Raw genomic sequence first — 57,671 nt, forward strand, 5'->3', positions numbered from 1 at the left:
CTTCCCATTTTTTATAATGTTCAAAAGGATAATAACAGACAGCCCTTTCCTTGCCACCATGAAATGCTGGATTAGCAACACCATCGCCTACAAAACCATCAAATGTTAGACTGACTTCACTCACTTTTTCTTTGCCAATCGCGGAAGAAATACTTTTATTTTTCCATATAAATGTTTTTTCCTTCCCAATACTAAGTGTGATAATTTTCCCCACTAATTAAACACCACCACTATTTTTATTTCATCATACCATATTATTGTACGAAAAGTGCTTATAAACCAAATAATGAAATCCAGTTTTTGGATGAAAGAAAATGCTTTATTTTTTGCCATGACTGTACATATTAACTATAGTTAACTATTTGAAAGCAGGGAGAATGAAAATGGATCATGTAAATGATGATAAAAACATAGTAAACCTTACAAACAAAGCACAAAAGACAGAGAAGAAGCAAAATGTCAAGGTTTCAAAAATGGCTATATTCTCACTTTCTTCCATCCCATTAGTAATGACCCTTGGAAACAGTATGCTGATTCCAGTATTGCCTTCGATTGAAAAAAAGCTGGATATATCCTCTTTTCAAGTTAGTATGATTATTACAGTCTATTCCGTTTTAGCGATCATATTAATTCCAGTGGCAGGATATCTATCTGATCGTATCGGTCGTAAACGAGTGATTATCCCCAGCCTAATAATCGCAGGTATTGGCGGTGTAATTTCTGGTTTTGCTGCATGGCTGATGGATAACAGTTACTGGATTATCCTTATTGGACGGGCTCTTCAAGGTGTTGGAGCAGCTGGGGCCTTCCCAATAGTATTGCCACTAGTAGGTGATTTGTTTAAGGATGAAGAACAAGTTAGTAGTACTTTAGGAGTTATTGAAACAGCTAACACTTTTGGGAAAGTACTTAGTCCCATTCTTGGAGCTTTTTTGGCAGGATTTATTTGGTTCATCCCATTTATGTCTATTCCTGTCTTCTGTTTGGTTTCCATCGTTTTAATTTTGATCTTTGTAAAATCACCAAAAAGTAAAGAAAAACCTGCACCATTTAAGGAATTTATTCAGCATACAAAAGAAACAATGCATAAAGATAAAAAATGGCTCTATGCCATTTTCTTTATTGGGGTAATCGTTATGTTTGTATTATTTGCCGAAATGTTTTACCTATCAGATATATTAGAAAAAAAATATCATATAAAAAATGTTAAAAAAGGGCTCTATCTTGCTATACCGCTTGGTGCTTTATGTCTTACTTCCTATATTACCGGGAAAAAAATTAAAAAAGACAAAAACTTAATGCGCTGGATTACTTTTATTGGATTGCTTGCAATCATTATTGGTACGATTGCACTCAACTTCTCGGACAATATGTGGTTTATCATTCTCTTTCTTACAGTGGCTGGCATAGGCATTGGTGCTAGTTTACCACCTCTTGATGCCCTTATTACGGAGGGAATTGAAAAAAAAGAAAGAGGAACCATCACAAGTATATATAGCAGTATGCGGTTTATCGGAGTCGCTGCAGGACCACCTATTATGGCAATTTTAATGAAGCATATCGACCATTTACAATTTTATTTACTAAGTGCAATCACATTAATCGCTGCGATCGCTGCCTTCTTTCGTTTAAAGTACGTGGATGGACAAGAAGAAAATAAAGAAAATAAAATAAACCAATAGAAAAACTTCCATCAGTTCTTTGATCATATTAAAAAAGCTGTAAATTAACGAGTAAAGTCAATTTACAGCTTTTTCTATACTTATTTTTGTTGAACAGGCTTCTTTACTAATCCTAACAATAAAGCTGATATGATCGCCCCTATTACAATAGCCAATAGGTATAGCCATGGATTTCCATCAACCAATCCAACTACGAACACACCGCCGTGTGGTGCTCTTAAACCGATATGGAAGAACATTGATAGTCCACCCGTAACTGCCGCACCAACTGCAACAGATGGTATAACGCGTAACGGATCACCTGCTGCAAAAGGAATAGCACCTTCTGTAATAAAGGAAAGACCCATAATAAAGTTTGTTAAACCTGCATCCTTTTCTTGCTTTGTAAATTTCTTTTTAAATAAAACTGTTGCTAAAGCAATTGCTAATGGCGGTACCATTCCACCAGCCATAATAGCAGCCATTGGCTCAAATACACCGTTTGCAATTAGCCCTGTTCCAAAAACATATGCCGATTTATTGATTGGTCCACCCATATCAATCGCCATCATTGCACCTAAGATAATTCCTAAGAAGACGGCATTACCCGTACCAATATTTGACAGCCAATTTGTCATACCAGTATTAATAGCTGCAACAGGTTCCATAATCACATAATTCATAATAAGGCCAGTAAAGAAAATTCCTAGTAATGGGTAAAGTAGAATCGTTTTAATACCTTCTAATGATCTAGGAAGTACTTCTAACACTTTCTTTAGACCGATAACTAAATAACCAGCTAAGAATCCGCCAATTAATCCACCAAGAAAACCAGCACCACCTTGAGCAGCCATAAATCCTGCAACCATACCAGGAGCAAAACCTGGGCGATCTGCGATACTCATCGCGATAAAACCAGCAAGAACTGGCACTAATAATGCAAAGGCATTATCGCCACCAATATATTTAATAACAGCAGCAAAAGCATTATAACTCGGATCATTCGGATCAGCTGAGTTATAACCAAACATAAAGGAAATAGCAATTAATATTCCGCCACCAACAACAAATGGCAGCATGTTCGAAACACCGTTCATTAAGTGTTTGTAAATTTGGCTACCAATGCCTTTTTTTCCTGTGTTAACTTCGCCGGAATTAGAGCCTGATCCACCGTTATATACCGGTGCTTGCTGGTTAATAGCGCGATTGATTAATTCCTCAGGTTTTCGAATACCATCTGCAACAGGTGTTTCAACCACATGTTTCCCGTTGAAGCGTTCCATTTGCACTTTTGTATCAGCAGCAACAATTACAGCTGTTGCTTTGTCAATTTCCTCTGCTGTCAGAACATTCTTTGCTCCACCGGAACCATTTGTTTCAACTTTAATATCAACACCCATTTCAGCTGCTTTTGCCTTTAATGAATCTGCTGCCATGTAAGTATGAGCAATACCGGTTGGACAAGCAGTTACTGCCACAATAAAATTCTTCTTATCGGCAATATTTTCGTCAACCGTTTCTTCCTCTACATCATAGCTGTCAATTATTGATATTACATCTTGTTTTGTAGCTGCAGTTAATAACTTACTGCGCACTTCTTCTTTAAGCAATAATGTAGATAGTCTTGAAAGTGCTTCGAGATGAGTATTGTTAGCTCCATCTGGTGCAGCAATCATAAAAAATAAATTCGCCGGCTGTCCATCTAATGATTCATAATCGACACCACTGCTTGATCGCCCAAACGCAATAGCAGCAGTTTTTACAGCACTCGTTTTTGCATGGGGAATTGCTATTCCTTCGCCAATTCCCGTTGTACTTTGCTCTTCTCTTTTTAAAATCGCTTGCTTATACGTTTCTCTATCTGTTAATTTCCCCGCTGAATGAAGAATATCCACTAACTGATTAATGGCATCAAGCTTACCATTTCCTTCAATATTCAAAAGGATAGTCTCTTGCGTTAATAATTCAGTAATTTTCATTCCATAACGCTCCCTTTTTAATTATATTTTTATCCACTTTCATCTATCTTTCTTATGAAATGGTGTGTATCGATTATGATTGTACTTGGACTTGCGGAAGAAGCTCTTCTACCTTTTCCTTTGTACATAATCCAATTGAAAAAGCAGTCGCACTTCCTGAGGCAATACTATAGCGGAAGGATTCTTTTATATCCTGTGTCTCCTCATATTTAGATAAGAAGCCTGCTACCATGCTATCTCCTGCGCCAACTGAGCTTTTCACTTGCCCTTTCGGAACCGTACTAATAATTTCTTCGTGTTGAGTAATCAAGACTGCGCCATCACCTGCTAAAGAGACGATCACATTTTGCGCTCCCATTTCCAATAGTTTTTTTCCATACGGGATCGCTTCTTCTGGAGTCGAAATAGTTACCCCAAACAATTCACCCAGTTCATGATGATTAGGCTTGATTAAAAACGGTTGATAAGGCAAGACTGCTTTTAATAATTCACCTTCTGCATCTACGACGAAAGAAACATTATTTGCGTGACAGATTTTGACTAGCTCTTCATAGGTGGTTTTAGGAAGAGTAGACGGAACACTTCCAGCTAAAACTAGTAGATCTTCTGACGTTAGAGCAGCAATCTTCTCTTTCAATTCCTGAAACTTTACTTCAGAAATAGCGGGACCATTTGCGTTTAATTCTGTTTCTGTATCACTCTTTAACTTCACATTGATACGTGTATCTTCTTCTACTTTCACAAAATCTGTTTCAATCATTTCTGATAATAGTTGTGTTTCAATAAAGCTTCCAGTAAATCCGCCGACAAATCCTAACGCTTTACTTTGCACGCCCATTTTTTTTAACACTCTTGAAACATTTATTCCTTTTCCACCTGCAAATTTACTTGTTTTTTCCAAGCGATTTAGTTCTCCTAAATGCACTTCTGCCACTTCGATTATATAATCGACAGAAGGATTTAAAGTTAGGGTATAAATCATTCTTTCACAACCTTTATGCTAGTTTTCCTTGAATATAAATCGTTTACCTCTTCATCCAGATAGTTAGTAATAATAGAAGCATTGTGCAAATCAGCTATCTTTGCAAAGTAAACTTCGGAAAATTTACTATCATCTGCGACAAAAAAAGCTTCTCTTGATAATGATAATGCTTTGCTTTTCACCATTGCTTCTTCTTGATCAGCAGTAGTATACCCATATTCAGGATGAATACCATTGACACCCATAAAGCATTTATCGAATCGATAGTTATCAAGACTTAATAATGCGCCACGACCGACTAACGCGTTTGTTTTTTCTTTGACATAACCACCTGTTATATAGGTTTGAATACGAGCTTCAAGTAAGCTTGTCATATGCGTAAGTCCGTTCGTTACCACAACAATGTCTCGATTCTTTAAGAATGGAATCATTTCTTTAATGGTTGAACCAGCATCCAAATATATACTATCTCCATCTTCTACTAGCTTTGCTGCGTATGCCGCAATCATTTTTTTCTCTTGGAGGTTTTTGAACGCTTTTTCACTCATACTCTGCTCCGTTATTTTCCTTTGGAGCCTAGCTGCTCCACCATGCACCCGTTTCAAGAACCCTTCTTGCTCTAATTGAGTTAAATCGCGTCTGATGGTGGATTCTGAAGTATTCAAAACATCTATCAAATCTTGAATTTTCACAACACTATGTTGTTTCAGTAATTGTAAAATAAGTTCATGCCTTTCAGGTGTTAACAAGATTATCACGCTCCCTTTTAGGGTATGTCTTGGGATTATGTCATTTTCTTTGAGGTGATTAACCTTAACTAAACAGGATTACGATAAATATGATTTTTACCCTCATTAAAAAACAACTTAATTTAAGAACATCATACTGTAAACGATTTCACATTTCAAGCATTTTCTTTCAAAAACAATCAAATATTATCATATTTTTGACGTTTTGTGAACGTTTTTAGTATAATATGAATTTTTTTATTGTTCTCCCTTTTAAAACTATCATTATTTTTCCCTAAATTATCTCTTTTAATTTACCGATTTTACGAAAATCGCAGCACTAAATGTTCAACACAGATAGAATTTCCTTTATCATTTCCTCGTTGTTTATGGTATTCTGTGTTCTGGTGAGAAAAATATTTACAAAAGAAAAGGAAGGAATATATGAAGAGAATTTCTTATTATTATTTAGACTTTGTTAAAATACTATTTTCTGCGGTCCTTTTATTTGCCATTTTCGGAACAGTTAACGATACGATTATAAAACTTATTACTGGTTACTCATTTCCTAATGTGGAATTTTTAAAGGGAAAGCAGTCTTTAACAGGATTGTTTATTTTACAATATATAGGATTTGCCTTGATTTATTTTGTGTTATACAAAAACACTCTATCTTTTATTGGCTTTACTAAAAATCGAGAGCGAAAAAAGCTTTCCTCGATGTGGACGAAATACCTAATACTATTCGGGATAGGATTTATCCTCTTGTTTTATATTGTATTACTCATTGTTTCCTAGATTAATTTAATAGAAAATAATTGCGTAAAAATAAATTGTATGATACTATCAAATCAATATATAGTTGTTTTTTTTATAAAATCACACTATATATAGTTATCGATTCAATCTTTAATCCAATGTCTCTTTTCGCTTCTATGAAGCGACTTTTTTTTGGATTAATTTCCTCTATCCGTCTTTAATATCCCCCTATTAATTAAATGTTTTGATCGAAGTGCTTTTTAATTACCAAAATTCATACAAAAAAGCTGCCCGATAAGTTCGAGGCAGCCTATTCATTATTCACTTCCACCTTTAGGGAAGCGGTCTCTATTATGTGCTTCTTACTTGATTTGTATGGGATACACCTACTGAAGCTTCTCGTATTTTTTTAAAATACTCCTCTTTCGTCATACAATAATAAACGCTTGTAATTAACTGGTTATCAAAAAGTTTATAGTGATTGGTTTTTTGGAATTTATAACGAAACCCACATTTTTCATTTACTCGTCTTGACTTCGTATTAAAATCAAAATGACCACACCATATTAAATCCAAACACAATTTTTCAAATCCATATTCTAATAGATGGTTGACTGCTTCTGGCACAACCCCTCTTCCCCAATACCGGGGGTTAAGGGCAAAACCTACTTCGCGCTGTGCTAAATGAGAGAGTTTAACATCAGGCATTCGTTCATGAAAACCAATACTTCCAATCACCTTATTCTCTTCTTTCCAAACAATCGCATATGAATTTTCATTCTGTAAAAAATAGCGGATTACGTCTTTGCTTTCTTGTTCACTTTTATGTGGTGACCAGCCCGCAAACGGACCTACTTCTTCCTTTTGCGCATATTCATATAAATCTTTATAATCCGCTTCCTTCCATCCTCTTAATAACAGTCTTTTTGTCTCAAACACATCCATTTACATTCACCACCAGTAAATTGTTAAAACTTTGTCCTCTATTTTATCGACATGCTAGCCTTTCATATATATCCTGTAACGTGCGACAGCCCAATTGTTCAGCCCTTTGTAAATACTGACACCATAGAACAGCAGTTAATTTAGCATCTCCTAAGGCATGGTGACGATTAATGACTGGAATATCACTAAATTCGCACCATTCCTCTAATGTCAATATTCTTTGTTGTGGTTCAACGATTTTAAACAAGAAAGAAGTATCAACGATTCGATGCTTAAATGGTGTTTTAAAACTTCTCCAGCATGCAGACTGCATAAAGCTTTTCTCATGGGAAGAGTGGTGAGCAATGAGCGTATCATCTTTTACAAAACCAAAAAATCGCACAAGAACATCAGATAAAGACGGCGCATCAAGTAAATCTTCGGTTTTAATTCCTGTTAAGCTGCTTATTTCTTCTGGTATCTCTACTCTAGCGTTTACTAATGTATAAAATTGCTCATCTAAAATATCGCTCCCCTCTACTTTTATAGCACCTATTGAAATAATTTGATCGCCTTTATCAGGTAAAAATCCCGTTGTTTCAATATCAAAAACAACTGCTTTTAAATTATTTAATGGTAACCTAGAGGCAGCCTCAACCTTTAAATCCTTTTGAAGCTGTCTCATAAAAGCAATTTGCTGAGAATTACTCCCACTTGAAGTAGCGTGCAATACACTCGAATTTACTTTTCCATATAAATCTCTCATATATTGAAGAAACGATTCGACTCCCATTTTAACACCCTTTTTCAATTATCCTTTGTACTTGATGATATAATTTGATGCCATGGCGCATTAATCCTTTTATTTCTTGTCTTTGCTCTTTCGTTAACTCTTTTATATTCAAATAGTGAACATCTTCATAAGTTTTTGCCTCTTTAAATGAATTAATGCGATAATCTAATATTCTCCGAAAAGAGCTTTCATATGGTTTTAACCAGTTATCATATGTCTCCATCGTTCTCAATGTTTGAATGCGTTCTAACGTCGATGTTTGCTGGGTTTTTTCCTTAATAGAGAGAAGTCTAATCGAATTGACATACGGTAAATACATCGTATGCTTCAAATGAATCGATCCTCTGTGACTTCCTGTTCTTTCAACAAAAAATTGGCCAAATATTCCGACCCCTTTTTTTATACGCATTACATTATTCATAAATCTTTTTAGAAGCATTGGATGAAGAACGCAGTACTGATGAATATAACTTCTCAACTCTTGAACATAATTTTCCTCTCCAAATAGTTGTCTACTATCATAAAAGATTTGCAAAAATCTAATTGATTCCCAGTTTTCTTTTTCCATCCATTGCTGTAATTGGTGTTTCCATTCTTCTACGGATTTGCACCAGATTGGATTACTACTCATGACTTTCCCTTCACAATATGGATAACCTATTTCATTTAGCGCATCACTTAGCCATTCTCCAAAATGGATAAAATATTGATTGCTGTTTTCGTCATTGCTTTCATAGATAATGCCATGATCTTGATCGCTAAAGATGCCTTGCTCTTTTCTGCCAGCGCTTCCTGTAACAAACCAGACAAATGAGCATGGAGGTTCTCCATAATTTTTTTTATATTCAAAAAGGATGAATTGAAATAACTCCATAAATAGTTCATCGTAAAAATCATTTAATTGAGTGTTTTGATAAGTGGTTGTTTGTAAAAAAAGTTCCTTTTCTCTTTTCCATTCATTTAATCTATGATTTTTAGAGCACATCCATGCACTTCCTTCTTTAGTCGATATTTATATTAATCTGTATGTCTATCATAACATGTTCTTATTTGCAATTGATTTATGAAAAAAGATAAAAGTCTCACTTTTCAGCGAGACTTCTATCCTCATTTAATTTACAGGCTGTTTTCTTAATCGCGACTATTAAACGTCTGATTTTATAAGCTTTTTGTTTCGTCTTTTGACAAGAATGCTTCCGGGTAACCATATGAACCATGTTCACTAATATCTAAGCCCATAATTTCTTCTTCTTCTGTTACTCGTAGTCCGCTAACCTTCTTGATAACAAATAGAATGACATAGCTTATTGCAAAAGCGAATAACCCACAAGTTATAACACCAAGCGCCTGCACGCCTAATTGCCCAAAGCCTCCGTTATAAAATAGACCAGCTTTCCCTACTCCCGTATATTCCGCTAACTCTGCTGTTGCAAATAATCCATTAGATAGTGTTCCCCAAATTCCCGCAGTACCATGAACAGATAGTGCAAAAATTGGATCATCGATTTTTCTATTCTCGAAGAAGCGAACACTATAAAATACCAGTACTCCAGCAATTAAACCAATTACTACTGCTGCCCAAGGCTCAACGAATGCACAAGATGCTGTGATGGCAACGAGACCTGCTAAGGCACCATTTAGCATGGTTGTAATATCTGACTTTCCTAAAACAATCCAGGAAATTAGTAGTGCTGCTACTGCGCCAGCTGCTGCTGCTAAGTTTGTATTTAAAGCAACATATCCAAAGAAACCGTCTGCTACAGAAACTGTACTACCTGCATTGAATCCGAACCAACCGACCCAAAGAATTAATACGCTTAACGCTGTATAAACTTGGTTATGACCAAATATCGGGTTAGCCGAACCATCAGCATTGTATTTTCCAATACGCGGCTTTAAAAGGATCGTAGCTGCTAGAGCCGCTGCTGCACCAGTTAAGTGAACAACAGTTGAGCCCGCAAAGTCTTGCTTTCCATGCTCAGCTAACCAGCCGCCTCCCCAAATCCAATGGGCAATGATAGGATAAACCAATATACCGAATAATACGGAGAAAATTAGATATACAGATAATTTCGCACGCTCCGCAAAACCACCAAGTGCAATTGTTAAAGAAATCCCTGCAAACGCTAGTTGAAAGACGAAGAAAACAGTAGTTTGTAATCCATCTCCATCTATTTGGCCAACGCTACCGCCATTGTAGAAAAACTCACTCATTCCGACAAAGAAATTAGCATTGTCTCCAAAAATAAATCCATAACCAACAGCCCAGAAAACTAACGAAGCTATCCCAAATGTAAAAATTGTTTTACCAGCAATATGGCCTGCATTTTTCATTCTTGTGGAACCTGCTTCTAATAAGATAAATCCACCAAGCATAAAAATAACTAAAATTGCAGCAATCATCGTCCACAAGCTGTTCATTAAAAACTCTAAATTTTCCATTAAGTTACCTTCCCCCTTTATGTACGTTATTTTGCCATCGAGTGTCATATAATCTAACACTCTAATAACTTTATTTTACCCATATTAAATTTTCTGTCAATAAGTATTTTAAATTTAATTTTCTTAAAACTTAAAATATTATATTTATTTTATTATACCTGTTGTTTTATTACGATAATTGTATGTATTTTTCGATATTTTTCCGAAACCGTTACCATTTATATTTTAAAAATACCCATTAATGAACAAAACGTAAATTCTTTTATATGTAAAAAAAGCTGACACAAGGTCAGCTTTTTATCTTTTATTAACAAATAAATGTCGCACCGACGATAATTAATAAGATAAACAATACTACGATTAATGCAAATCCGCCACCGTAGCCAACACCACCAACAGCTCCAGTACCATATCCGCATCCATATCCACCATAACCGTACATATATACATCTCCCTTTCTCTTTTGTAGTAGATTAACCATTTCTTTTTTGGTTAACGAATAAGGAACCTTTATATTTTCTTTATTCTAGCTCCTCTACAAAACCATTGTATGCAGGCAGCTATATTTGGGTTGGGTGAATGTCTATTTTCCGCAAAAAATATAAACTCTTGCCATTTTACTTAAAAAAAATATAACTTATGCTTGGTCAAAAACTGCTTTTCTTAAGTTTATCGTTTGTTTATAAGGATTTTCTGCCAAACTTATTTCCGAAATAACAGCAACTCCATCTGCTCCTGCTTGTATAACAGGAGGAGCATTTTCAGTAGTAATTCCCCCTATCCCAACAATCGGTATCGAAATGTTCTCTTGTCTTACTTTTTCAATAAGAGAGGTGCCTTGTACTGCTTTGGCATCCTTTTTCGTACTTGTTGGGTAAATAGGACCTATGCCAATATAATCCGCTCCTGCCTCTATCGCTGCTTTAATCTCCTCTATGGAGTGAGCAGAAACCCCCAACAGTTTATTACCTAACATGTTTCTAACTTTTATGGCATTTTCATCATCTTGACCGATATGTACCCCATCAGCATCAATGGCCAAGGCTAATTCAATATCATCATTCACAATGAATGGAACATGATATTGCTTGCAAAGTTCTTGCAACCTTTTTGCCAGTTGAATTTTGTCTTCTCCTCTTAATGCCCCATTTCCCTTTTCGCGAAATTGGAAAATCGATATCCCGCCTTTAAGTGCTTCTTCCAAAATAACTTTTGGATCAGATGTACTATTGTTGCTTCCCGTTATAAAATAAATTTTCAACAATTGTTTTATTCGTTCTTTTGTATAAGTTGTCATATATCCCCCATATTATCTTTTGCTTTCTTGGTAAGCCCAATGGTTGGTTGGACCATGTCCACTGCCTATATGAAGATCATTTTTTATAGCTTGATGAATAAAATCCTTCCCTAATCGGAAAGCTTCATTAATAGAATAACCATTGGCAAGGGCCGCTGTAATCGCAGCCGAAAAAGTACATCCTGTTCCATGCGTATTTTTCGTTGGAATTCTTTCCGCCACCAAGCTTGAAAAATCGCTGCCATCAAATAATAGATCAATCGCTTCCTTCTCGGCCCCATGTCCACCTTTTATAACGACATAAGCAACCCCCATCGCATTTAATCTTTTGGCAGCTTCTTTCCTTTCCTCTATATTTCGAATATCCATCCCTGTTAATACCTCTGCCTCTGGTATATTCGGTGTTAAAACAGTAGCTAGAGGGAGGAGCTTTCTTTTCATGGACTCTGCTGCTTCCTTCTGCAATAAATTAGCACCACCTTTAGCGATCATCACAGGGTCAATCACCAAATTTTTCCAATGATACTCTTTTATCTTTTCCGCTACCAATTCAATTATTTCACTATTAAATAGCATACCTGTTTTTAACGCATCTGGTCGTAAATCCACTGCGATAGATTCTAGTTGTTTCTCAATTGCCTCAAGCGTCATTGGGTATACCCCATCTACACCTCGGGTATTTTGCGCGGTAATAGCGGTGATGGCACTCATTCCATATACTTTAAGTTCTTGGAAGGTTTTTAGATCTGCTTGGATTCCAGCTCCTCCGCCACTATCTGACCCTGCTATTGTTAATGCTTTTGCTGTAGCCATAAAATTACCCCCTCTTAATCTCCACTCTCATCGCTTCTTTTACATTCTCTTCCTTTATTTTCGATAATTGATTTAATAATTCGATTTGAAAACTTCCTGGACCTTCTTCACTCGTCTTTTCAAAAGCATGTTCTGATGCAACTCCATATGCTACTAAACCAGCTATAGAAGCAAGAAAGATATCCTTTTCTACTGCAATAAATGCACCAAGAATGGAGGAAAGTAAACAACCTGTTCCTGTAACCTTTGTTAACATGGAATGCCCATTATGGATAATAGCCAGTTTCCCGTCAACTGCGACTATATCTTGTTCACCTGTTATAATCACTGGTACTTGTAAAAGCTTTGCAGCTTCCAGCGCGATTCCTTGATTATTATGTTCGCCGACAGAGTCTACTCCTCTCATTTTTGCTTTAATTCCAGCTACATTCGCTACTTCTGCTGCATTTCCGCGAAGCAAGCTGATTTTTACTTCCTTCATAATACGGTGCACAGATTCCGTACGGTAACTAGTAGCTCCTGCACCAACAGGGTCTAAAATTACGGGTGTATTCGCCTGATTCGCAGCCTTCCCAGCAATAATCATACTCTCTACATTTTCAGCTGTTAGTGTTCCAATATTTAGGACAAGAGCATCCGCTACTGCTGCCATTTCTGCAACTTCTTCCTTTGCATATGCCATTACCGGTGAAGCTCCTAATGCTAGTAATCCATTTGCCGTAAAGTTAGTAACAACAACATTAGTAATATTATGAACCAACGGAACATGTTTTCGAAGTTTTGTTAAAATAGCCGGAATTACCATGTCAACTTTTTCATTCATCTCTTAATCTCATTTCCTTTCTAAAGTTCCCTATTAATCTTAAGACTATTAACGTTTTGATGGCAAAGTGATCTCCCTCTCACGGGAATTCCCTTTCATAGTACCTTTGCAGATAGTATTTTCTGAGGCCGATTTATTCTCCTCAAATATAGATATGCTTACAATGGCATCTTCCGTTTCAAACGTGAAATAAATTACGTACAAACAAAAAAAGCCATAACTAACTGAATTCCTAACACGGATACGAAGGAAGCGCCGTGCGATTTTTCAGCAATTATGGCAAAATAAAAACACTACGCCTAAGCAAAGTGTTTTGATCCCATTACACCTCCCTACGCTGGCATTATCCAACAGGTTCATTCGGTCAATGGCAGATTAGCCATACTCTCAGCCTGTTTCCACAAGCCCCCGCTTATATTTAATTGAATTCTCTTAAATTTTAACGAAAAAATAGGAATAATGCAAGAATGGTAGCCTATTAGTCTAATGAATATATGTAATCTTCATCAGGTGCTATTGTTTCTTCGGCCTTTTCTAGTTTAATGATAGGCATTATTTGACCCTCATATTCCTTCTTATCCAATTTTCCTGTTATCACATACCATTGATCACTTTGTAATCCACCAACTTCGCCCTCCAGCATGTAACCAAACAAGCCTAAATCTGCAATACAATGGGTCATGACATATCTTGCAATAACTGCTTGATTATCGGAAAAGGATTCTTCCCGATGAATAAAACCCGTAATCATCACTTCTTTACCCGCCATATCATCCAAATTTGTATGAATCATATCCATTGTCTGCAAATAATTGTCATCTTCAATTGTAATCATATCTTCTTTTTCAGAGGTTTTGAGCTGACCTTCACTAACAGAAAAGGTTTGTCCTTGCTCAAATTGAATATTTGGGAGCATGCTTTTATCAATCGACATGTCTTGTAAGGTAAAAAACAACATCAACGGGCTAAAGAATAGCAGATAAGAAAAAGTAAGGTTCAGGAAAGAGGCATTCTCGTCGCATACATCACAATCACAATCTGCTCCCTTTAAGTTGCTATTTAACAACCGGAAAAAACCAAGAAGAAACATTAATGTCATCGTTATACCTAATAATGGCACCATTTTAGGGGCAACAAGCTGTCCGACATCTCCTGTCACCAATAACTTGAAAATAAGGAGACTGAAGCCAATCAGCACAATTCCTTGCAGTTCGTTTGCTAATTGCCAGGTTGGACTCCATTTAATTTTCACCATTTTTCCTCCTTATATGTGTCATGAAAACAAAATGAATCGTGAAGCTAGCGAAAGCAAGAATACAATCATTGTAACAATCGTAATAAACACGAATACGAATTTCACCCGAAAAGAGGCCATCATGACAAATGTATTCTTAAAATCAAGGATTGGTCCAAAAACTAAAAAACCAATAATCGCTTCAGGGGTAAACATCTTGGAGAAGGAAGCTGCTACGAAAGCATCTGCCTCTGAACAAAGTGATAGCACATATGCTAGCCCCATCATTACTGCTGTTCCTTCAATTGGTGATTCCCCCGCCTGCATGATAAAACTATCCTTTAAATATACTTGGGCAACACTTGCAAATACTGCTCCAACAATGAAATATTTCCCGATCGTAAAGAATTCATGACACGTATGATGCAAAATTCCTTTCCATTTAGAATCACCTTTGTTTTCATTAATAGGAACGGCTGCCATTAAATCTTCCCTTTGTGTTTTTAATACCTTTTGTTTCGAAAAAAAGAAATAAATAATGAGACTCACTATAATGGCTGCCAATACGCAAATGATAAAACGTCCGTATGCAATCGATAAATTATGTTGGAAGGCATAGTACGTACTGCCAAAAACGATAAAATTAAGAATTGGAGCTCCCATTAACAAGACAACACCAATATGGACAGGAATTCCTTTTTGAATTAATCTGCGAACAACTGGAATAATGGCACATTCACAGACTGGTGTAATCACTGCAGCAATTAAAGCAGCACCAATGGCCGCTATTGGGTTTTTCGGCATAATTCTAGCAATATACTCTTCTGAAATATAAATATTAATTATAGAGGAGGCGATAGCACCTAATAATAAAAACGGAAGTGCCTCAAGCAAAATCCCAAGAAATAACACAAAAATAGTTTTTATTTGATCTGGCAATGCGAAGCTCCATTGCTTTGCCACATAAAGATCCCCGAAAAAAAATAGATACATTAAAGCGATAAATAAGCAAAAGATAAAAATATCCTTCATACGAGTTGGGATAGACATAGCATACTCCTTTTCTTCGATCATGTATCCTTATATAGTTTATATCTATGCTTGTCCTATCCTATCTATGCAAAAAATAGTGTATCTTATGCTAGATTCGATTAAGATACACAAAGAAAGTATTATAGAATTACTTTTTCAGGTAATTTTTCACCTATTAAAATGATCTCTCCTTTTCGATCAGGAAGATATTCCTTTACTTTTTGCCATTCTAGCAAACCAGAAGCATATTGAAAATGATACCAAGAATGATCATCACTATTTTTGATTGTTCCTTTAGCTCGCAGTAACTTATCTTGATTATTTTTTAAGTAATCTCGTAATTCGCTTTTCGTCATAGGGGTTGTTTGAACTATTTTCATTGCTTTAATATGATGATGGTGATGATGATGGGAAATAGATTGGTCTTTGATTTTAGTACCTTCCTGTTTTTCCAAATATGCTGTTACTCCATGGCCATAGTTACTATGTAATAACGGAGCATCAGGATTTATCTTTCTAATTCGCTTTTCCACCTTTTCAACAGCAAGCTTGCTTGAAAGCTGATCGATTTTATTTAGGACTAATACTGTTCCGTTCTCAATTTGCTCTTTCTGCAGCTGCCTCACTTCTTTGCTGCTCGAAAAAATACTTGTATATTCTGTAAAATGCAAGCTGTCAATTAAACAAATTCTTTCAACGACCTCAAAATTATCTCTATATCTCTGTTCACTAAATGTCTCCATTATTTCGCAAGGATTTGCTACTCCTGTCCCTTCTAACAACACAATTTCTATGTTCTCTTTATGCAATGTCACGGTTAGGTCATTAAGTGTTGATCTTAAATCTTCTTTGATGGAACAACAGACACATCCATTTAACAATTCATAGAGTGACTCCTCTTTAAAAAGGTGTTTTTCGATATTTGTTTCCCCAAGTTCATTCAAGATAATAGCATATTTTTTATTTTTCCCTTTAAAATATTCCATACATTTTAATAGAGTTGTTGTTTTTCCGCTCCCAAGAAACCCATTTATTAAATAAACTTTTATTTTTTCCACGAAAATACCTCCTGCATATAAAGCCTAACGCTACTTTATGCAAGAGGTACTTTTCATATGACGATTAATAGGTAAATTGATGAAGATTTCGTTTGAGTTGTTCCGCCATATTCAACAAATTCTTTGCGGAACCTGAAATTTCTTCAATAGCAGCCAGCTGTTCTTCTGTTAGGGATACAACTTCTTCAGAAGAAGCCGAATTATCAGAGGCAATCTGCGCTAATTCGCCTGCTGTGATGCTTACCTCCTTTAGAGTGGTTGCCATCTCATTTGAAGTGTCCGTAACTTTTTGAATATGTGGGGTCATTTCCTTCATACTATGTACAATTTCTTGAAATCTTATATGAGATTCATCCGTTACTTCTAGTCCTGTTTGAACAGCTCGTGATACCTCTGCCATTCTTTGAACTGTATTCTCGGTCGTTTTCTGTACATCCGTAATTAATTGCGAAATATTACTGGCAAATTGTCCAGACTGTTCCGCAAGTTTACGTACTTCATTTGCTACAACAGCAAAACCTTTGCCTGTCTCCCCCGCCCTTGCTGCTTCTATCGCTGCGTTTAATGCAAGAAGATTCGTTTGTTCGGAGATAGTAGTAATGCTTTCTGTTATTTTTTCGATATGCTTGGATTGTTCTACGAGTTCTTTAATCATTTTATTTGATTCAGCAACTGTCCCATTGATTACATGCATTTGTTCCAGTGTTGCTTGTATGGAGTTCCCTCCCGCATATGCTTTTTCTATCGTGCCTGTTGAAAGATCTGAAACCTCTTTACTAAAAATAACGATTTGATTTGTTCCATTTAAGACAGACTTAAGACTATCGACATTATTATCCAAACCTTTTGTCTGAATTTCCGCACCGCTAGCTACTTGCTGGATAGTATTGGTTACATGCTCTGATGCAATAGTCACCTCATTCGCACTTGCTGTTAACTGACCGGCACTTGCAGCGACATTCTCGGAACTTTGCTCGATATTGCTAATAAGCTGTCGTAAATTATTTTGCATCGTATGAAATGCTGCTGCAACATCGCCAATTTCATCTTTAGCAGTTATGTTAATGTCCGTAGTTAAATTCCCTTTACTCACTGTAATGGCTTGTTCTTTCAATTTTTTAATTGGTTTGATAATAGAGGAAACAATCACCATCATCATGATCCCTCCAATAATAATAGAGACAGCTAATATCCCTGTTACCGCATACAATAGATCTTTGGAATGATTGACAATTTCTGATTTTTCCATCGTTCCTGCTAACTTCCATCCAGTCAGCTTATTTGTCTGAAAAACCATTTTCCGACTAATCTTATCTGCTGAATAATCCAATGTGCCAGCTTGTCGGTTATAAAGTGTTTCATAATAGGAGGCTTTCACCACACCCCCTTGTTTTTCATCTGGATGAACAATAAACCGTTTCTTTTGATCAAGTAAGATGACATAGCCTTCTTTTCCAAATGTTATTTCACCTGCGAGTTCTGCTAAGTAATCTAAATTCATGGTTACTGCCATAACGCCAGCATTATCTGCAATCGTTTTTCCAATGGTAATAACCATCTTTTTAGAAACTGGGGAAAGATAAGGATCCATGATAACTGCTTCTCCTGGTTTATTAACAGCCGCTTTATACCAATCTCTCAACCTTGGATCCATATGATCATTATTTTCCTCCATAGACTTCTGAAAAAGCTTTCCATCATTTGTTCCAATATAGATACTAGAAACTTCAGGATGGACTTGGCTATACTGCTCAATGGTTTTCTGCAGAGTTTCCGGATCTTTTTCCAATAGTTCTTTCGTCATTGTTTCTGTTAATGCTGACACATCATAAATTTTTTCAGACATTAAATTGGTTATACTCTTATCCAGCATGTTTAAATTAGTACTCGCATTGCTTATAAAATCTTTTTCCATCTGCTTGTTTGCATATAAAAAAGAAAATTCACCAATTAAGATACTCGGAATTAATAGCATTGCTAAAAAGGAAATAATAAGCTTCTTTTTTAACGGAATTCCTTTTCTTTTTTTTATAAGAAATTTTTTCATTGTCATCTCCCCTCTCTTTGAATACGCATACATTCTTACAAGAAAAAAGGTAATCCTTTCTGTACTATTATTTTACAATAGATAGGCGATGATTCCTATGTCATTTGGCCTGTTTTTTATTTGTTACTCGTTAACATTTTTATCTTGTCGAAAAAGTCATTTATATTCTATATTGTATGCTAATGGTAATTTCTAAAATGGAGGGATTCATATGAAGGATGAAACGATAAAGATTGTTATTGGTGCTGGGGAATACAGGAATAATCCTGGCTGGATTCATACACAGGAAGATGAGCTTAACTTATTGGACGATTCAACTTGGCTAAAGTTTGTAAAATGTTCCATAGACGCTATTTTAGCGGAACATGTATGGGAGCATCTCACCTTTGAGGAAGGCGTTCAAGCAGCCTCACTTTGCTATCAATATTTGAAGCCAGGAGGTTATATTCGCTGTGCTGTACCAGACGGTTTCTTTCCGGATGAATCGTATCAACGAATAGTGCAAATCGGAGGGCCCGGGCCTAAACACCATCCTGCCTTCACTCATAAGATTGTTCATAATTATCAATCATTGTCAAAAATGTTTAAATTAGCAGGATTCGAAGTACATTTATTGGAGTATTGTGATGAAGAAGGTGTTTTTCATGAAAATGAATGGCACGGAAAAGATGGCGTGATTTTTAGGTCCAAAAAATATGATCCAAGAAATAACGGGGAAAAGCTTTTATTTCCTTCTCTTATAATCGATGCATGGAAAAGAAAAAGATAATGAAAAATTAACCAGTGCATTCCCTTATAAATATCAAGCTGGGATAAAAAGCAAATTCATCGAGAAAATATCCTCTGAATTTGCTTTTCACCTTATAATCTTGCATCAATCGGATCTTCTTCCAAAGCCAATGTCGCAAGGACACATTCATGAATTCTTTCCATTGACTCCAACTGGATAAAACGATTGATCCCTTCTATTCCTAAAGCCAATTCCTTTAAGGCATTGCGCTGCTTCTTAGCTGTTTTACGGTCTTTTAATCGTCTTAATTGATCCTTTTCTAAATAATCCATGCCATATATAATTTGAAGATATTTCCGTCCTCTTACTTTAATGGCTGGTTGCAGTAATTTTCCCTTTGGATTTTTCGCAAGGAATTGATAAGGTTTAAAGATAACCCCTTCATGGCCATCTGTCGTAATTTCTTCCCACCAGCTGACAGCTTTCTTTAATGATTCATCATCATTTACAATCAGATAATCTGTTTTCATAAAAAGACTGCTAATTGTGCTGAAATATTCGTTTTGTTCCATATGCCACTGATGTGTTTGATGAAAATAACTTTCGTTGCTATGTGCAAGGATATGAAATGGAGCGATTTTTATATCCTCTAATTGTTGAATTTCCCAACAATATTGATTGTACACTTCACTAAAACTTTGCGCATTTTGTCGCTTTTGTGCAAATTCTTCTACCCAGCCATTAACAGCCATGCCATTTTGCTGCGCACAAAGAAGCTGCTCGTAAATCTTGTCTCTATCCATCACGCTCATTTCAGCCACATGTGCGTATTGCTGAATAATTAAATCCTTTGCCTTTAAATTCCATGGAAGGATTTCAGCATCAAGCAATACCCAGTCTGTCTGATTCTTATCAAAATAATTTACAGTTGTCAGATCATAATGGAGCTTTGTCAGAATTTTTTCTTCGAGCTCTATAGAAAAAAAGGCTCTCCCTGTTCTTGTATAGATAGTGCCTAAACTTCTTTTCCCAACATACTTTTCTGCTGCCTCTGGATTCTTAAATAACAAAAGTATCCCTCTGCTGCCCATATGCTTTTTCTCGACAACCATTTGGTCTATCCCATTATCTTTGTAGTAATGATAGGCATCGATTGGATGTTCCAAATATCCTTCGATTGTTGAAGTTTGCGGCGGAGGACTCATCGTTGGCGGTATATAGATTAACTCTTCCATGGGAATTGTAAAATGGGACACCTTGTCCATCGCTGCTTTCACATTATTTTGCGGACAACTAATTTCTCCAAACGTATCTGTCCAAACACTATAACCATTAATAAATCGCTGAACATTCGGCAGAGAAAGCCTTGTTTCCTGCCATTTTTTTAATGGATTATCTTCAATTTGAGCATAATCCTTTTGAGCCTTAACCGAAATAAATTCTCTTTCTGGATAACGAAAAGCCGTTAACTTTCCGCCAAAAACAACCCCTTGGTCAATATTGATTGTATTATTCACAAAGAGCGGCTCCGGTTTCGGATCATGTCCCCAAATAATTAATTCTTTTGATAGATGATTTCTGTACCAGTCTCCACGGATCGGCTTCCCATCTGTGTCCATTCCTAATGTTTCTCCATATCTTGTAAAATCGGAAATCGTGTTTGATTGTTTGCCAATATAATGATCTTTTATCCCTGCATGAGCAACAACTGCTGTTTTCACACCATTTCTTGTCAGAACATAATGGGAAGGTGACTGAAGAAGCATAGTTTTCCAATCTTCTCTTATTTTTTCTATCTGCTCATCTGTATATGTAAGGGAAAAGGAAGTAAACGTTTCTTTAATCCATTCATCTCCGTGATTTAGTGTCACTTTTTTCCCATCAAGCCATCTTGCTATTTTCCATCCATGGTTACTATCAATCATATACGCAAGATTATGGTTAAGGTGAGCAGAGAAAAAGAAAAGTGCTTCTGTAGATTTTGGGCCGCGGCTCATAATATCCCCTACCGAAACAAATTTCCGACCTTCTGGATGGCGATATAACCCATCATCATGTTTTATATAACCTAAACGTTCTAGCAATTCGTAACATTCATCCATACATCCATGAATATCTCCGATAATATCTAAGCCATTATCAGCATTTAAATAGTACGAAGCTTCTTCTGTTTCGATACTTACTGACTCGTCCCGATCTCTAATATAATATATTGCGTGATAGCTTTCCCTTTGGATTTTGCGGATTTCCTGACGCATTATTTCAAATTGTCTTTTTACCTTCCCTTTTCCTCTCGGATGGGTGCGCTTTTCGTCTCTTTCCAGAAGGACAGATAAAGAGAGATCAAAAACAATCACTACTACAGGAACATGATATTTTTTTCCCAGAAGTCGATACTTTTCCCGTTCTGCCTCTTTTAAATGGGTTGCGTCGATATAGCTTCGCTTATTCAATGTCGCTCTTGCGCTAATCATTTGTTTCATCATTTCAAAGGCCGCTGTTGAGATTTGGCTATATTCTTCCATCAAGTTGGCAGCTACTTCTTTAGGTTGATTTGTCCAGTCTACAAAGTCAATATTACTGACTAATTTCCGAAAATGATCGGAACTAATTACTTCTTCCGCTTGCAGAAAACCTTTGTTTATCCAATTTTCCAATGTTGTTGATTTGCCACTATTTGATGGTCCTATTAATAAAACAATACTGTTATAGGGTATTCGAATCGTTTTCATTTATCCACCTCTTTTCTGCGAAAATATGGCCATCTGTGTAGGATAGCCGTAACCTTCTATATATTCACCTATCCCATCGATTTGTACCTTATAGTTAGCATGACTTTCCCAATACTTGGTCCATTCTTCAAACTGTTGCTGCGTCCATTCAAATCGATGGTCGCTGTGCCTTTTTGCCTCATTCATATCATAGACAGCATTGTAATCTTGATTAGGCGTTGTCACAATTACATGATAAGGCTTGTATTTTGTAAAAATGGTGTCAAATACCTTCCCTAATCGATTTTCGTCAATATGCTCAATGACTTCACAGAGAATAAAGATATCTTTCTTTTCCAATTCACTATCATAATAAAATAAAGAGCCCCATTTAAAAGTTGGAAGAAGAAAGTCAGGCTTATCCACTAATGCCTCGATTCTTTTTTTAGCTTTTAACTGTTCTCGTTCAGAAGGATCTACTGCGATAAGTTCTTCTATTCCGCTTATAAAGCCTAATTGGGCCGTTAGCTTTCCTTCTCCAGCACCCATATCTACAATTCGGCTATTATGCGGAAGCTTCTTTACAGTTTCTATAATTTTCTCATAGCGCCATTGATTTAAGCTTTTCTTCTTTGTCAAAGGTGCTTGTTTTTCCTCTGAAGGCTTTGATTCTATTAACCTTGATTTTTCTATTAAATCTGAAAAAACAAGCGACTCCTTTATAATTTCATTTCTTTTCGGATGGGAGGAAAGCCATCCTTCTCCGTAACGCTTCAGCTTATCCACTTCTTTTTCATCAATATAATAATGTTTATATTGGTCCATTACTGGAATCAGCACAAACAAATGACGGAAACAGTCTTGTATCGTCTGTTTTGCCTTTAACGTAATAAATTTTGCTGAACTTTTTTTCGCGAATGACTTTGGTAAAAGTACCTTGCCATTTTCGATCGTAAGCTCATATCCTAAAGGTTCAAAGAGTTCTGCTAATTCATGATTGGTTAACTTGGTAGATAGCGGTCCAAATGTAATTTCTAGGGGAAAAGAATAGTTCACCCACTCTTTGAATTCATCTTTTGGCTTTCCATTTAATGCAGTTCCAACTGCCTTTCGTAAAACTGAGCAGAAAATACTGCTGACAGCACTTTCTCTATCATTAATATAATGTGTAATAGACGAAAAGTTAGTTTGATTTTTCGTTAATTCCATATTATCTACTGTAACGAAAAATAATATCTGGACTTCATGCTCCTCGTTTTTGGTAAAAACAATGCGCACTAACCCGCCTTTCTCTTTTCTTTCATATAAGTTATGGGGATTTTTAGCAATAAGATGGGAGACCATCCTTGCATGCTCGCCATATACTTTAAGACTTATTTGCATAAACTCACCTCTTTTTCTCTCAAAACCATTTGAATACTATTTTACCATATTTTTCATAAAAAAGAACCACTATTACGAGTGGTTGCAGAATGAGGACAAACTCCTTGAATTAGGAGTTTTGCCTATACTCTTTTTTTGTAATCCCTTCTAATAGAGATGTTGTTTTCCGCTACAAGTGTTAAAAAGGGAATCAGAATGAAAACATTCTGATCCTCTCCTTTTGTCTACCAACTGGAACCTCTATCCTCGTGGTTGTCTTGCGAGAGATTTTAAGCTTCTTCTAGGCTTGCAATGTCAACTTCTGTTTGTTCTTGACTTCCGCCTACCAGATGAACGATTGCGGTTGCATCTTTTTCTTTAATATCTTCCAGCCAAACTGAGGCACCGTTATACTTTACTTCTATTTCTGCTGATGAGGAAAGTATTTGTTTTGCTCTGTTAATATCCATCATTCCACCTACTTTCTATATAAAGAAATGTTAAGTTCCCCATAGGGTTCCTTTATTAAAATAGATCCTTTTTCATTATGTGAAAGTAGGCGGAAATCTATTCTCTCCATTTTTTTGCCTTGCTTGAAAACTATTTAAAGCTCTATCTAAGATGTTTTTCAATCACAATAAAACAGGTGCTGTCAGGAAGTTTAACCACGTTTTGAGAGGAATCCATCAATTTTACTTTCGGTAATAGATGCTCTGCATAGCCATCTTGTAAATAATGGTCAAACAATAGCACTTTCCCCTTATTGCCAATCACCCTTTTAATAACATCTTTATATTCTGCAGGGGTAAAGTACCCGAACTGCTCTTGTACTTCATGCGGATAGGCCTCTTCTCCCCATGTATAAGTATATAGAAATTCCATCGCATCATTTATCGGCAATTGAACAGTGCTTTCATTAATTTGCTCAAACTCGATCTGTCTGCCTTTAAAATCATTTACATAGCGTTTAAAAAAATCCAAACCATTTGGCTGCTTAAATTCAATTTGTCTCCATTCTTCTTTCGGTTCGGTCATAATACCATCTCTAATTATGATTCTGCCGCCCGGTTTAAGGACTTCAAATGCACTTGTTAGGCTATCCAAAATAACCTCTGGATTAAATTTCATCCCTTTATATGGAATATAAGAATACATCTCATGAAGTATCGAAGAAAATACAATGGTATCCATACTATTCACCGCAAAAGTTTCTTTTAATTGCAGTGCATCTGCCTGTTTAACAAGCCATGTTTTCTTTTCTCTTATTTTCCTTTTTTCTAATGCCTCGATAACATTGGTAGAAATATCAATGCCGATAACAGTTGCTTGGGGATGACGATCCGATAGAATATCTAACATAATTCCACCGCCTGCCCCTATATCCAGCAGCTTATTTCCTATTGCGTAGTCAGCAATCATCTTTTTATGGTCTTCAGCATTATTCATATCAGCAAGATAGTTTTGTTCATTTTGCATTCGATCAAAGCCATCCTTTCGAAAACCAAAAAAATCATATAAAAGAATGATTGCCCGTTCATAAAGGGGGGATTTTTCTGCTTCCTGACAAAACTCAATTAATTTCTCCCCAGCCTTTGAATAAACAAATGTTACGCTAATATTTTCATTTAAAGAGTCAAGCGGAATAATCACTAATTCGACATGTTCATTTGCGCACTTTGTGCCGGCAATTAAATCATCAATCGTTTGTTCTTTCAAAAATGCCTCAATGATTCTCTTTTTGTATAAGTTAATTGTCTTTTTACCTTTATAGTCATAATAGATGTCTTTCATAAACGGTTCAAAGCTGATTTGCCTTATTGTTAATGGATCGACTTTTTGATAGATTAATAGGAAGATTTTCAAAAATTCTTCCAAGGAGAAATCATGCAGAGCAGACTCCACATACCACATATCCGTTTTATGAAAAAATAATTGAAGCATTTCATTTCTTTTCGATTCTTTTAAAAAACGACTATACTCTTCATCAAAATTTTCACCGTTTTGGATAGCAGCTTTTCTCAGCCTCTTTATTCTTTCCTTTAATGGCAACTCTTGCTCCCTTTTCCCTTCCAAAATAGAGCTGATAACTTCTTTAACTTCCTTTTGAACTTCCTTCCATATTTGCGGTGAAACAGCTTCGATGATACATTGATTCAAGACATATAATAAACGGTACCTATCATTTTGATCTACTACGATGTTTTTATTCATAGATAAAATTAATGGTTCTAACTGACAATAGCGAACTTCTCCTCTTATAAATTGACCTATTAATCCATGTGTATAAATAAGTGTAAAAATAAGCTCTTCTAAAACCAAGTTACGTTCGCCATTTGTTGTCTTTCTTATTTCCTCTGCATAAATTTGCGCAGAACCAATATTATGAATGCCTAATTGAAATCCCCTTTCTCTCCAATATTTGCGCTGAGAAGGCGATCCACATTTTGCTACATCACTCCAAATTAAAACCTGTTCTATTATTTGTTTTTCAGGATCATTTAAACTCGTACAATTATCTAAGATTAATAGAGTCTTTTCCACATAGGATAAAACCGGATTGCTTTCTAACCCTTCTAACGAAGGAACTTGTTCTAAATTCACATTCTTTTCTTTTGTTATATAAAGATATTGCAGCCATTTCTGTTGTCGCAATACCTCTTTATTTCCTTGTCTCACTTCTTGAATTGCCTGTAGAGAGGCTAGCATTTCCTTTCACTCCTGACAAAATGATGAATACAATATTATCATCGGATTTAATTTAATTCTAAACAGTCTTTTTATCATTTACAAAACTTAATACTGCCTCTTTAAACGCATCTTGATTCTCTATGTATGGATGATGTCCGCCATTAATATAGTGAATGACTGCATTTTCACACGGAAAAGTTAAATGATGGTTTGGTCCAACAGCATGATCAGATTTACCAGCTATAATCAGAGTCGGTTTTTGTATTTCTCTCAGAAGTTCTGTAAAATCGTCAAAATATTCTTTTAAGGAGAAAATCTTCTTTTGGAAATAGGCATCCGTTCTTAATTCCTTATCTATCATATCTACTTCTTTTTTCTTGTCTATATCTGTATATTGAAAATGATCGTAACGTCCGTTCTCGATTAATTTAAAAAGAGTCGAATAGAATAATTCTATGTAATCCTCCAGTGGATCAGAAGGGAAGATATTTCGTTGTTCTTGTAAAATTTCAAGTCCTCTATTTATTTGATACTCAAACGATTCGTACATATTCAGTGTTACATTGGCTAATATTAGCCCAATGGTATGTTCCGGAAATCGAGCAGCATAGTTAACTGCAAGAATGCCGCCAAAGGAATGTCCCATAATATACCATTTATTAATTCCTAGCGATATTCTTAATTCTTCTAAATCCATAATTAATCTATTTAATGAATAATCATGGGATAGGGAATGTTCAGATCGGCCGCATCCTCGCTGATCTAAATATATCATTTGCAAATCTTTTTCTAAAAGACCATGGGCAAATAGCTGGAAAGGTTTGCTCCAATATCCTGGACCTCCATGCAGATAAAGGCATGGATTTCCGTTTCCACTCATTTCGTAATATACTAGTAATCCATCCCTTGTTTTTACATACATGATTGTCTTCTCCTTTTACAGCAATCTATCTTATGAAGTCTTTCAAAAAAAGGGGAAAAGGTACTAATAATGAAAACATAGCACCTTTTACTTCACACCATTTAGTTTCATGATTTTTGCTTCAATGATTTTCCCATAATATAAACTCCGTTACCATTTTACTAAACCATTCTGGACTTTCATTATGAGGCGTATGCCCACACTGCTCTATTATTTGAATTTCTCCTTGTCGAACATTCTTATCAAAAAAATCTATTTGCTTTTCACAGGTTACTGGATCATATTCACCTACTATTAAAAGACTCGGTACTTGTATCTTCTTTAATAGTGGTAAAACCGATTCGAAGATCTTGCCTTCATTCCTTAATCTTACAAAATGGATTTCAGACTTATCATAAAAACGATCCCATTGTTCGTCTGTATAAATACTTGTTTCTAGATTAATAGAATGCAAACTATATATTTCCATTCGTTTTTCTTGCAAATAAGAGCTTAGCTGCAAATAGCCTTCTACCAATTCTTTTGGTGACACAGCTTTAGCAATTAAACGATTGACTTGCTTCTGTAATGGAATCATATTATATCTTGCAAATAAGCTAGCCGTTCTTTTTAATAAGGATTTTGCTGTTAATTCGAAATCAAATGTAGGACACTCAAAAATTAACTTTTCGATAGCATATGGATAGCGATTTGCATATAGGACGGCTAAATATCCACCGAAAGAATGCCCTATAATCGACCATTTAGAAATACCTAGTTGGATACGTAGTTCTTCGCAATCTTCTATTAAATGGTTTATTCCAAAAGACTCCTCCTTAAAAATTTCTTCAGAGCGACATACTCCTCTCTGATCTATAACAACTAAACGAAAAAAATTGTTTAGACGATGTGTTTGATTCATGGAAAAGTCAAAACACCCTTCACCTGGGCCGCCATGTAAATATAGAATAGCTTTTCCTGTCATTTTCCCATGCGTTTCCACATATAATTCTTTATTATTAATGTTCAAGTAGTGAATTGCCATCGATTTTCATCCTCCCTTTTTCCATTCTTCTTATGCCTATAGAAAATGGGGGAGCTCGTGAAAATGGCAGTAACCTTGAACGTTAATGGAAGCCTTCTATTGAATACATGAAACATTCCTCCTGCCCCTTATATTTTGTTTGTATAGGAAAAAGGATTTATTACTTCCCAGCCAATTCCTTCAAAAAACTTTCTTAATAGCCACAAATGGTCACTGCCAATAAGAAGCAAAATACAATCTTGATCATTATCCTTTGTAATCTCTAGCACATTATTAAATATATACAATTCTCTTTTCATCCATTTATCTAGAAAGGGAATACCAATTTTTACACCCTGTTTATTTTCAACTAAGACAAAAGATAAATAAAGATCCTCAAGTCTATGTATATATGCGTTCTCATTCAATCGGCGAAATGCCTCTATTAATGAACTTGTTGCAGACAACACGGGACTAGCTTTATTTAAACTTTCCATTTTTTCAGATAGTTCTTGATAATTTTCCTTTATTTCATTAAATAGGTTTTGAACATCTTCTTGCCCTAATTCCCCTTCCCAATTTACACCATATACCTTATCATGGTGTAATTTATTCGCTAATCTAAAACCAATTTGTTCAATCTCATCTGAAAAATATTGATTACTTTCTTGATGAAATTTTTCAATAAGAAGCTGCTCATCTTTTTTATCCCATTCTAAGGCAATTTTGGAAGGTCTCCATTCTGCTAATAATTGAACTAATTCTTCGATCTCTTCGTCTTTCCTTTTTATCATATCAGCATTTTCCGCAAAATGAAAAGTGCCTACTAATATTATCTTCTTCACATCTCCACCGCCATCGTTAAAATAACTTATCGTTAATTATTGTTTTTTCCTCTTTTTGAAATTCTATTTTCTAATTCTATTAAAAATAATTCAGCGTTCTGCGGCGATATTTTTACACTGCCAAGGCTCGCTGTCATGTAAAATATTTCGATTGCTGATTTGGAAGTTAACAGTCGAAAACCAGTAAATATATCAGTCGTCTTAGCAACTTTAGTAATATTTTCATAGCGGATTTTACTGTGAAAAGGTCCCCCTTTTACTAGTAAATACTCATCGGTAAACACATACTTAATACCAAATGTAATCCATGCAAAAAAAGAAGTACATAAGATAAAAATGGTACTCATAATAATACTGGGCAATATTGTTCGTTCCTTCTCTATAAACAATGGACCTAACGTAACAAGCCCCATACTAAAAATAACGACTAACAACATGATAATAAAGAAGCGATCTACTTTCGAACGGAAAATCATGTTTTTACCCCCTCCTCTTATCATACGTATAAGGATAACAGTAAGTTTCAGTCAATTGTCTTTTCTTTTATGTAAGCATCTTGAAATAAAATTTCATTTTATTATTTGTTATGAATTATTGAAATTTCATTTTAGTTTTATTATAATCATCTCAAGGAAATCGTTTTCAAATCTAAACAAACTTGGAGAAGGAGTATTTACCATGGAAGAAAAGCTTGAGCTATTAACAACAGAATCTCGAAATGAGCAAACAATGCAAATCGATACGGCTGAACCAATGGAAATATTGCGTTTGATGAATGAACAAGATCAACTAGTGGCTCTTGCAGTCAAGGAAGTCTTATCTGATATAGAGGTAGCCGTCCAATACGTTTTTGAATCCTTCCAAAAAGGCGGTCGCCTTATTTATGTGGGCGCAGGAACGAGTGGAAGATTAGGCGTTCTCGATGCTGTAGAATGTCCACCAACATTTGGTACAGATCCCGAAATGGTGCAAGGACTGATCGCTGGTGGAGAAACAGCCTTTTTTAAAGCGGTCGAAGGAGCAGAAGATCAGCCAGATCTTGGTATCAAAGATTTAAAAGCTATAAGTCTTTCAAAAAATGATACGGTGATTGGTATTGCCGCCAGTGGAAGGACTCCTTATGTTATCGGAGCATTGCAGTATGCAAGAGCAGTTGGAGCAAAAACAATTGCCTTATCCTGTAATAAAAATGCAGCCATCAGTAAAGAAGCAGAGCAAGCAATCGAAGTGATTGTCGGTCCTGAGGTGCTTACCGGTTCAACCCGGTTAAAATCAGGCACTGCACACAAAATGATTTTAAATATGATCTCCACTTCCTCCATGATATTGCTAGGAAAAGCATACGAAAACTTAATGGTAGATGTTCATGTAAGCAATGAAAAGCTTAAGGAACGAGCAATCGCTATTATTTGCAAAATTGCAGATGTCTCCTATGAACAAGCATTAGAAACATTGGAAGAGGCAAACTTACAAGTCAAAACAGCAATCGTCATGTTAAAAACAAATTCAAGCAAGCAAGAAGCAGAGCAGCTTTTAGCAAATGCTAATGGTTATGTAAAAAAAGCAATTCAGAAGTAATCTGAAAAGGTGGTTAAGATTGTGGTAGCAGGTGGTTTAAAAATTATTCAAAGCATGTTGGAGCAGCTCCCCGCTTCCGAGCGAAAGATTGCTGCATTTATACTAGAAAATCCAAATATGCTCTTAAACAGTACCGTTCATGAAATCGGCGCGCATGCAGGTACAAGCGGAGCCGCGGTTATTCGACTCTGTAAATCCTTAGGCTTAAATGGCTTTCAAGATTTAAAAGTTAGAATTGCTGGCGATTTAGTGAAGCCCCTTGAACAAGGATATCGCGATATTGAACCAGATGAATCCTTCTACTCTATTGTTCAAAAAACAACTAGTAACAGCATTCAGTGTATCCGTGATTCTGAAGAAATAATTAATTATGAAGAATTGGAGCGCGCTGTCCACACTATATCTGCTGCAAAAAATGTTCATTTTTTTGGGATTGGTGCTTCCAATATTATCGCTAAAGATGCTCAGCAAAAGCTTCTGCGAATTCATAAAAACGCTACTGCCTTTACTGATATACATCTTGTCGCTACATTAATCGGAAATGCAGGCAAGGATGATATTGTCTTTGGAATCTCCCATTCAGGCGAAACTCCCGAAGTAATTAAAGTCATGTCACTTGCCAAGAAACATGGTGTAAAAACAATCAGTCTAACAAAATACGGTCAATCTTCTGTTGCATCATTATCAGATATAAAGCTGTTTACTTCCTATTCAGCTGAAGCTCCCTTTCGAAGTGCAGCCACATCGTCACGTCTAGCTCAGCTATATATCATGGATATTTTGTTTCTCTCAATGGCAACAGTTCAATATGAGGACACTATTACCTCTATTGATAAAACAAGAGAAGCTATTCAATTTATTAAAGAAGGAAAGTAGCATTCGCTTAAATGTGTCTTCCCTATCTAGAAACAACATGGTGCCTGGACACATTTGATAGGAGTGCAAAAATAAATAATAGTGGAGAGAAGGGAATTTAAGATGGCTGGTGAAAACAATAAAATTTTAGCAGAAAAGATTCTCGAACAATTAGGTGGTCCTGAAAATATTGTTAGCTACACACATTGTATGACAAGACTTCGTGTCACACCGAAAAATTCTTCCTTAATCAATAAAGAAGAATTAAAAAAAGTGGATGGAGTATTAGGAGTTGTAGTTGAAGAAACACTGCAAATTATTCTTGGTCCTGGAAAAGTAAATAAAGTTACAGAAGCCTTTAGTAGATTAATCGAAGATGCTGGCGGGATTAATCTAAAAGAAAAGGCAGCAAGCACAAAAGCTGAAATTAACAAAAAAAATGCAACACCTTTTAAATTATTTTTGCGCAAAATTGCTAGTATCTTCATTCCTTTAATTCCTGCTCTAGTAGCGTCTGGATTGATAACAGGAATTACAAAAGCCATTGTCCAGGCCGGTGTGCTGGCAGAAGAATCACAACTTGCCATCATTTTATCTGTGATTGGCAGTGGATTATTCGGATACCTCGGCATATTAGTTGGTACAAATGCAGCAAAAGAATTTGGCGGTTCGCCAGCGCTTGGAGCTATTGCCGGTATTTTGATAATAAACCCCGCTGTTGCTGGCATTCATTTATTTGGCACAGATTTACTGCCTGGTCGAGGCGGACTAATTGGCGTGCTATTCGCAGCAATCTTTATCGCATTAGTTGAAAAACAGGTTCGTAAATATGTGCCAACCTCGCTAGATCTTTTTATTACGCCGACTGTCGCTTTATTGCTTACTGGTATCTTGACTTATCTCATATTTATGCCGCTTGGCGGTCTTATTTCTGATGTCATTACAAAAGGATTAACCTCCTTACTGGAAATGGGGGGTGTAGTTGCAGGATTTGTTCTTGGGGCAACCTTCCTTCCCCTTGTTGTCACTGGGTTACACCAAGGGTTAACACCAATACATCTTGAGTTAATTAATACAATTGATAATGATCCTCTTCTGCCAATCCTTGCAATGGGTGGTGCTGCCCAAGTAGGTGCAGCGTTTGCGATTTACTTTAAAACAAAGAAAACACGATTAAAGAGAGCTATTGCTGGTGGTCTTCCTGCAGGGATTCTTGGGATTGGCGAGCCATTGATATTTGGTGTTACCCTTCCGCTAGGGCGTCCCTTCTTAACGGCATGTTTGGGAGCTGGAATCGGCGGAGCGTTTCAGGCTGCATTCGGAGTTGCTACTGTAGCTATCGGCGTATCTGGTATCCCACTTGCATTCCTTGTTGTTACCGGTCAAGTGTTTCTATATTTAGCAGGGGTATTAATTGCTTATGCTGCTGGATTTGTTTTTACGTATTTATTTGGCTTCAAAGATGAAATGGCTGGTGAGTTTGAATGATTGGCATTTCCTTTTATTTAAAGGATCCTTTAGCGGAAGAACGAATTACCCGCGCTGGAAAATTAGGAGTAAAGCGGGCATTCACCTCCCTTCATATTCCGGAGGAGTCTGGTGAATTAGCGACTAGAGCTAAAGCACTTATGACTCTAGCTGCTGAATCAGGAATAGAGGTTTTTGCCGATGTTTCCTTAAGAACTCCTAGTCATTTAGGATTAAACAGTTTAATGGAGTTAAAGAAGCTAGGGGTTATTGGTCTTCGATTAGATGATGGTTTTGATAATGAAATGATTTTAACCCTTTCCCAAGATTTTAAATTGGCTCTTAATGCTAGTGCTTTCCAAGAGGAGGACTTGTCTGCACTTATAAAAGCTGGTCTGAATGCCAACCAATTGATAGCATGGCATAATTTCTATCCAAGACAAGAAACGGGATTATCCTTTTCTTTTTTTCAATCGCAAAATAAAATCTTCCAGCGCTTCGGAATACCTATTAGTGCATATATTCCAGGTGATGAAGAAAAACGTGGTCCTCTATTTGACGGGCTGCCTACATTGGAAAATCATCGGCACTTAGAGCCATATCATGGTGCATTAGAGTTATTTCTAGCAGGGGTTGAGGATGTTTACATTGGTGATCCTGGAGTAAGTGAAGCACTACTTCATAAATTAATCGATTTTGATCAGCATCATTATGTCTCCATCCGTATCCAGGATTATCAAGAAGGCGAGTTCCAACTTCGTCCTGATCTTTCCCGTGATGTTCTCCGCTTCCTAGGTACGAGAAGTCTAGAGAATATCTACCCAGAGAACACAGAAGCACGTCCAGCCGGCACAATCACAAGAGATAATGACCTCTATGGACGCTATCGTGGAGAAATACAAATCACCCTGTGCGATCTTCCAGCAGATGAGCGAGTCAACGTTATCGGAAAGGTAATTGATGCAGATATACCGCTTCTATCCTTACTAAAACCTAGTCAAAAAATAAAACTTGTTCCTTTTTCCTTCTAATTAGAGCAAAATCGTAAAGAGGCAAGATACAAAATATAAAAACATCCCAAATGCTTGCTTGGGGTGACAGTTTGTCGACAAAAGGGAATCAGAATGTTTTTATTCTGAACCCCTTTTGTAATTTAGGGTCTTTTTCGTTATTTTATTGTATTTTGATTTATTCTTTATGCTCTTCTTAAGCAGTTACCAGACTCATCCAAGTCCAGTTGGCCTTTATGGATTAAGCATCGCTTGCATAGACAATTTTTTAAGTCCCCATAAAGTTGTCCATCGCATACCACGCTTTTCTTTTTGCATAAATTTTTTGATAACTTGTTTAGGTCGAGGATGATCTAAAGCAAGTTTTCTTTGAATAGAAGAATGTTTGGAAAGCATGACTTCACCTCTAAAATTATCTACCTATATTTTTAAACCAGAACAGTTAAATTTTTAGACTAACTTGATGAAAACATGTTGATTGGAGCGGAAGGGGTGAGACTCCTATGGGAGATGCGAGAAAGTCCGAGACCCTGCAGGAGCGTATGCGACGAAGCGGCTCGGCGCTCGCCCCATGGAAAGCGAACCCCTGTAGCGGAAATCAATACCCTATTAGAAGAGGTCACAAAAAAGACCATAGGCAAAACCTCAAATTTCCAGGCGTTTGTCTACAGTCTGACATCCCAAAATGCTTGTTTGGGATGTTTTTAATTTGCAGCTAAAGAACAACTTGTTTATACAGTGGTTCTTTCAATAAAACGAAAAAACATTTCTTCTTTCGATATTTCTTTGCTAATAGCTTGTTGAAATAAGTTCTTTCCCATCTCTAAAAGCGGAATTTCCATTGTAGATATTTCCATCAGCCTTGCAATGGATTCGTTATGATAACCTATTATCGCAAGCTCTTCTGGAATTTTGATTCCTTGTTTTTGACAATAGATAACAATTCCTGCTGCAACTTGATCACTTGTCACAATTAAAGCAGACGGAGGATTATCCATTTGCAGTAAATGATCCATCACCTTTTTGGCATCTTCAAAGTAATTACAGTGATCGATAATATATTCTTCACAATAAGGAAGTTGATGTTCCAAAAGAAACTCTTGATAGGCATTTGCACGTAATTGGCTGCTTGGACCCGTTTTTCTTCCAATACAGTAGCCGATTTTTTGATGACCCTTTTTATGTAAAAATGCTAAAGCTTCTTTGAAAATTTTATATTGGTTAACAAATGTCGAAGAAACTTCCTTCCCCTTTGTGTCTTCACATAAAACAATTGTTCCATAGGAAAGATATTCTTGAATTACAGACCATTCGCAAGTTCGCGAACAAATGATGAGGGAGTCAATTTGCTTTTGCTTCAACATTTGTAATGCCTCTAATTCCCTGCTTACCATATAATCCGTCTGAAACAATACAAGTTTATAATTATTCTCCAGCGCTTGTTTTGCTATCCCTTTTAACAGCAGCGCAAAATAAGGATGGTCAGAAAAAGGAAGGACAACACCAATCATTTGTGTTTTTCCTTTACTTAAATGAACTGCATTAATATTTTGTTCATAATTACTTTCTTTAATTGCCGCTAATACAGCATTTCTCTTTTCTTTGCTTACATATGGATGATTATTAAGGACACGGGAAACAGTTGTTACAGAAACACCAGCCATCTTTGCTAGATCTTTAATGTTTGTCATACTTTTCACCTTTTCAAAACCCAATATCTTTTTTACCTTATATATTAAGAATACAGTTTCTGGTCTTTTCTGTATACCCCAATGAAATAACCTGCAAAAGATGAAATTTATGTTGCATCCATTGATTGTCCAGACGACTTTAAGCAAACATAAGCTAAGCTATAAAATAGAAGCAAAATAAATTTCTGCCCCGCTTATCTTATTTGCTTAAAGTGTAAAGGATGAAACACATACCAGGTTAATGTGAAAAAACAGATAAGCATGGTAGCTATGTATGTTATTCCAACGTATCTATTTAAATAAGAGTGCCATTATGGCAAAATTAAGAGACAAATACAAATGTCCATTTTTTATTTTTTCGCGCTTTTCTATCAGTCTTGGAGTAATTAATCCATCTCATTTGATTAATTCTGGTCATAATCATTAAATCGATTTCCGCTTGTGCCTCACCCATAATCTCTTTAATTGTTGACATACTGAGGGAAAAATAGTTAGACGCCTCTTTAAATGGGGAATGATTAACCATCAGCTCCATAAACTGTTTCTCGCTTACAGCTATCTTCTCTAATTCTTCTTCTTTACTCGTTATGTATCGATAAATCTCCCGTTTTTTTTCTGGCAAGTTAGCAATCGCGCTTCGATAAAAAATTTGCACTAATACAGGATTAACGGAATTCATTTCTTATTCCTCCATTTTTTTGTGTAGATAAAAGTCGTCAAACCAATATGCTGACGACTTTTCTTTCTATTCATTACCAGCTTGATTTTTTCACTCCTGGAATTTGTCCTTTATGGGCATATTCTCTAAAAGCAATACGGGACATTTTAAATTTTCTTAAGTACCCTCTTGGTCTACCAGTCACTTCACATCTATTTTTCAAACGGGTCGGTGAGGAATCTCTTGGTAGCTTTCTAAGTGCTTCCAAGTCTCCTTTTTCTTTTAACTCCATTCGAAGCGCTGCATATTTTTCAACCATGGCTTGGCGTTTTTTTTCTTTTACTACTTTCGACTTTTTTGCCATTTCTACTTCCTCCAATACATTCGAATTATATAAAACGAAATGATTACGATTTAATGACTATAAAAAAATTATTTTGTTTCTCTGTGCAAAGTGCGCTTTTTTAAACGCGGACAATACTTCATCAACTCAATACGGTCTGGATTATTTCGTTTGTTTTTTGTTGTAATATAATTTCTATCTCCTGTTTCTGTACATGCTAAAGTAATTTTCACTCTCATTTTTTCTTCCTCCTAATCAAATTGACTTTTTTTCTTACTCTACAAAAAATGCAGGCAGTGGATCAATAAATTTAGTCCAATCCTTTTTCATTTCCATATCAGTCAATAAACAAGCATCTAGCTCTTCTTCCATTTGCTGTTGATTCATGCCAATCCCAATAAACACTAACTCTGTCATGCGATCTCCGTAAAGAGGATCCCAACGTTTTTGTAAATCTGGATCTTCCTCTAAAACTTCTTTCTGCTCGCTTTCCGAATAAGCTGCTATCCACATGCCCGCTTCTTGTATGGTTAAGGACGGTCCAGCTTGGGAAAGTAATCCGGCAATATCATTTCTCGTAGCCAACCAAATAAATCCTTTCGCCCGAACTACTTCAACTGGCCATTCTTGCAACCACTGCATTAATCTCACAGGGTGAAAAGGTTTATTGCTACGATACACAAAGGAAGAAATTCCATATTCGTCTGTCTCTGGAATATGCTCTTCATTTAATTCTTTTATCCAGCCTGCACCTTGACTAGCAGCGTCAAAATCAAATAACTGAGTATTTAAAACTTGATTTAAAGGAATTCTGGAATATTCACTTTCTATAATTTTGGCTTCTGGGTTAAATTTTTGGATAACTGCTTTCAGTTCCTGTAGTTTGCTTTCCGAAACTAAATCCGTTTTATTTAACAAAATGACATTCGCAAATTCAATTTGATCAATTAACAAATCTGCTATTTCTCTTTCATCCATTTCACCCACTGCTTGCTTTCGGTCTAAAAGACTTTCACCAGATGCATAATCATGCCAAAAACGATGAGCATCTAAGACTGTAACCATCGTATCTAACTGACAAAATCGCGATAAATCAATCCCTACACTCTCATCTACATATGTAAATGTTTGCGCAACCGGAATCGGTTCGCTAATTCCGCTTGATTCAATTACGATATAATCAATATCACCTAATTGCACAAGCTTTTCCACTTCAAATATTAAATCCTCCCTAAGTGTACAGCAGATGCAACCATTTTGCATTTCCACCAATTTTTCATCCGTTCTTGAAAAACCGCCCTGTTTCACCAATGAAGCGTCAATATTTACCTCGCTCATATCATTGACAATCACAGCCACCTTTAGGCTTTCCCTATTGGATAGAATATGATTTAGCAAAGTAGTTTTGCCCGACCCGAGATAACCGCTTAAAACAGTAACAGGGATTTTCTTATTATTCAATACTCTCACTCCCAATAAACAAATCGTCATCATTCCGATTTAAACTTTCCACTTTAGTTATTTCTGATGAAGTAATAACTATTCTATAATAAAACGAAATGATAACAATTTGCAAGTGTTTATTATATACTTTTTTATTATGTAATGAAATTTAGTTACGGAAGGGAACTTGGAATTTATGTTAATTTCCCCTTCTTCTTCCATCTTTATCTTAATTACTCTGCTATCTTTATACTATTAGTCTCTGTATCAAAAATTCTAGTGCGAATATCATCTTTAGAAAGCAATAAATCATTTCCCTCTTGATCAAAACAGTAAGCAATTGGGATAGAAAAACCGCCATTTCTATAGGAACCATCAGCATGACTTGTTCCGACTACGATAGCATTTTCTTTCATTGCTATTTTTCTTGCTTCACATGTCCATTCTTCGTATTGTTTCTCGCCCGTGCCTTTATATTTCCTTCTTTTGACTTCTGATATAGTAAGTGTAAAACATAAGGCTACTAAGAAGAGATAAGTAATTTCTGAGTTGACCATTAACTAATTCCATTCTCCATATCTTTAAAATTTATCTTACTCATAATTTGTTGCAGCAATAAAATCAAAATCATCTGTTGAGCTAATTTCATTTTGATATTGAAAATTATATATTAAAATCACAGCATTATATGATTTCTTTAGATTTATACTTTTCTGGATTTTTGGGATGACAATTTCTTCATACGAACACCCTTCTAATAATGCTGCAATATCACTACTACTATTCTTATACACTTCCTTTTCTATCGTATCCGCATCTGTTTCATCCACATCAATCTTAAAATCGATAAAGAATTGGGATGGGACAGACTCGCCATCCTCATCATAAGTTAAATCAACATACTCTCCTATTGAGTCCTCATCGTTTATATTCCCTAACCAAACTGAAACGCACCCTTGTTTTTCCATAATAGTAGCCTCCTATTTTAGTCTTAAAGCATGAGGCAAAGACATAACTCCACCCTCTAATCTATTACTGCTAACAATTATCATGTGCTTTAACGGGGCTTCCTCCTACATAAACACGTTTGGATTGACATCTGATATAGTTGTTCTTAAATCTTTAATCTCTTCAGTACTAAATATATCCACACTTAAATTGAGGAACCTTTGAAACTAAGTTCTACTCATGTAAATCTCTTGATTTTCTAAGTTGACGTGCATTTTTCTTTCTGATTTTTTATTTTTAATCCAATGTATAAGCAATAATTTTTCCTTCTGGATAAGCACCATTCCAACCGCAAGGAAAGGCACCAAGTTGATATATCTCAAACAAATCTTCAAAAAAAGTGTTATTCTTTCCGTTTACCGCTCGATTAATGGCACAATTAGTAAGGTCTGCTACAACATCATTATAAAACATACTATATTTACATGAGCTTTTGCTCACATTACCAGCAATAACTTCTAATAATTCTTCCAATCCTTTAGGCTTTTCCTTTTCTGACATTGCGTAATAAGTCTCCCAAACTTCACTCATTTCCAATTCTCTGATATCTTTCCAATTATACTCATCCTCACCAAAAATCTCATCATAAGCTAAATATTCTGCTTTTTTTATATCATTAATAATAACAATTTTATTGGTAATATTATTAGTAAGTTCGCTCTGGAAATTTTTCGAGAACCGAATTACCTCTTCAACTAAATTATTAAATACACCATCGTTCATTACTTTTATACCACCTTTCTCAAAGTCAACTCTTACCCCTTCCACCTGCATGTACCATGTTATCTCACCTAATTATCGTCTTATTTTCACAAACCACTTAAAATATAATGCCTTGATGGTACTAGGATCCTAAGCTCTCCGTTCTCAAACAAATTATTTTCATTTTGTTTCACTAAATATCAGTTTAATTTATTATAAATAAAAAAAACTTGAAAAGGCACTTTGCCAATCAAGATTTGTAATTTTTTTATTTTAAGGCACATACATAATAATTTCACCAATCGGGTATGTCCCCTTCCACCCACACGGCCACCCTCCTTGCTTATAAATCTCAAAGATTTTTTCATAAAAATTGTCTGTTTTCCCATTAACTAATCGATTTAATGCACACATCATGAGGTCACCCTCAACTTCCTCATTAATATCAATATAATCAAAAGGAAGAAAGTCGTTCGAGTAATTGTTATAGTCATTAAAAAAATCATATAAATCATCTTGTTCAGTTACTAAATCCAAATCATATACCTGTTGAACAATACTTCCTGCTTCCTGTGATTTAACATTTTCCCATACAGTATCAACTTCACTTGAGTCCTGAGACCAAGCAAGGTTTTGTGCTTCCTTGAAATTATTTATTACCTCTAAATTATTTACATGAAAGTTATTCATATTAAACATCTTATTATGACGTATAAAATCCATTACTTCTTCTACTAATTGGTGTTTTCACCCAATTTCATTTAGATAACCACCTTTCCCTTAATTCTTCTATTTTTCTTACAATATTGTTATAAACGTTTTGAAAGCCTCTATATTTAGATAGGCTACTAACATCGCCAAAAGGTATAGGTAAAAATACACCATTTGCAGAGTCATTCATTTCCATTTTTAATAACTGGATTTGTATTTTATGGAGTAGGAATTTTATACTTTGCTTAATAACCTAGCCAACTTATAGAGCCGGGGAATCCCATTAACTCTAGTAAATTTTTTCCTAAGAACGCGTAAGGGAGGATTTCCAGAAGTACATGGAATAAGACTACTTGCATTATCTACAACTTTAGGAGTATCTAAAAATAATGGCCGATATCCTATCGCTTTTGATTGCCTTGTTTCGTCTTCTTCACCGTTTCATATGCAATGCTATATCCGCCTCTTGCTTGACCTTGTGTAGATACTCGAATATTTCTGATAACTTCATAACATGTTATGCTTTAGGATTACCGTAACGCTAGCCTCTATATTAATCAAATCATTGTATGGGGCTTTGCGATGCAATCACCCCCTTTACCGATTAGTTCTCTTCTTTATATGCTAAGGCAATCTCTACTACTTCCTCTGGAGATAAATCCTCATCATTCCAAAAAATTAAGTCACTCGGAGCAGGATGAGGAACATTTTCTTCCAAAATTTCTATATATTCACTTACCTTTTCATCAGACTGCTTAGGATTACCTATTTTTTTTACTAGTTCAACTAACTTATCTTTAGATAACTTTTCACTCATTTTTCTACCATTCCTAAATTACTGCCCTTTCTTTCCAAATTGATAAACAGGTTTTCACATATTTTAGTGTATTTTTGATAGTTTGAACACTTCTCTCCCCTCGTCTATAGGCTTTTATGTAAGTATATATGATTTATGTTTACCACCATGTTCTACAATAGAAGTACTTCCCTCTAACACCCTTGAAATATTTTGGTTTTTAAACTCCTTTGTAAGGTTATCATCTCCTATATTATCCCATTTCTCTTTCTCTAAAATTATCAAAGAATTAAATTGCTTACCTAACAGTTTATCTCCTTGGCATTACACTAATTGACTCTTTTTATATAAGTTTGGTGTGGGTTTGAAGACTTCTGTCTAATTTAAAGCTCTTATATTTTAAGGATCTTCCCATACGCGAGAGGTTATTCAAATAGATTTTCAAACTCAGTAGACCAAAAGAATCCTGCTTCCATACACTTACTATCAATTTTCTCTAGTTCCCCTTTTAGCCACTCCATTACTACTTTAGGTATATCGTTATCAATATAGGCATCCTCTCCGTTAATCTCTATTGCTTTATCAATCATGGATACATAAGCTAATATACATTCTGCAAACTGATTCAGAGATGAATTAACAAATATCACTTTATAATTATCCCCATTAGTAAGTGACACTATGTTTTCATCCTCCTCCGTTATACAGATTGGATTCCCCGAACCAGTTGACCCTAAAAACCAATATTTTTGAAACTCTTCTGGCATATCAAATACATCGGTAATAGGTCTAAATTGGGACGTAGTAAATTCCAAATACGGCGGTGGAGTCTCCGGTAGACCTCCTATAGACAAAAACCTCTTAACTTCCTCCGAAAAATATGTATTCATTAAATCTGCTTCTTTAAATTTGTTCAGTGGGCCATTCTTAATATAATCCCATTTATTAATAAATTCTTCTGGTGTCATCACCATTCTTCTCTCACCTTCTTGAATCTTTTATAAAGGTATCCAGCCTTCTTGCAGTTTCATCATCTACCCCAGTACCCCCATTCCTTTTCCTCATTATGGATACCGACAGTAGAAGAACCACCACGTTTTTCTAGATTTGTGATTTTTAATATCATTTTGACCTTTTTGACTTTCCCAGAAATAGGTTTCATCTATTTCTACTATTCCTTTAAATAAATCTATACTTTTCTTTAGCGCGTGCAGAAAACACTTTATGTCCCCAATAAAAAGTAGTAACGTGAGTATACCAACTGTCTTGGTTATCTCGGGCAGCTACCTACATTCCATTGAATCTGTCACCATTATGAATAGTTGTTCACTGTATTCCAATAGGTATTAGGTTCATTTCATCTGGTGCCAAATCACACCTTCTAGTCTTCTTCCAATTACGGTATCTTAGCCATTCAAATTGTGCCTCGACATTACTTTAACCAGAGACTTTCTGGTACATCTTTAGTTTCTACCACGAAATCCAGCACCCTTGAAAACTACAAAACCAAATTCCATTCCATCTGCAATTGCTTTTTACTTTATCAATTTTCGCTTGTGGATAGTTAAATACTCTCCACCAATAAATGACTTATTCTGTGACCAAATTTGTTTGCTGAATTTTCCCACTATAATGTCTTAAATACCAGTTAATTTATTATAAATTAACGAAGGCGTAAAAACATTCAAGATATGTCTTATTACCGTTCTTTAATCAGGTAGTAATTCCAAGTAATAATTATCATTTTCTTCCATCTTTCTTAAAAATTCTTCAAGAGAAGTGGCAATTTGAACGTCATAATAATAAACTGGATTTCTATTATTATCATTCAATTCGATGGACATTAATGCTGATTCACTGCCTTCAAAAAATATTAGTTTATTATTCTCAAATTCTTCATAGATTTCTATGTCGGGATAAAACTCAAAATCATTAACTCTTAATCGAAAATCTCTTACAGAATAGGGACCCATAATTCGATTAATATTAAATTCTGAACCTTTAATAAAACCGTAGCCCACCTCTCTATAAAAATGAACTAACTCCTTAGGGAATTTTAAATTAAGTGCCTTCTCAGCCTCTTTTATTTTGTTTTCAGCCACAGGATAAAAACTATTTTCTTGGTTTGTCTTAATAAATTCATAGCTCATTATTTTTTACCTCCTATACATAGGGTATTTGCTTTTGGGCTTTTCATGTATATCAGCTTGATGCGCATTTAGGAATATTAATTGTGTTAGTACAATCATTTAGCTAACTCTTCTTTTGTATTTCATCTGCAAATTCAATGCCTAGCTTTTGTTTACAATCTTCTTTATAACTATATCTAAATCATACTTTAGAATAGAATCTTCTGTGTTTTTTAAAAGTATCTTGAAAATTGTTAGTAAGTATTTATTTGGCCTCCCTATCACTGTCAATGTCCAGAAGTGATAAATTCCATCTATTACCTATCATCTTCTGAGGTTTATTTTTCCTTTACTCTCTTTCTTTCTCATTAAATAGTTTGTCTATGTAATTAATATTATCAAAAATCCAGTATCTATCCTCTTCAGGAATATCACTAGTAAAATCCTCACGAATCCCTGACCAATTATTAGGAACATAATTTTCAAAAGGTAATAGCTCAGGATAAAGGGAGAGAAGCTTTTTTTGATTAAAGTCTATAAATAATGATGGCCTCAATTCTAGAATAGTACTTCCATAATCTTGATGTTCAACTAACTTTTTTAATTCTGAAGTCGGTACGGTATAATCAGTATATTCTTGTAAATAGAGACGATAATTCTTTTCATTTACAACTGAAATGTTATTTCTTAGAGAAAGAGCAAAGTCCATATCAAGACTAAATCCATTTCTTTCATATAATTTTTTATATTTTACTATATCTAGTATCCAAACATCTCTTTCTGTTAGATACCATGAGAATTGAGAAGAAGTTTTTACCCCGACTATTATATTTTGGGCATACTCCGGTTTTAATAACAACGAAAACACCACTTTTTCATTCTATTTTTGCATAATGTTTATATTCTAAATTGAAACAAATCTATTATTCAATGATTTCTTACCTACCTATGTTACGATTTATTTCTCTTCTTGTTAATAAAATAGCATATTGCGCATTTTCTTTATCTTGTTCTAATTCCTTTTCCATTATAAGTTTTCCATTGGCGTCCCATTCTTTATAGTTCAATTCAATCGATAACTCGACTTCACTTGTCGATTTAACATTTCCATTTTCATGCCAACAAATACTTTTTCCATTAACTAGTCCATATTTAAAGTACTCTTCACATTTTATTTTTCCACTTTCATAAAATTCGCGATTTAAACCATGAGCTAATCCATCTTTATAGAAACAAAAATAAATTAGATTCCCATTTTCGTACAGTTCGAATGCTAATCCGGTAAATGGCTTTCCACCTTCATCTTCAGGGTTATCAAGAATCTCGTCACTATATGAAGTAAACCATAAATCATCAAAGTTTACACCGTTTTTCAAGACAAAATCCTTTGTATATTTACTATCATTTTCCATAATTAAGCACCTCTAGTATATATTAAGATCAGGCTATGATGTATGCATAGTGTGGATATCTTATCTTTTGCTTTTTGTACCCTTTTGGCATGAAATTATTGAGCTTCCTTGCATGGATTAATATACCACAAATTCTTCCAGCTTCGCATCAGACATCGCCAATAATGCCTCATTAAAAGTAGAAACTTCAGTTTGAGGTCCATCACCCAGATTTGTTCTTAATCTAATTAATCATGTTCCTCCTATTTAATAAAAATGCTGCCAACTGTTAGTCTACTGAGGTTGTACTGTTACAAAAGGGAGCGACTTACGTTGAAACAAGTATATACCCAACAACGTTCAACCTCTTCACCCTACCGCTGCAGAAATTGTACATTATGTGACCTTTTTAGGTTATCCATTGTTTAGCGCACATGCATTATTATTCATTTTAGTTTAAATGCTTTACACTAATCAAAAGGAGCCCGTATCTTTAGTTAGTATTACAACCGTACTCCATAATGGTATTGCCATCATGGGGTCTCTATTTCAAGCAGTATTATTCATTTGCTTAACTAAGCATATTACATACAAACAAGCACTTGATACCTTAAATGCGATCAAGTGCTTATCTTGAGATTGGTTCTATTCAATCGGTCCCATAAATTCTGTAATAATAAGAATATGTTCTCTTATTTTTACCTTTTTTAGATTTTCTACTTTTTCAGATCCACCTAGACCTAGTAAAGGAGTGTATCCAAAACATTCTTCATAATCAGGTCTACCATACTTACTATAAGCTTTAGGGTATGGTTCCCACATTAATTCATCATTTATAAAGTCATTATCCTTTAAATCATCCAAAAAGAAGTTAAAGCCAGATGAAACAATGTGTACGAGTCCTTTCCTAAAGTTCAACAAATTAACATATTTATCTTTTTCCCACACGATAATATCACCCATCGAGGTCGTAAAAATTGGAATTGCTTGCTCGTACCTTCTATAACATCTTTCTAAAATATCCAAATACTCATCTGGATTAATTAATTTTAAAAAACCGTTTAATAATGTTCCAAAACCATATTTATACCATACTTCTATCAGTTCTACCGGAAGTTTATCTTTATATTTTAAGATAATCCTTTCATCAACAGTATTATGTTTTAAAAAATTCTCAAAGGTATCCAATTAAAATGCTCCCTTAATTTAATGTGTCAACTTTACATTCAAATAAGTATTCTTTGGTGACTTCTTGACATATTATTTTCCACTATTTTTTATGTCGTTACGCCATAGGATGTTCTCTTACTTGATTCCATCGATTCAAGAAACGATTACTGGATCGTGTATAATCGCATCGACCGTTTCTGTAGCATTTTTCAAGAAAGTTCATATAATAATAGAGTCATAGTTAATTGTATAGTTGTAATTCCTTTAAAATTTCTGTCCGCCAATCATTCGCAATATTCCCATTCTTATAATTATCCAATAAAAAATTTATTCTTTGAATATAACTATCTGCATTCTCTACACATTTTCCAAAACAATCCATAAAATGGTCTACTAATGTATCATCAACTAAAGCAATTGGTTCTGGATAATATTTGACACCTTCTCTTTCAAATGCTTTTCTACTAGTATAAGCAACTGCATCAATAACACAGTTCCAAGCTATGAAGTCTGTTTCATTATCTGACATCTCTTGAATTATTGTTATACCATTTTCCTCATTATCTAACAATTCATAAAGAATAACCCCTATATTTTCTTTCCCTTTTAGCCATTCCCAACATTTATATATAACTTCTTGGGCTAACATTTGATCTTCTTTGCGAGAAAATACCGACAAAACTTTTTCTGAGAGTCCAAGGAAAAATATTACTTTACCATCTTCTGTTAAACTACTAAAGTTAGCATTTTCCATAATTAACCTCCCACTAATCATTATTCTCCATTTTTAATCATTAAATTAAGCCTACTAGTTATTTTTATGTTTTCACCCATTTCTGATGTTACTTCGATTTTATCTTAGCGTATTTTAACCTCTCATTACATAAATGTTAATTTTCGTAACACTTTTTAAATGAATAGCAAGTACTATACGACCGCTTCTAGTAAGAATACAACTTATAATTAATAAGCTAAGCTAAATTAATAACAGAACACACTTTCACGTTACCCTATTGTTTATTGCCACGAGCTTTGTCATTGTCTTTAGTTTACGTGTTTTGCAGTATCAGAAGTCCCCCACACCATGTAAATGTCAAATCATCCAATTTTCGTATTTTTTTATCAATCCTATATAAAATAAAACTCCATGATGTGCAGTACCTTCATGGAGTCTCTATTTTTCAAACATATCATTGCTCTTTTTGTCCAACTCAAATATCTTAATTGTATTTTAATTCACTTGCTTTATGTACACGTAAACCCCTTTCGTATAACTAATTTAGGTATTAGAGTACTCTAAACACGTTATCTTTTCTTTTTCACAAATAATTGTAATGACCAAATTCAGGAAATACATCCCAGTTTCTTTCAAGGATATCGCTAGTTTCGCGCTCCTCGACTGAACCGGTCTTTAAATCTGTCTTTTCCATTGCTATAAAGCCATCTTCTCGGAAGCCCAAAATCAAGGTGCTTACTTCCATGTCAGTTTCATCATCATATTCCCAATACATGGCTGTTCTTAAAAAAATCTTACCATCACTCATAACTTCAAAATCATAATTTAAATATTTACGAATCAGGTCATCATAAAACCCCAACGAAACCCATTCATTTGTAACATTTACAATATACTTAGGTTTCTCATCCTCTAATAATACCGCCGTATATGGTTCTTGTTTTTGATGGTATGTGTATGCAGTACGGACATCAAGTATGTTCCAAGGCTTCTTTTTGATGTCCGACCATTCGTCACAATAATAAATTTTCATAGTCAATTATACACCTTCCCCTTAATATCCCTAATAATAATCCTGCTTTTTGTTGCCTCATCAAGAATTGTTTGGTGAATTGGTTTATTTTGTACAGGTATTTCTAATATTAATTCACTTTAAGTCGCCCTTCTTTGAAAGCGTTAGAATTAAAAGTCCCATTTGTTATTTTAAAACCCCAAGAATGTTTTTTTGTGATTTCATTTAAGTAACTCTTAGCTGTTTTTTTCTTGCACTTCACTAAGTAGAGTAAATTTTCTCGATACTATTTCCTTGTTGGGTACATTTGAGTCAACTACTTACTTTTTGCCCCCTACTTCTTTTGCTTCCAACTCTACCTCATCATTATAAGGGAAACGAGGACGATTTTCCTTATTAAAATTATTACCTGCTTCCCAACGCTCTTTAAGCAAATCTAGTACAGATTTCTTTTTAGGAGTAACATCACCCGTACCCTTAGGAATATCTAAATTAGTACTTAATAAAAGGATGGCAGTCTATTTAACCACCACCCAAACTAATTAACTTGCCTTCGTTTCAGGCATTCTTGGCAGAATATAAGCCGTTTTATTTTTCATCATACCATAGACAATTCTGACTAATCTCCTCATAATACAGAGAAGGGCTTGTGACTTGGATTTCCCTTCACTTTGCTTTTGATTATAGTAAGCATAAAACACAGGATTACGAGGAATTTTATTCCCCTTACTTACTTGGACTTGTTGAACAGCTAGGTTGTAAAAAACATCATATAGCTTTCGGTTGCCTTGTTTCGTTTTCTTCATCGTTTCCTTGCCACCCGAACCCATCTTGATAGGGGCTATCCCTGCATATCTTGCTAATTTGTCAGAGTTTGCGAACCGGTGAATGTCTCCGATTTCAGCAATTAAAGCGGATGAAGTAACCGTATCAATCCCTGGCATGGTTTCAAGCTGCATACCTAACTTCTGAATAGTTACTTTTAATTCTCTATCTACCTTCTTGATTTCCCTTTTCTTAAAGCTAATATCTCGAACTATGCTTTGAATGATAAAGTCTCTTGATGTTTGGTATTCTCGTTTTACTTCTCCATCTGCTTGAACAAGTGTTAATATTTGCTCTGCCTTTCTAGTGGAACAAGCATTGTTACTCACTTCTAATAGGAACTTCCGTAAGTCCTCTACTGTTTCCCCCTCCAAATGAGATGGTGAAGGGTAGCTTTCCCAAAAAGCTAAAGCTGTTTTTCCATCTACTTCTGAAAAGAAATCCTTGTAACTTGGATAATGATAGTTTAATTGCATATGCAGTTGGTTTTTCAAGGATGTTTGTGTTTTCACTAAAGCATTTCTTCTACCAACAAGTTGAGCGATTATCCAATGAATATCAAATGGTGTAGCTTCAGGTAAATACGGTAGGTCACGTATTAAAACCCTTGCCACACATTGAGCGTCCCAACTATCATTCTTTTGTGTCATCGCATAGCTGTTCCGTTCTGCATTGGATAAAGAGGAGTTAACAAATTTCACAATGTAACCTTGTTCAAGCAGATACAACGCTAAATCTCGTCCGTAACCACCTACATCTTCTAATCCAAATATAGGGGTCAAATCTTCTGTTAAATACCTATTCACATACTCTAGTAAACTTGGAAAGATGGCTGGTTTATTTTGAAACGTCATTTCCCCTAGCTTTTCATTCCAACAATCCAATATCACCGCTGTATGTTGAAACTTGTGTAAATCTAGTCCTATATAAATATACTTATCTCTTCTCATCAGAAAACCTCACCCCTATATTCGATTGAACGGATAAAGTAAGACAGAGAATGTCAGCAACCTTAGGTCGAGCGTTAGTCTCTAGGGACTCGCAAGGGTACGAAAGCCTATCCATTCTCTATCTGTTAACCGTTATAAAATGGCTTGATGTTTGCCATCTGCTGTTATGTCACCATAGTGGTATAACCCACTATAAAAGGCTTTTCTATCTAAAATCCTTTTGACTTGGACTTTAGTAAACAACTTTTCTTGTTTTGTTCGATGACCTTCCTCATTCAGTTGTTCCGCTAGTTGAGTTAATGACCATGAAGGATACTGTTCCTTTAAGTCAAACACTCGTTGTACGGTTTTGGCTTGTCTATCATCTATGACAAGGATTTTCTTACCTTTTTCCACTTTGTAGCCTAATGCGACATTTCCACCTGAATAGCCGCCCTGTTGGGCTTTCTTATTCCGCCCTCTCCCTAGCTTTAAAGAGATTTCTAATCGTTGATATTGATCTAATAACTCCATTAAACCATTGATTAAAAAATCGCTAGGGTCTTTCTTATGGATACTGTATTGCGGTTGTTCAATGCTCCGAATGTCTACTCCATACTTTTTCAATTCCCGATGTACTAACACTTTCACAATGTCTGACCGCCATAAACGGCTTGTATTAAGTGTTACAACATAATCCCACCTCATTGTGGGAGAGATACTCCAACATCTCCTAAAAGCATCCTATCCACTTCTAACGCTTCTTCATCTACTTTAGCACCACTGATACCCTCGTCCTTAAACAAGCGTAAAAGCGTGTACCCTTGAGCCTGACAATATGCCTTGATTTCCTCTTCCTGGTAAGCAAGGCTGTAACCATCTCTTGCTTGTCCTTGTGTAGATACTCGAATATATCCGATAACTTTCATGGTAGTTTCCCCCTCCGTTACGCTAATCTCAATTAACGTAACGCTTAGCCGCTATAATTAATATAAATTCATTGTATGCGGCTTTAGCGATACAATCAACCCCTTTACCGATACAAGTTTGTGATGTATCGTAAAAGGTAACATGAATAAGAGGAAGGGAAGTACCATGCCTATTACAAACAAGCTAAAGGAAATCCTTAAAGAACGAGACCTTTCACAGCGTGAATTGGCACGAATGACAGGTTTGCGACCAAATACAATCAGCCATCTTTGTTCAGACAATGTGGACAGAGTGTATCTATCAACATTAGAAACGGTTTGCAAAGTGTTAGACATCGACATTCAGGAGTTAATCGAGGTGGAGTAGTCCTCTTGCTATAGTCATCGTTCTATGTACGTAAAAGTTGCGAAAAATTTAAAAGGCAAGGAGAAATCAAAGGTAAAGTATTGAGGTTAGGAATGGTGGTATCTGATTATTTATAGGTTATTTATAGGATATAAAATACTTTAGATAAGGTACACATTTTAAAGCAATTGTACGTCAATGTAAATCAATAAAATATAATATACGGCTTACAAGAGTTATTTCAATCCTCTGAATAAAAAGCAGTTAATTCGGCACTCCGTCACTAAAAAAACCCTCAAATGAGTAACATTAATTCTCTTTTGAGGGTTAAATCCATTCTACTTTAATCCTACTTTTACTTCACCATCATGAAATATTTCAATAACATATCCTGCAGATGGTGAAAATATCCATGTATCAAAACTTACAGCAGTAACATCATCTATAACTTTAAATACTTTATCTAAAGTAGATTGGATAATTGGTAACGTCCCTTCATCCCAAATTATATAAACAACATTACTGTATTCATCTATGTTTTGGTGTAAAAAGGAGATTATCTCATCGACTGTATCCACTGCAGCATGATTAGACACTTTCTCCCATTCAATACGCCCCCACTCAGCAAATGGAAAAGAACTTTCAAAATTGCTTAATATTTGCTCTCTATTATTATCAGATAAGACATGTACATCCTCATCCAGTGCTTCAATACACTCATCAAATAAACTCATCTAAAATCCCCTTATCTATTTAATTGTTTTAATAAAGATTTAAAGGTGCTTTCGTTACCCTCAAATGGGATAGCGATTTTTCGGGCATTAGCCCCTTTACCATTACGAAAATCCTCAATATTTATATGTGTCCCCTTATTAGGGTCATAATCTAATCTCCATCTTACTTTTCCGTCAGCAGACTGCCTACCAACAACTTGACCATATCCAACACTTGACTTAAGCGTACCTGTGTATGGCTGTGAGTTTGGTCCTAAATCTCCAACTAGGTCAAGTGCCTTGTTTCTAGCTTGTTCATATGTTTTGACCTTATCTAATACTTGTTCTCCTTTTCCTATACCCTTAGTAGTCCCCTTCCCTTCCACTTTCCTCAAAGAAGCCGGAACGATTGAATCCATCCGATTTTCTATTGTGGCTCTGCTCCACACATTGACAGGAGCCTGATTCGCTGTGCTTAGTTGGAAGGACGGATGGGGCATGAAGTTTTGTCTAAAGAAGTGGGTGACTTCTTGGACATATTGTTTTCCACTATTTTTTATGCCATTAGGCCATAGGCTGTTCTCTTTCTTGCTTCCATCGATCCGTTGGAGCGATTCTGTTGTTTTTCGTGAAACGACTGAGCGGGTTCCGCTGGCTTTATTGATACTTTTTTCTCCTTTTAACAGCTTAAGGTATTTGGCTTGGCCGGCGTATGGGATAAAGGAAGTGGCTGCACTTCCCGATACATACATGATCCCTTCTTTTTCAGCGGTGTCTGTTATAGACTGCGCCATCGATTCAAGGACGATTGCGGGATCGTGTATAATCGCATCGAGCGTTTCTGTAGCACTCTCTATCCTTTTCGTAGAAGCTTTTTTTAGAAAATCCGGCTCTATAGAATCTGGAATGATTCCTGATGCGGCTACGATTCCAGCATCGATCACAAGCGTAATAAGGCCTTTGGCTATCTCATAAATCGCTACCGCGAGCCCCTTTACAAAATCCCAAGCTCCCTCTGCTGTTACAGAAATCACATCGCTTACCTTTTCAGAGAAAGTTGTATAGCGATCCTTGACCTGAGAGGCCTTGTTTGCATATTCATCATCTGTATTTTCATACTTTTTTACTTTTGATTCATAGAGATCCCACAGCTCTTCCATTTTATTTTTTAGCTTGGATTGAACAGATTCCATGTCATTTCGAATTCTTTCCAGCTGTTGTTTATTATATCTGCTTCGCTCTCTTTCTTCCATATCTGTATCGTCAAACAGACTAAATAGAAGGCTGGGGGACCGATACGTTTCCTGAATGGCGCGGCTAAGTCTATAGGTTACTCCCCATTCAATCTGGGTGAGATTCCCCCAAATATCGTTTCGATCGACTCTCATCATGCTGTTTCTGGAAATAGGGGTAATATAGGCAGTGGTATCAGCCACATAGTTTTCAAACAATGTTAATAAATCCTCTATTTGCGTCTGGTAGCTTTGGATATTTTTCTTGGATTCCTGCATAAGATCTTCCCAGGCTTCCAGACTCTTTCCCGCGTTCCTCTCTGTATAGCCTGCTATCGTATGGAGAGAAGTCTGCATCTGATGAAGAGCCCGCTTATATGTATGAAGCTGTTCAATGATCTGATCCAGAATCCCATAGTTAATTTTTAAGTCCCTTTTCATGACTGGCCGCTCCGAATGTCCTTGCCGATTTCTTCGTCTGCCTTTGTCATTTCTTCCAATATGCTTTTACCGGCTGTATAGACAGCATGCATATTTTTTACTAACTCTTTATTTACATCATTATTCATATGATCCAGAATAGCATCTACTTTATCGATGAAATCAGAATGAAAGTTTTTCAACTGATTTCTTGTGCCTGTACGAAAGGTGTCTGTGTAACTACTAAACTCATCGATACTGGATTGCAGGGTTTGTAAAGTTGCCTGTAACTCACGGATATCCATCTTTATCTGTGCGGTTCCCAATGGTAAACTCCTCTCTCCTATTTTCTCATCTAAAAGGAACGGATTCAATAGCGACAATCAGTCGATTCAGTTCTCTAATCATTTCTTCTATTTTTTCCCGCATCTCTTCTTCGACAGAGGCATTTTCTAAATCCATTTGCTCAAAATTTTTCTGTATGCCCTCTTTGGCATCTTCCAAAAAAGAGATCATATTTGATACTAAGCTAGAGGAAAAGCTTGACGTATAGTTTGCCATTATCTTTCACCAGCTCTTTCCATTTCCACTTGTAACGATTGCATGTCCTGTGCGGAAAACTCAATTGATGTCATCTTTTTTTCTACAACTAGCTCTTCTTTCATAAGCAGTTCAAATGCTTCTTCCATCTCATCTTTAAAACCCATATGTAGGACATTTGTAATCAAAGGCTCTGTGAAATAAAGGATGGCATCTTTCTTCATTTCTCCTACAGGATAAACCACACCGCCGTACGGAAAAAACGTTTGATAACCTGTTGGAACGGTATAACGTTTGGTGATGACAATTTTGGCTGCTGAAGAAGTTTGCTGTTCTGGCAGAAAGTAAAGGGGATTCAGTTCCACAACTGACCCTAATGGCAGCACTTCTCTCATTATTTCTATGCAGGAAGTAACGAAGGGGAAGAAAAGATGGTCCTGTAAACGATAATGGGACTGTCTAAACTGAATCACATGCTCCTTATCCTCTTTTCTATAATAAATGGCCTCCTGGTTGGTGCTCTTTATATCATAGGAACGGAGCCCTTGCTTATAAGCAAAATAGAGTTCCCGAAAGACGAGCTCGTCCTCCAGATATAAGTCAGCAAACGCATGGATTGCCGTACGATATTTATCCTTTGATTCATCGGATAAAGAATCCATGAGCTGAGCTATTTTTTTCATTGCCAACGCCTTTAACTGTTTTCTATCATTCAAATGGCTCCCTCCCTGCCATGTAAATATTTTACATACATATATTATAAATGAGGGAATGGAAAATGATAAGGTGAAAAATAGCTAAATACCAAAGACCTACTTATATTCCTTTATTTTCCTAAATAACTCTTCATTCAAATGCTGTCTCTGATAATTTTAAATCCCGAAAGACTTGACTCCCTCAAACGCTAGTTTTGCTTTTTCCTACTAAATTTTCTAAAATTAGATTCTATCCTCCTTAGTATATTTTTTGAAATCCTGCAATCCTTGACCCTTATAAGGATGAGATGGATTTATTATTTTATTGCTTTTAAAACATATTAGCTCTGTTCTTTGGTAAAATATCGAATAGTTCAAAAATAAATTAGAGGATTTTTTTATGATAAATGTGATAAAAGGTTTTTTCGCGAGCTTTTTTGTTATCTATTTCTTTATGCTATCTTATTTTTAATAGAAAATAAGATAGATGAACTTTTTGAAGCTCTTATTTTTCAGTCTATTAGTGGACTTTTCATTATTTTAATCCAGACCATGATAATGGAGCTTTGTTTTAAAATAGAAGGACATAATCAATTGTTTGCCATAATGATAGGTTTTATTGGTAGTATTTGTAGTTTTATCTATGCGATTACTCGAAATGATTTAAATGTGAAAGTTTAAAATAAAGAAAAAAGGAGTTTCTAAATGAGGGCTGCCTACAGCGTTCTAAGAGAGATACATAAGGGCATTGCTTTACCAACAGCAAAAGATTATGATATGCAACAGCGGCAATTTGAAAATTTCATCCTTTTTTTAGAAAATGAAGGATTTATTGAAAGAGTACTTAGAATCGATACCTTTTTCTCCCTAAATCCAGCTAGATTAACGAAAAAGGGACAAGCCTTTTTAGAAAATACAATTACTTAGAGGAAACTTATCCAGATAAACAAAATATGATGAAATGGATCCGAGTAGGAAAAGAAGTGTACTCGAATGAAGCTGATGAGGAAGACTAAAATAAATTTAATAATAGCTCCAAGACTTCATTCACATCAAGGAGCTATCTGTTTACGCTTTTTATTTCCCATCATTATTTAAGCTGGTTTTTTTCCCCTTAACCAGCTTCAAAGTTGCCACAATAAGAAAGCTAACTATCACCAATAATAGCCATGAACTCACTTTCCCAACATGAACAAGGCTCCAAGCATCTTTTTGATTGGGATATTCCCATGCACTAAAATAAGTTGCAATGTTTTCCGCTATCCAAATAAAAAATCCAATCAGTACAAAAGAGAGTGCTAGCGGCATTCGATATTTAATGCCATTTACCTTGTAAAATACCCAGGATTTCCAAAATACGATTATGACTAATCCAGATAAATACCAACGAATATCTATCCAAAAATGGTGGGTGAAAAAGTTCAAATATATAGCAGCAGCAAGTGGCACAACAACTAAAAAAGATGGCCAATTTACTAGCTCTACCTTTAACCTCCGCCATGCCTGACATAAAAAACTCGCAACACTTGCGTACATAAAGCCACTATAGAGAGGGACGCCAAAAATTTTTGTAAAGCCCGCTTCTGGATAAGACCATGAACCCATATGAACCTTGAAAAGCTCAAGGGCAAGTCCAATCAAATGGAAAACGGTTATAACCTTTAACTCATCAATCGTTTCCAAACCAGTACGGACCATCACCCACTGCATAAAAAGACAGATAAGAAGCAGCCAATCGTATCTTGGTAACAAGGGAAGTTCTATCATTTTTGTCATTGCCAGTGATGCAAAAATAGCTATAGGAAAAACACAAGCTAAAGCTTGTTGCCACCCGAAACAAATAAGCTGCTTTAATGCTCTTATCACTAGATTTCCTCTTCATTTCTATATTCCAGTATATCGCCTGGCTGGCAATCCAATGCTTTGCAAATTGCTTCCAATGTTGAAATACGGATTGCTTTTGCCTTTCCATTTTTCAAAATAGAAAGATTAGCCATTGTTATTCCAACCTTTTCCGATAATTCTGTTACACTCATTTTTCTTTTTGCTAACATTACATCAATATTTATTATAATTGCCATTTGTATCACCTCAGACGATTAAGTCGTTTTCTGATTTTATATCAATTGCCTCTTTTAATAGCTTTTGAAGCACTGCTGCAAAAACGGCAATGACCATCGAAGCAAAAATCAGAACAAGTCCAATTAAAATAATTCCTGGCGCATCATCCCTTTCTGCTAAAAGGTAGAATAGCGGCAATCCCAACACAAAAATCGCGCTTATAGAAAGAGCACAGTTTTTTATTTTCTTTAGTGCATTAACGGATAACTCCGAGAATGCTTCATTCTTATCAATATAGTTTAACAGTTTAAATGCTTGATATAATGCATAGTAGAAAGGAATTGCTGCTGCATAAAAATCAAACATTATCAGATATTTTAAATAAGCATTATTTGGATACAACTCAGCAGCAAAATTTCCGATTTCTGGTACTAAGAAGATACATAAGGCCAGAATAGGTACGCCAATAAGAATAACAGCAATCTTTAAAAAGAGCGTTGATACTTGTTTCATCAAAAACACCTCACTAATTTATTTCTATTTTAAATTACCATATAATTTATCGTTTTACAATAAATTTTTATTAATAATTATTTGTTTTTTATTGTTTATAAAAAAACAGAGTAAAATAAAAAGTATCTCTTATGGAAAGAAATACTTTAACAATAGACTTATTTATCAATAAACTATCCTGTTACAAACATAAAGTCTTGTACAAATACGGAAACCGCCTTTAAATCAACTCGATGGCTTTTATACAATGCTTCTGCCTTCTTCAGCTCTTTCTTCACTTTAGGAGAAATTTTTTCTGCTTCTTTTAACGAAATGTCTCCAATTAATAGATCAATTGCTATTTTTTGTATGTTTTCTTCGCGAGACTGATGCAATATGTAGGAAATACAACTAATTTGGTCCATTCTTACACCTCTCTAAACATATTTTTATGAATAATTCTATGTTTAGACAGAAAATTCCTTCTTTTTCAAATAAAACAAAAAAGACAGTTCTCAGCTTCCTTTCAGAAACATTAATACAGTCCCTTTGCGACTATTTTTTGCCGGCAAATTTATGTGAGCCATCACAATTAGGCATTTTTTGGGAAAGGCCACAAATGCAGTCATTTAATCCCTTGCCATTTAGGATTCTCTCCATTGCCTTTTCAATCCTTGTTACTTTTGTTTTTGCTTGCTTTGGCTGGGAAAAATGAAGAATGTAAGCTCTTTGGCGCCCTGGTGTCAATCCTTCAAAAGCAGTTTTTAATGCAGGTATTTCTTCAAATTTCCTTTCAAGTTCTTCAGGAATACTGTATTCTTTGTGCTCTTTTACCATCACTTCCAAACCTGATTTTTCCACTGCAATTGCTTCAAGAATATATTCTTTTATGGCAGATTCCCTTTTCATTATTTCTTGTAAGTTCTTAAAGCGAATTTGCCGCGCTGCCTGGACAT

General features: G+C 35.5%; 63 protein-coding genes and 2 pseudogenes (2 of these 65 running past the window's edge). 9 read left to right on the forward strand and 56 right to left on the reverse strand.

Annotated elements, in window-relative coordinates; genetic code table 11:
- Window positions 1-214, reverse strand: the beginning of a protein-coding gene (locus NST77_RS09245) for an MOSC domain-containing protein (protein ID WP_095328932.1). 428 nt of this gene lie to the left of the window's left edge; only the first 214 of its 642 coding nucleotides appear in the window; its start codon is at window positions 212-214; its stop codon lies beyond the left edge, outside the window.
- 169 nt (window positions 215-383) lie between these two features.
- Here NST77_RS09245 and NST77_RS09250 point away from each other — a divergent pair, with 169 nt between their 5' ends.
- On the forward strand, window positions 384-1,682 hold the full coding sequence (locus NST77_RS09250; protein WP_095328933.1) for an MFS transporter: 1,299 nt from the start codon (window positions 384-386) through the stop codon (window positions 1,680-1,682).
- Window positions 1,683-1,762: 80 nt separating this feature from the next.
- Here NST77_RS09250 and NST77_RS09255 read toward each other — a convergent pair whose 3' ends face one another.
- The 3 genes from NST77_RS09255 to NST77_RS09265 form a co-directional block, all read right to left on the reverse strand.
- Window positions 1,763-3,640: a PTS fructose transporter subunit IIABC gene (locus tag NST77_RS09255; protein ID WP_095328934.1), complete on the reverse strand. Its 1,878-nt coding sequence runs from the start codon at window positions 3,638-3,640 to the stop codon at window positions 1,763-1,765.
- A 73-nt stretch (window positions 3,641-3,713) separates the two neighbouring features.
- Window positions 3,714-4,622, reverse strand: coding sequence for a 1-phosphofructokinase (gene pfkB / locus NST77_RS09260; RefSeq protein WP_095328935.1), 909 nt, complete (start codon window positions 4,620-4,622; stop codon window positions 3,714-3,716).
- Window positions 4,619-5,371 carry a DeoR/GlpR family DNA-binding transcription regulator gene (locus tag NST77_RS09265; protein ID WP_095328936.1) on the reverse strand — a complete coding sequence of 251 codons (753 nt, stop codon included), beginning with the start codon at window positions 5,369-5,371 and terminating at the stop codon, window positions 4,619-4,621. Before NST77_RS09265 ends, pfkB begins: the two co-directional genes overlap by 4 nt.
- 423 nt (window positions 5,372-5,794) lie before the next feature.
- On the opposite strand from NST77_RS09265, the gene NST77_RS09270 reads away from it, so the two are divergent.
- On the forward strand, window positions 5,795-6,148 hold the full coding sequence (locus NST77_RS09270; RefSeq protein WP_123257743.1) for a hypothetical protein: 354 nt from the start codon (window positions 5,795-5,797) through the stop codon (window positions 6,146-6,148).
- A gap of 312 nt (window positions 6,149-6,460) precedes the next feature.
- Here the strand turns inward: NST77_RS09270 and NST77_RS09275 are convergent, their stop codons facing one another.
- The 12 genes from NST77_RS09275 to NST77_RS09330 form a co-directional block, all read right to left on the reverse strand.
- On the reverse strand, window positions 6,461-7,054 hold the full coding sequence (locus tag NST77_RS09275) for a GNAT family N-acetyltransferase (RefSeq protein ID WP_123257744.1): 594 nt from the start codon (window positions 7,052-7,054) through the stop codon (window positions 6,461-6,463).
- 43 nt (window positions 7,055-7,097) lie between these two features.
- Entirely contained in the window at window positions 7,098-7,826 is a 729-nt protein-coding gene (locus NST77_RS09280; protein ID WP_095328939.1) for an exonuclease domain-containing protein, read from the reverse strand.
- 1 nt (window position 7,827) lies between these two features.
- Complete coding sequence (locus NST77_RS09285) at window positions 7,828-8,811, reverse strand: DUF294 nucleotidyltransferase-like domain-containing protein (RefSeq protein ID WP_095328940.1); 984 nt, start codon at window positions 8,809-8,811, stop codon at window positions 7,828-7,830.
- 173 nt (window positions 8,812-8,984) lie between these two features.
- The gene (locus tag NST77_RS09290) at window positions 8,985-10,268 is read right to left on the reverse strand and encodes an ammonium transporter (protein ID WP_095328941.1); all 1,284 of its coding nucleotides are present in this window, start codon (window positions 10,266-10,268) and stop codon (window positions 8,985-8,987) included.
- Window positions 10,269-10,575: 307 nt separating this feature from the next.
- A complete protein-coding gene (locus NST77_RS09295) occupies window positions 10,576-10,710 on the reverse strand; it encodes a YjcZ family sporulation protein (RefSeq protein ID WP_095328942.1) in 135 nt (44 codons plus the stop codon).
- A 195-nt stretch (window positions 10,711-10,905) separates the two neighbouring features.
- On the reverse strand, window positions 10,906-11,565 hold the full coding sequence (gene thiE / locus NST77_RS09300) for a thiamine phosphate synthase (RefSeq protein WP_095328943.1): 660 nt from the start codon (window positions 11,563-11,565) through the stop codon (window positions 10,906-10,908).
- A 12-nt stretch (window positions 11,566-11,577) separates the two neighbouring features.
- Window positions 11,578-12,378 carry a bifunctional hydroxymethylpyrimidine kinase/phosphomethylpyrimidine kinase gene (thiD, locus tag NST77_RS09305; protein ID WP_095328944.1) on the reverse strand — a complete coding sequence of 267 codons (801 nt, stop codon included), beginning with the start codon at window positions 12,376-12,378 and terminating at the stop codon, window positions 11,578-11,580.
- Window positions 12,379-12,382: 4 nt separating this feature from the next.
- Window positions 12,383-13,201 (reverse strand): hydroxyethylthiazole kinase, encoded by an 819-nt coding sequence (thiM, locus tag NST77_RS09310; protein WP_095328945.1) that lies wholly within the window; start codon window positions 13,199-13,201, stop codon window positions 12,383-12,385.
- 478 nt (window positions 13,202-13,679) lie between these two features.
- Window positions 13,680-14,453: a TIGR03943 family putative permease subunit gene (locus tag NST77_RS09315; RefSeq protein WP_176474170.1), complete on the reverse strand. Its 774-nt coding sequence runs from the start codon at window positions 14,451-14,453 to the stop codon at window positions 13,680-13,682.
- A gap of 21 nt (window positions 14,454-14,474) precedes the next feature.
- Window positions 14,475-15,398, reverse strand: a complete 924-nt coding sequence (locus tag NST77_RS09320) for a permease (RefSeq protein WP_163186802.1) — start codon at window positions 15,396-15,398, stop codon at window positions 14,475-14,477.
- Window positions 15,399-15,607: 209 nt separating this feature from the next.
- Window positions 15,608-16,525, reverse strand: a complete 918-nt coding sequence (locus tag NST77_RS09325; protein WP_341122923.1) for a CobW family GTP-binding protein — start codon at window positions 16,523-16,525, stop codon at window positions 15,608-15,610.
- A gap of 64 nt (window positions 16,526-16,589) precedes the next feature.
- The gene (locus tag NST77_RS09330; protein WP_341122924.1) at window positions 16,590-18,572 is read right to left on the reverse strand and encodes a methyl-accepting chemotaxis protein; all 1,983 of its coding nucleotides are present in this window, start codon (window positions 18,570-18,572) and stop codon (window positions 16,590-16,592) included.
- A gap of 211 nt (window positions 18,573-18,783) precedes the next feature.
- Between NST77_RS09330 and NST77_RS09335 the strand changes: the two genes are divergently transcribed.
- Window positions 18,784-19,341 (forward strand): class I SAM-dependent methyltransferase, encoded by a 558-nt coding sequence (locus tag NST77_RS09335; RefSeq protein WP_095328950.1) that lies wholly within the window; start codon window positions 18,784-18,786, stop codon window positions 19,339-19,341.
- Between the two features lie 92 nt (window positions 19,342-19,433).
- Here the strand turns inward: NST77_RS09335 and NST77_RS09340 are convergent, their stop codons facing one another.
- From NST77_RS09340 to NST77_RS09375, 8 genes are all read right to left on the reverse strand, one after another.
- Entirely contained in the window at window positions 19,434-22,034 is a 2,601-nt protein-coding gene (locus NST77_RS09340) for a polynucleotide kinase-phosphatase (RefSeq protein WP_095328951.1), read from the reverse strand.
- A complete protein-coding gene (locus tag NST77_RS09345) occupies window positions 22,035-23,396 on the reverse strand; it encodes a methyltransferase domain-containing protein (RefSeq protein WP_095328952.1) in 1,362 nt (453 codons plus the stop codon).
- Between the two features lie 269 nt (window positions 23,397-23,665).
- Window positions 23,666-23,845: an H-type small acid-soluble spore protein gene (locus NST77_RS09350; protein ID WP_061796280.1), complete on the reverse strand. Its 180-nt coding sequence runs from the start codon at window positions 23,843-23,845 to the stop codon at window positions 23,666-23,668.
- A 142-nt stretch (window positions 23,846-23,987) separates the two neighbouring features.
- Window positions 23,988-26,081 carry a class I SAM-dependent methyltransferase gene (locus NST77_RS09355; RefSeq protein ID WP_095328953.1) on the reverse strand — a complete coding sequence of 698 codons (2,094 nt, stop codon included), beginning with the start codon at window positions 26,079-26,081 and terminating at the stop codon, window positions 23,988-23,990.
- Between the two features lie 58 nt (window positions 26,082-26,139).
- The gene (locus NST77_RS09360; protein ID WP_171509654.1) at window positions 26,140-26,985 is read right to left on the reverse strand and encodes an alpha/beta fold hydrolase; all 846 of its coding nucleotides are present in this window, start codon (window positions 26,983-26,985) and stop codon (window positions 26,140-26,142) included.
- A gap of 121 nt (window positions 26,986-27,106) precedes the next feature.
- Window positions 27,107-28,009 carry an alpha/beta fold hydrolase gene (locus NST77_RS09365; protein ID WP_095328955.1) on the reverse strand — a complete coding sequence of 301 codons (903 nt, stop codon included), beginning with the start codon at window positions 28,007-28,009 and terminating at the stop codon, window positions 27,107-27,109.
- Window positions 28,010-28,137: 128 nt separating this feature from the next.
- Window positions 28,138-28,833, reverse strand: coding sequence for a DUF5694 domain-containing protein (locus NST77_RS09370; RefSeq protein ID WP_095328956.1), 696 nt, complete (start codon window positions 28,831-28,833; stop codon window positions 28,138-28,140).
- A gap of 32 nt (window positions 28,834-28,865) precedes the next feature.
- Complete coding sequence (locus NST77_RS09375) at window positions 28,866-29,309, reverse strand: PH domain-containing protein (RefSeq protein WP_095328957.1); 444 nt, start codon at window positions 29,307-29,309, stop codon at window positions 28,866-28,868.
- A 202-nt stretch (window positions 29,310-29,511) separates the two neighbouring features.
- Here NST77_RS09375 and murQ point away from each other — a divergent pair, with 202 nt between their 5' ends.
- From murQ to NST77_RS09395, 4 genes are all read left to right on the forward strand, one after another.
- Window positions 29,512-30,411, forward strand: coding sequence for an N-acetylmuramic acid 6-phosphate etherase (gene murQ, locus NST77_RS09380; RefSeq protein ID WP_095322230.1), 900 nt, complete (start codon window positions 29,512-29,514; stop codon window positions 30,409-30,411).
- A gap of 21 nt (window positions 30,412-30,432) precedes the next feature.
- Window positions 30,433-31,287: a MurR/RpiR family transcriptional regulator gene (locus NST77_RS09385; RefSeq protein WP_341123740.1), complete on the forward strand. Its 855-nt coding sequence runs from the start codon at window positions 30,433-30,435 to the stop codon at window positions 31,285-31,287.
- A 102-nt stretch (window positions 31,288-31,389) separates the two neighbouring features.
- The gene (locus NST77_RS09390) at window positions 31,390-32,754 is read left to right on the forward strand and encodes a PTS transporter subunit EIIC (protein WP_095328959.1); all 1,365 of its coding nucleotides are present in this window, start codon (window positions 31,390-31,392) and stop codon (window positions 32,752-32,754) included.
- Window positions 32,751-33,764, forward strand: coding sequence for a MupG family TIM beta-alpha barrel fold protein (locus NST77_RS09395; protein WP_095328960.1), 1,014 nt, complete (start codon window positions 32,751-32,753; stop codon window positions 33,762-33,764). Before NST77_RS09390 ends, NST77_RS09395 begins: the two co-directional genes overlap by 4 nt.
- A 213-nt stretch (window positions 33,765-33,977) precedes the next feature.
- Here NST77_RS09395 and NST77_RS09400 read toward each other — a convergent pair whose 3' ends face one another.
- The 22 genes and pseudogenes from NST77_RS09400 to NST77_RS09505 all read right to left on the reverse strand — a co-directional run bounded on the left by NST77_RS09400 (window position 33,978) and on the right by NST77_RS09505 (window position 50,216).
- Entirely contained in the window at window positions 33,978-34,139 is a 162-nt protein-coding gene (locus NST77_RS09400; RefSeq protein WP_163186798.1) for a hypothetical protein, read from the reverse strand.
- Between the two features lie 335 nt (window positions 34,140-34,474).
- Window positions 34,475-35,434, reverse strand: a complete 960-nt coding sequence (locus NST77_RS09405) for a LacI family DNA-binding transcriptional regulator (protein WP_095328961.1) — start codon at window positions 35,432-35,434, stop codon at window positions 34,475-34,477.
- Between the two features lie 322 nt (window positions 35,435-35,756).
- Complete coding sequence (locus tag NST77_RS09410) at window positions 35,757-36,113, reverse strand: hypothetical protein (RefSeq protein WP_095328962.1); 357 nt, start codon at window positions 36,111-36,113, stop codon at window positions 35,757-35,759.
- Window positions 36,114-36,186: 73 nt separating this feature from the next.
- Entirely contained in the window at window positions 36,187-36,456 is a 270-nt protein-coding gene (gene rpsN / locus NST77_RS09415; RefSeq protein WP_095328963.1) for a 30S ribosomal protein S14, read from the reverse strand.
- A gap of 68 nt (window positions 36,457-36,524) precedes the next feature.
- A complete protein-coding gene (rpmG, locus tag NST77_RS09420; RefSeq protein WP_016203575.1) occupies window positions 36,525-36,674 on the reverse strand; it encodes a 50S ribosomal protein L33 in 150 nt (49 codons plus the stop codon).
- A gap of 34 nt (window positions 36,675-36,708) precedes the next feature.
- Entirely contained in the window at window positions 36,709-37,896 is a 1,188-nt protein-coding gene (locus tag NST77_RS09425) for a GTP-binding protein (RefSeq protein ID WP_341122925.1), read from the reverse strand.
- A 215-nt stretch (window positions 37,897-38,111) separates the two neighbouring features.
- The gene (locus NST77_RS09430) at window positions 38,112-38,435 is read right to left on the reverse strand and encodes a hypothetical protein (RefSeq protein ID WP_176474172.1); all 324 of its coding nucleotides are present in this window, start codon (window positions 38,433-38,435) and stop codon (window positions 38,112-38,114) included.
- A gap of 36 nt (window positions 38,436-38,471) precedes the next feature.
- Window positions 38,472-38,846 carry an immunity 22 family protein gene (locus tag NST77_RS09435; RefSeq protein ID WP_095328964.1) on the reverse strand — a complete coding sequence of 125 codons (375 nt, stop codon included), beginning with the start codon at window positions 38,844-38,846 and terminating at the stop codon, window positions 38,472-38,474.
- A 277-nt stretch (window positions 38,847-39,123) separates the two neighbouring features.
- Window positions 39,124-39,609 (reverse strand): hypothetical protein, encoded by a 486-nt coding sequence (locus NST77_RS09440; RefSeq protein ID WP_095328978.1) that lies wholly within the window; start codon window positions 39,607-39,609, stop codon window positions 39,124-39,126.
- Between the two features lie 252 nt (window positions 39,610-39,861).
- Window positions 39,862-40,349 (reverse strand): annotated as a pseudogene (locus NST77_RS09445) (cytoplasmic protein).
- A gap of 554 nt (window positions 40,350-40,903) precedes the next feature.
- Complete coding sequence (locus NST77_RS09450; protein WP_095328965.1) at window positions 40,904-41,116, reverse strand: bacteriocin immunity protein; 213 nt, start codon at window positions 41,114-41,116, stop codon at window positions 40,904-40,906.
- 404 nt (window positions 41,117-41,520) lie between these two features.
- Window positions 41,521-42,066 carry an SUKH-4 family immunity protein gene (locus tag NST77_RS09455; RefSeq protein ID WP_341123742.1) on the reverse strand — a complete coding sequence of 182 codons (546 nt, stop codon included), beginning with the start codon at window positions 42,064-42,066 and terminating at the stop codon, window positions 41,521-41,523.
- Between the two features lie 86 nt (window positions 42,067-42,152).
- A pseudogene (locus NST77_RS09460) lies at window positions 42,153-42,349 on the reverse strand (IS1595-like element ISSpps1 family transposase); the annotation flags it as partial.
- Between the two features lie 455 nt (window positions 42,350-42,804).
- Window positions 42,805-43,245 (reverse strand): SMI1/KNR4 family protein, encoded by a 441-nt coding sequence (locus NST77_RS09465; RefSeq protein ID WP_095328966.1) that lies wholly within the window; start codon window positions 43,243-43,245, stop codon window positions 42,805-42,807.
- Window positions 43,246-43,573: 328 nt separating this feature from the next.
- Window positions 43,574-44,092, reverse strand: coding sequence for a hypothetical protein (locus tag NST77_RS09470; RefSeq protein WP_341122926.1), 519 nt, complete (start codon window positions 44,090-44,092; stop codon window positions 43,574-43,576).
- A gap of 70 nt (window positions 44,093-44,162) precedes the next feature.
- Window positions 44,163-44,636, reverse strand: a complete 474-nt coding sequence (locus tag NST77_RS09475; protein WP_095328968.1) for a toxin-antitoxin system YwqK family antitoxin — start codon at window positions 44,634-44,636, stop codon at window positions 44,163-44,165.
- 624 nt (window positions 44,637-45,260) lie between these two features.
- Entirely contained in the window at window positions 45,261-45,803 is a 543-nt protein-coding gene (locus tag NST77_RS09480) for a T6SS immunity protein Tdi1 domain-containing protein (RefSeq protein ID WP_095328969.1), read from the reverse strand.
- A 223-nt stretch (window positions 45,804-46,026) separates the two neighbouring features.
- Entirely contained in the window at window positions 46,027-46,539 is a 513-nt protein-coding gene (locus NST77_RS09485) for an Imm6 family immunity protein (protein ID WP_095328970.1), read from the reverse strand.
- 565 nt (window positions 46,540-47,104) lie between these two features.
- Entirely contained in the window at window positions 47,105-47,554 is a 450-nt protein-coding gene (locus tag NST77_RS09490; RefSeq protein ID WP_341122927.1) for a hypothetical protein, read from the reverse strand.
- A 521-nt stretch (window positions 47,555-48,075) separates the two neighbouring features.
- Complete coding sequence (locus NST77_RS09495; RefSeq protein ID WP_095328971.1) at window positions 48,076-49,308, reverse strand: IS110 family transposase; 1,233 nt, start codon at window positions 49,306-49,308, stop codon at window positions 48,076-48,078.
- Window positions 49,309-49,440: 132 nt separating this feature from the next.
- Entirely contained in the window at window positions 49,441-49,995 is a 555-nt protein-coding gene (locus NST77_RS09500) for a recombinase family protein (protein WP_268877104.1), read from the reverse strand.
- Window positions 49,992-50,216 (reverse strand): recombinase family protein, encoded by a 225-nt coding sequence (locus NST77_RS09505; protein WP_268877105.1) that lies wholly within the window; start codon window positions 50,214-50,216, stop codon window positions 49,992-49,994. The genes NST77_RS09500 and NST77_RS09505 overlap by 4 nt, the downstream gene beginning before the upstream one ends.
- A 166-nt stretch (window positions 50,217-50,382) precedes the next feature.
- Here NST77_RS09505 and NST77_RS09510 point away from each other — a divergent pair, with 166 nt between their 5' ends.
- On the forward strand, window positions 50,383-50,583 hold the full coding sequence (locus NST77_RS09510) for a helix-turn-helix domain-containing protein (RefSeq protein WP_095328972.1): 201 nt from the start codon (window positions 50,383-50,385) through the stop codon (window positions 50,581-50,583).
- 317 nt (window positions 50,584-50,900) lie between these two features.
- Here the strand turns inward: NST77_RS09510 and NST77_RS09515 are convergent, their stop codons facing one another.
- From NST77_RS09515 to NST77_RS09535, 5 genes are read right to left on the reverse strand one after another with little or no spacing between them, the layout of a single operon-like run.
- Window positions 50,901-51,296 (reverse strand): CDI toxin immunity protein, encoded by a 396-nt coding sequence (locus NST77_RS09515; RefSeq protein WP_095328973.1) that lies wholly within the window; start codon window positions 51,294-51,296, stop codon window positions 50,901-50,903.
- A gap of 11 nt (window positions 51,297-51,307) precedes the next feature.
- Window positions 51,308-52,948: a hypothetical protein gene (locus NST77_RS09520; protein ID WP_341122928.1), complete on the reverse strand. Its 1,641-nt coding sequence runs from the start codon at window positions 52,946-52,948 to the stop codon at window positions 51,308-51,310.
- Window positions 52,945-53,253: a hypothetical protein gene (locus tag NST77_RS09525; RefSeq protein ID WP_123257768.1), complete on the reverse strand. Its 309-nt coding sequence runs from the start codon at window positions 53,251-53,253 to the stop codon at window positions 52,945-52,947. The genes NST77_RS09520 and NST77_RS09525 overlap by 4 nt, the downstream gene beginning before the upstream one ends.
- A gap of 25 nt (window positions 53,254-53,278) precedes the next feature.
- Complete coding sequence (locus tag NST77_RS09530) at window positions 53,279-53,488, reverse strand: hypothetical protein (RefSeq protein WP_095334370.1); 210 nt, start codon at window positions 53,486-53,488, stop codon at window positions 53,279-53,281.
- Window positions 53,488-54,183 carry a DUF4176 domain-containing protein gene (locus NST77_RS09535; RefSeq protein WP_095334371.1) on the reverse strand — a complete coding sequence of 232 codons (696 nt, stop codon included), beginning with the start codon at window positions 54,181-54,183 and terminating at the stop codon, window positions 53,488-53,490. The genes NST77_RS09530 and NST77_RS09535 overlap by 1 nt, the downstream gene beginning before the upstream one ends.
- A gap of 684 nt (window positions 54,184-54,867) precedes the next feature.
- On the opposite strand from NST77_RS09535, the gene NST77_RS09540 reads away from it, so the two are divergent.
- Window positions 54,868-55,089 carry a hypothetical protein gene (locus NST77_RS09540; RefSeq protein WP_095333818.1) on the forward strand — a complete coding sequence of 74 codons (222 nt, stop codon included), beginning with the start codon at window positions 54,868-54,870 and terminating at the stop codon, window positions 55,087-55,089.
- 150 nt (window positions 55,090-55,239) lie between these two features.
- On the opposite strand, the gene NST77_RS09545 is transcribed toward NST77_RS09540, so the two are convergent.
- From NST77_RS09545 to NST77_RS09565, 5 genes are all read right to left on the reverse strand, one after another.
- The gene (locus NST77_RS09545; protein WP_095333820.1) at window positions 55,240-56,025 is read right to left on the reverse strand and encodes a DUF817 domain-containing protein; all 786 of its coding nucleotides are present in this window, start codon (window positions 56,023-56,025) and stop codon (window positions 55,240-55,242) included.
- Window positions 56,026-56,027: 2 nt separating this feature from the next.
- A complete protein-coding gene (locus NST77_RS09550; RefSeq protein WP_047940541.1) occupies window positions 56,028-56,243 on the reverse strand; it encodes a helix-turn-helix domain-containing protein in 216 nt (71 codons plus the stop codon).
- Window positions 56,244-56,253: 10 nt separating this feature from the next.
- The gene (locus tag NST77_RS09555; protein WP_095333816.1) at window positions 56,254-56,736 is read right to left on the reverse strand and encodes a DUF2975 domain-containing protein; all 483 of its coding nucleotides are present in this window, start codon (window positions 56,734-56,736) and stop codon (window positions 56,254-56,256) included.
- Between the two features lie 173 nt (window positions 56,737-56,909).
- Entirely contained in the window at window positions 56,910-57,140 is a 231-nt protein-coding gene (locus NST77_RS09560; RefSeq protein WP_095333815.1) for a hypothetical protein, read from the reverse strand.
- A 130-nt stretch (window positions 57,141-57,270) separates the two neighbouring features.
- On the reverse strand, window positions 57,271-57,671 hold the 3' portion of the coding sequence (locus NST77_RS09565; RefSeq protein WP_095333813.1) for a DUF1801 domain-containing protein. Its footprint extends 262 nt past the window's final position; the window shows 401 of its 663 coding nt (coding positions 263-663); its start codon lies off the right edge, out of view — the gene reads right to left on this strand; it ends in the stop codon at window positions 57,271-57,273.

It is taken from the genome of Niallia sp. FSL W8-0177 (assembly GCF_038006285.1).
Classification (GTDB): domain Bacteria; phylum Bacillota; class Bacilli; order Bacillales; family Cytobacillaceae; genus Niallia; species Niallia circulans_A.

Excerpts from the sequence above, each read along its gene's own strand:
- NST77_RS09485 (WP_095328970.1), bottom strand. The coding sequence starts at position 46,539 with ATGGAAAATGCTAACTTTAGTAGTTTAACAGAAGATGGTAAAGTAATA.
- rpsN (WP_095328963.1), bottom strand. The coding sequence starts at position 36,456 with ATGGCAAAAAAGTCGAAAGTAGTAAAAGAAAAAAAACGCCAAGCCATG.
- NST77_RS09430 (WP_176474172.1), bottom strand. The coding sequence starts at position 38,435 with ATGGTCAACTCAGAAATTACTTATCTCTTCTTAGTAGCCTTATGTTTT.
- NST77_RS09500 (WP_268877104.1), bottom strand. The coding sequence starts at position 49,995 with ATGAGGTGGGATTATGTTGTAACACTTAATACAAGCCGTTTATGGCGG.
- NST77_RS09365 (WP_095328955.1), bottom strand. The coding sequence starts at position 28,009 with ATGGCAATTCACTACTTGAACATTAATAATAAAGAATTATATGTGGAA.
- NST77_RS09560 (WP_095333815.1), bottom strand. The coding sequence starts at position 57,140 with ATGGACCAAATTAGTTGTATTTCCTACATATTGCATCAGTCTCGCGAA.
- NST77_RS09360 (WP_171509654.1), bottom strand. The coding sequence starts at position 26,985 with ATGTATGTAAAAACAAGGGATGGATTACTAGTATATTACGAAATGAGT.
- NST77_RS09435 (WP_095328964.1), bottom strand. The coding sequence starts at position 38,846 with ATGGAAAAACAAGGGTGCGTTTCAGTTTGGTTAGGGAATATAAACGAT.
- murQ (WP_095322230.1), top strand. The coding sequence starts at position 29,512 with ATGGAAGAAAAGCTTGAGCTATTAACAACAGAATCTCGAAATGAGCAA.
- NST77_RS09355 (WP_095328953.1), bottom strand. The coding sequence starts at position 26,081 with ATGCTAGCCTCTCTACAGGCAATTCAAGAAGTGAGACAAGGAAATAAA.
- NST77_RS09555 (WP_095333816.1), bottom strand. The coding sequence starts at position 56,736 with ATGAAACAAGTATCAACGCTCTTTTTAAAGATTGCTGTTATTCTTATT.
- NST77_RS09550 (WP_047940541.1), bottom strand. The coding sequence starts at position 56,243 with ATGGCAATTATAATAAATATTGATGTAATGTTAGCAAAAAGAAAAATG.
- NST77_RS09520 (WP_341122928.1), bottom strand. The coding sequence starts at position 52,948 with ATGAAAAGGGACTTAAAAATTAACTATGGGATTCTGGATCAGATCATT.
- NST77_RS09290 (WP_095328941.1), bottom strand. The coding sequence starts at position 10,268 with ATGGAAAATTTAGAGTTTTTAATGAACAGCTTGTGGACGATGATTGCT.
- NST77_RS09335 (WP_095328950.1), top strand. The coding sequence starts at position 18,784 with ATGAAGGATGAAACGATAAAGATTGTTATTGGTGCTGGGGAATACAGG.
- NST77_RS09275 (WP_123257744.1), bottom strand. The coding sequence starts at position 7,054 with ATGGATGTGTTTGAGACAAAAAGACTGTTATTAAGAGGATGGAAGGAA.
- NST77_RS09540 (WP_095333818.1), top strand. The coding sequence starts at position 54,868 with ATGAGGGCTGCCTACAGCGTTCTAAGAGAGATACATAAGGGCATTGCT.
- NST77_RS09255 (WP_095328934.1), bottom strand. The coding sequence starts at position 3,640 with ATGAAAATTACTGAATTATTAACGCAAGAGACTATCCTTTTGAATATT.
- NST77_RS09395 (WP_095328960.1), top strand. The coding sequence starts at position 32,751 with ATGATTGGCATTTCCTTTTATTTAAAGGATCCTTTAGCGGAAGAACGA.
- NST77_RS09490 (WP_341122927.1), bottom strand. The coding sequence starts at position 47,554 with ATGAAAATTTATTATTGTGACGAATGGTCGGACATCAAAAAGAAGCCT.
- NST77_RS09440 (WP_095328978.1), bottom strand. The coding sequence starts at position 39,609 with ATGAACGATGGTGTATTTAATAATTTAGTTGAAGAGGTAATTCGGTTC.
- rpmG (WP_016203575.1), bottom strand. The coding sequence starts at position 36,674 with ATGAGAGTGAAAATTACTTTAGCATGTACAGAAACAGGAGATAGAAAT.
- NST77_RS09345 (WP_095328952.1), bottom strand. The coding sequence starts at position 23,396 with ATGCAAATAAGTCTTAAAGTATATGGCGAGCATGCAAGGATGGTCTCC.
- NST77_RS09375 (WP_095328957.1), bottom strand. The coding sequence starts at position 29,309 with ATGATTTTCCGTTCGAAAGTAGATCGCTTCTTTATTATCATGTTGTTA.
- thiM (WP_095328945.1), bottom strand. The coding sequence starts at position 13,201 with ATGAATGAAAAAGTTGACATGGTAATTCCGGCTATTTTAACAAAACTT.
- NST77_RS09465 (WP_095328966.1), bottom strand. The coding sequence starts at position 43,245 with ATGAGCTATGAATTTATTAAGACAAACCAAGAAAATAGTTTTTATCCT.
- NST77_RS09505 (WP_268877105.1), bottom strand. The coding sequence starts at position 50,216 with ATGAAAGTTATCGGATATATTCGAGTATCTACACAAGGACAAGCAAGA.
- NST77_RS09285 (WP_095328940.1), bottom strand. The coding sequence starts at position 8,811 with ATGTGCTCTAAAAATCATAGATTAAATGAATGGAAAAGAGAAAAGGAA.
- NST77_RS09390 (WP_095328959.1), top strand. The coding sequence starts at position 31,390 with ATGGCTGGTGAAAACAATAAAATTTTAGCAGAAAAGATTCTCGAACAA.
- thiE (WP_095328943.1), bottom strand. The coding sequence starts at position 11,565 with ATGACAACTTATACAAAAGAACGAATAAAACAATTGTTGAAAATTTAT.
- NST77_RS09400 (WP_163186798.1), bottom strand. The coding sequence starts at position 34,139 with ATGCTTTCCAAACATTCTTCTATTCAAAGAAAACTTGCTTTAGATCAT.
- NST77_RS09510 (WP_095328972.1), top strand. The coding sequence starts at position 50,383 with ATGCCTATTACAAACAAGCTAAAGGAAATCCTTAAAGAACGAGACCTT.
- NST77_RS09270 (WP_123257743.1), top strand. The coding sequence starts at position 5,795 with ATGAAGAGAATTTCTTATTATTATTTAGACTTTGTTAAAATACTATTT.
- NST77_RS09450 (WP_095328965.1), bottom strand. The coding sequence starts at position 41,116 with ATGAGTGAAAAGTTATCTAAAGATAAGTTAGTTGAACTAGTAAAAAAA.
- NST77_RS09250 (WP_095328933.1), top strand. The coding sequence starts at position 384 with ATGGATCATGTAAATGATGATAAAAACATAGTAAACCTTACAAACAAA.
- NST77_RS09405 (WP_095328961.1), bottom strand. The coding sequence starts at position 35,434 with ATGACAAACATTAAAGATCTAGCAAAGATGGCTGGTGTTTCTGTAACA.
- thiD (WP_095328944.1), bottom strand. The coding sequence starts at position 12,378 with ATGGCTACAGCAAAAGCATTAACAATAGCAGGGTCAGATAGTGGCGGA.
- NST77_RS09350 (WP_061796280.1), bottom strand. The coding sequence starts at position 23,845 with ATGGATATTAACAGAGCAAAACAAATACTTTCCTCATCAGCAGAAATA.
- pfkB (WP_095328935.1), bottom strand. The coding sequence starts at position 4,622 with ATGATTTATACCCTAACTTTAAATCCTTCTGTCGATTATATAATCGAA.
- NST77_RS09340 (WP_095328951.1), bottom strand. The coding sequence starts at position 22,034 with ATGAAAACGATTCGAATACCCTATAACAGTATTGTTTTATTAATAGGA.
- NST77_RS09515 (WP_095328973.1), bottom strand. The coding sequence starts at position 51,296 with ATGAGTTTATTTGATGAGTGTATTGAAGCACTGGATGAGGATGTACAT.
- NST77_RS09530 (WP_095334370.1), bottom strand. The coding sequence starts at position 53,488 with ATGGCAAACTATACGTCAAGCTTTTCCTCTAGCTTAGTATCAAATATG.
- NST77_RS09280 (WP_095328939.1), bottom strand. The coding sequence starts at position 7,826 with ATGGGAGTCGAATCGTTTCTTCAATATATGAGAGATTTATATGGAAAA.
- NST77_RS09330 (WP_341122924.1), bottom strand. The coding sequence starts at position 18,572 with ATGAAAAAATTTCTTATAAAAAAAAGAAAAGGAATTCCGTTAAAAAAG.
- NST77_RS09495 (WP_095328971.1), bottom strand. The coding sequence starts at position 49,308 with ATGAGAAGAGATAAGTATATTTATATAGGACTAGATTTACACAAGTTT.
- NST77_RS09410 (WP_095328962.1), bottom strand. The coding sequence starts at position 36,113 with ATGAATTCCGTTAATCCTGTATTAGTGCAAATTTTTTATCGAAGCGCG.
- NST77_RS09295 (WP_095328942.1), bottom strand. The coding sequence starts at position 10,710 with ATGTACGGTTATGGTGGATATGGATGCGGATATGGTACTGGAGCTGTT.
- NST77_RS09475 (WP_095328968.1), bottom strand. The coding sequence starts at position 44,636 with ATGGAAAATGATAGTAAATATACAAAGGATTTTGTCTTGAAAAACGGT.